Origin of the sequence: Lysobacter enzymogenes, assembly GCF_900106525.1 — a bacterium.
Lineage (GTDB): Bacteria > Pseudomonadota > Gammaproteobacteria > Xanthomonadales > Xanthomonadaceae > Lysobacter > Lysobacter enzymogenes.
This window is the reverse complement of the sequence record NZ_FNOG01000017.1, coordinates 1-43174: the sequence shown is the minus strand read 5'-3', so window position 1 is coordinate 43174 and position 43174 is coordinate 1. Positions and strand designations below refer to the sequence as shown.

Annotated in this window: 2 protein-coding genes; both read left to right on the top strand. The window is 73.3% G+C overall.

Annotated elements, in window-relative coordinates; all coding sequences use genetic code 11:
• Nucleotides 1-25424, top strand: a 25424-nt coding sequence (locus BLU84_RS25150) for a non-ribosomal peptide synthetase (RefSeq protein ID WP_083383100.1), incomplete at its 5' end; no start/stop codon positions are given.
• Nucleotides 25405-43174, top strand: a 17770-nt coding sequence (locus BLU84_RS25145) for a non-ribosomal peptide synthetase (protein ID WP_074873721.1), incomplete at its 3' end; no start/stop codon positions are given. The genes BLU84_RS25150 and BLU84_RS25145, both read left to right, overlap by 20 nt.

Below are 43174 nucleotides of genomic sequence, written 5' to 3'. Positions count from 1 at the left end.
CTTATCAGGCGCTCGATCCGGCGTTCGTCGCCGGCGCCGGCAACCGTTCGCTGATCGGCCGCGGCCTCGACGACCTGCGCGTGTACGTGCTCGACGCCGGCCTGCAGCCGGTGCCGCCGGGCGTGGTCGGCGAACTCTACGTCGCCGGCGCCGGTCTGGCGCGCGGCTATCTGCGCCGTCCGGGCCTGAGCGCGTCGCGCTTCGTCGCCAATCCGTTCGCGCCGGGCGAGCGCATGTACCGCTCCGGCGACCTTGCGCGCTGGCGCGAGGACGGGCAGCTGGATTACTTCGGCCGCGCCGACCACCAGGTCAAGATCCGCGGGTTCCGCATCGAGCTGGGCGAAATCGAGGCGGCGCTGGCCAAGCTCGGGCATGCCTACAACGCGGTCATCGACCGCGAGGACCGCAGCGGACAGAAGCAGTTGGTGGCGTACATCGTCGCGCCCGAGCTGGACGCGACCGCGCTGCGCCGCGGTCTGTTGGAGCACCTGCCCGATTACATGGTGCCGGCCGCGTTCGTCGCGGTTGCCTCGCTGCCGCTGACCGCCAACGGCAAGCTCGACCGCAAGGCGCTGCCGGCGCCGGAGCACGTCGCGGCCAGCGAGCGCGCGCCGCGCAATGCGCAAGAGGCCGCGTTGTGCGAGTTGTTCGCCGAGGTCCTCGGTCTGGACAGCGTCGGCATCGACGACGACTTCTTCGAGCTCGGCGGCCAATCGTTGCTGGCGACCCGGCTGATCGGCCGCATCCGCGCCGAGTTCGGCCTGAAACTGTCGATCCGCGTGCTGTTCGAAGCGCGCACCGTGGACGCCCTCGCCCGCCGTCTGGGCGACAGCGAACGCGCGCGCAATCCGTTGCTGCCGCTGCCTTCGCGTCCCGATGCGCTGCCGATGTCCTACGCGCAGCAGCGGCTGTGGTTCCTGCACCGTTTCGAAGGCCCGAGCGCGACCTACAACATTCCGCTGACGCTGAGCCTGGAAGGCGAACTCGACCTCGCCGCGCTGCAGGCCGCGATCGCCGATGTCTGCGCGCGCCACGAAAGCCTGCGTACCGTATTCGAAGACGCCCGGCCGCCGCGCCAGCGCGTGCTCGACGCGTTCGCGCCGGAGCTGCGCCGCGTCGGCTGCGAGGACGCCGGACTCGCCGCCGCGCTCGCCGCCGCGTCGGACTACGCCTTCGACCTGAGCCGCGAAGCGCCGCTGCGCGCCACGCTGTTCGCGCTTGCGCCGCAACGCCACGTATTGCTGCTGCTGATGCACCACATCGCCGCCGATGGCGCTTCGCTGGCGCCGCTCGCGGCCGATCTCGGCCAGGCCTATGCCGCGCGCCAGCAAGACCGCGCGCCGGCGTTCGCGCCGCTGCCGCTGCAGTACGCCGACTACGCGCTGTGGCAGCGCGACGCGCTCGGCGATCCCGCCGATGCCGGCTCCTGGTCGGCGCGCCAGATCGCTTACTGGACCGACGCGCTCGCCGGCTTGCCGGAATACACCGAACTGCCGCGCGACCGCGACGCCGGCGACGCGCCGAGCCGACTCGGCCGCAGTCTGCGCCTGCGCCTGGACGCGGACCTGGAGGGCGTCGCGCGCCGTCACGGCGTGACCTTGTTCATGCTGCTGCAGGCCGCGCTCGCGGCGACCCTGTGCCGGCTCGGCGCTGGCGACGACATCGCCCTGGGCACGCCGGTCGCCGGCCGCGACGATCCGCTGCTGGAACGCAGCATCGGCATGTTCGTCAATACCGTGGTGCTGCGCACCGACGCATCCGGCAATCCGCGCTGGAGCGAACTGCTGCAGCGCGTGCGCTCCTCCTCGCTGGGCGCGTACGCCCATCAGGAGCTGCCGTTCGAACATCTGGTCAACGCGCTCAATCCGGCGCGCAGCGTCGGCCGCCATCCGCTGTTCCAGGTGATGCTGTCGCTGCAGGTCGGCGCGCCGCCCGCGCCGGAACTGCCGGGCCTGCGGTGCGCCTTGTACGAGTTCGACGCCGGCGTCGCCAAGTTCGACCTCAGCTTCGATTTCGTCGCCCGCGCCGATGGTTCCGGCGTGGACGGCCTGCTCGAATACGCCACCGGCCTGTTCGACGAAACCACCGCCGCCGCGATCGCCGAGTCGATGCTGCGCGCGCTGCGGGCGCTGGCCGCCGACGCGCAGGCGCGCATCGGCGATGTCGCCCTGGACGACGGCGCCGAGCTGCTGCGCCGGCTCGCCGATTCGCACGGCGAGGTCCGCGCCTGGGACGAAGGCCTGACCCTGGCCGAAGCGTTCCAGGCGCAGGCCGCCTCGACGCCGGACGCGGTCGCGCTGACCTTCGGCGCCGAGGAATACCGCTACGGCGAACTGGAACAACGCGCCAACCGCCTCGCCCATGCGTTGATCCGGGCCGGCGCCGGCGCCGAAGACCTGATCGCGCTGGCCTTGCCGCGCGGCGTCGGCACCGTCGTCGCCATGCTCGCCGTGGCCAAGGCCGGCGCCGCCTGGATGCCGCTGCAAGTCGACGGCGAAGGCGAGCGCCAACGCGAACTGATCGCCGACGCGCGGCCGCTGTGGGTGCTCGCCGACCGCGCCAGCGCCGCCGCGCTCGATCTTCGCGAGCGCGCTCTGGTGCTCGACGGCGACGAATTCCAGGCGCGCATCGCGGCCTCGCCCGCGCACGCGCCCACCGCCGCCGACCGCGTGCGCCCGCTGCGGCCGCAGCACCCGGCCTATCTGATCCACACCTCCGGCTCGACCGGCAAGCCCAAGGGCGTGCTGGTTGCCCAGGCCGCGCTGGCGCATCTGTTCCAGCATCAGCGCGAGACCTTGTTCCGTCGCGTCGCCGACGACGCCGGCGAACCCCGCATCCGCTTCGCCCTGACCGCGCCGTTCGCGTTCGACACCGCGATCGAGGGCCTGCTGTGGCTGTGCGCGGGCCACGAGCTGGACCTGATCGACGAGGACACCCGCCGCGACGGCGAACTGCTGATCGCGCGCCTGCGCCAACGCCGCATCCACGCGGTCGACCTGACCCCGGGCCATTTCGACCAATTGCACGAACGCGGCCTGCTCGATCCGGCGCACTGGCATCCGCGCAGCGTGATCCTCGGCGGCGAAGCCGTCGCGCCGCATGTGTGGGCGCGGCTGGCGGCGCATCCGCGGGTGCGCGGCTACAACGCCTACGGCCCGACCGAATACGCCGTGGACGCCGCCTGCGCCGTCATCGACGGCGAGCGCGTCCAGGTCGGCCGGCCCTTGTCGAACACCCGCGCCGTGGTGCTCGACGCGTGGCTGCGTCCGGCCGCCGACGGCGCCGCCGGCGAGCTGTATCTGTCCGGTCCCGGCCTCGCCCGCGGCTATCGCGGCCGCGCTGCGCTCACCGCCGAACGCTTCCTCGCCGATCCGTTCGCGCCCGGCCAGCGCATGTACCGCACCGGCGACCGCGCCCGCCGCCGCGCCGACGGCGCGATCGAAGTGCTGGGCCGCAACGACGAGCAGATCAAGATCCGCGGTTTCCGCATCGAGCCGGGCGAGGTGCGCGCGGAGCTGGCCGCGGCGGGCTTCGGCTCCAGCGCGGTGCTGGCGCTGGCCGATCGCGCCGGGCGCAAGCGATTGGTGGCTTACATCGCGGCCGGATCGCTGGACCCGGACGCGCTGCGCGCGACGCTGGCCGAGCGCCTGCCGGACTACATGATCCCCGCCGCGCTGGTGCGCGTGGACGCGCTGCCGCTGACCGCCAACGGCAAGCTCGACCGCAAGGCGCTGCCCGCGCCGGACTTCGAACGCGCGGGCGCTGGCGGCGCCGCGCCGCGCAACGACACCGAGCGCGCGCTGGCGGCCGCGTTCGCCCAGGTGCTGGGCCTGCGCGACGTCGGCATCGACGACGGATTCTTCGCCCTCGGCGGCGACAGCATCAGTTCGATCCAACTGCTCGGCCTCGCCCGCGACGCCGGGCTGGGCTTGAGCGCGCGCGACGTGTTCCAGCGCCAGAGCGTGCGCGCGCTGGCGACGGTCGCCGTGCCGTTGTCGGCGCGGGCCGCGCCGACGCGCGCGCAGGTCGAGGCCGAAGGCGAGTTCCCCGCGCTGCCGGCGATGGCCGAACTGTTCGCTCAAACCGGGCATTACCGCGAGTTCCAGCAGTCCCTGCTGCTGCGGGTGCCGGCGCTGCACGCCGCCGCGCTGGACACCGCGCTGCGCGCGTTGAGCGAGCGTCACGACGCGCTGCGCCTGCGGCTCGGTCCGGACCGCGCGCCGCGCATCGTCGCGGCCGCCGACAGCGCACCGTCGCTGCGCCGCGTCGACGCGCACGGGCTCGACGACGCCGCGTTCGAACGCAGCCTCGCCGGGCAGGCCCAGGCCGCGCAGGAGCGCCTGGACCCGCACGCCGGCCGCGCGCTCGAAGCCGTCTGGTTCGACCGCGGCGCCGACTCGCGCCTGTTGCTGTGCGTCCATCACCTCGCCGTCGACGGCGTCTCCTGGCGCATCCTCGTCCCCGACCTGCGCGCCGCCTACGAACAAGCCGCGCGCGGCGACGCCGTCGCCCTGCCCGCGGTGCCGACCTCGCTGCGCGAATGGGCGCTGGCGCTGCCTCGCGCCGCGAGCGAACGCCGCGCGCAGCTCGATTACTGGACCGCCGCGCACGCCGGCGGCGACCCGACGCCGTTGCCGCGCCCGCTCGATCCGCTGCGCGACACCCTGTCCGCGCAGCGCCGCCTGAGCCTGCGCCTGGACCCCGCCACCACCCGCGCCTTGCTGACCCGCGCGCCGGAACGGGTGCGCGGCCGCATCAACGACGTCCTGCTGACCGCGTTCGCGCAGGCCCTGACCGGCTGGCACGGCGGCGATGAGGCGCTGATCGACGTGGAAGGCCACGGCCGCGAGAGCGCGCTGCTCGACGGCGCCGACCTGTCGCGCACGGTCGGCTGGTTTACCAGCGTATTCCCGCTACGCCTGCAGCTGCCGGCGGGCGACACGCTGCGCGCGCTGAAGTCGGTCAAGGAACAACTGCGCGCGGTGCCCGAGCACGGCGTCGGCTACGGCCTGCTGCGCTATCTCGACGAAAACGGCCGCGCGGCGCTGGCCGCGCACGCCGTGCCCGCGGTCGGCTTCAACTATCTGGGCCGCTTCGACCTCGACGGCGGCGGCGACTGGAGCGCGCAGGCGGGCGCCGGCCTGGGCAGCGGCGGCGAGCCGCTGCAGGCGCTGGCGCACGCGCTGGAACTCAACGCCCTGACCGCGGCCGGCAACGACGGCCCCGAGCTGTGCGCGCACTGGACCTGGGCCGCGGACCTGCTCGACGAGGCGCAAGTGCGCGCGGTCGCCGAAGCGTGGTTCCAGCGGCTGCGCGAGATCGTCGCGCTGACCGCGGACGATGCGGCGCCGTGCCTGACGCCGTCGGACCTGGAACTGGTCGCGCTCGATCAAGGCCAGATCGAACGCCTGGAACGCGAGCGCCCGCTCAGCGAGATCCTGCCGCTGTCGCCGCTGCAGGACGGCTTGCTGTTCCACGCCCTGTTCGACCGCGCCGCGCCCGACGCCTACCTCACCCAGATGCTGTTCGCGCTCGACGGCGCGCTCGACGTCGACCGCCTGGAACGCGCCGCCAACGCGCTGCTGGCGCGGCATCCGCACCTGGCCGCGGGCTTCGCCCACGCCGGGCTGGCGCAGCCGGTGCAGTGGATCGCGCGGCAGACGCCGGCACCGTGGGAACTGATCGACCTGAGCGCGCTGAACCCGCGCCGCGCCGAGACCGAACTGCACGCGCTGCTGGCCGACGACGCCGAACGCGGCTTCGATCCGGCGCGGCCGCCGCTGCTGCGCTTCACCGTGCTGCGGCTGGAGCGCGAGCGCCATCTGCTCGCCTTCACCAGCCACCATTTGCTGCTCGACGGCTGGTCCACGCCGGTGCTGATGCGCGAGCTGTTCGCGCTGTACCGCCACGACGGCGACGCCGCGCTGGCGCCGGCCAGGCCGTACCGCGACTACCTGCGCTGGCTGGGTTCGCGCGACGGCGAGGCGGCCGCCGCCGCATGGCGCGAGGCCCTAGCCGACCTGGACGAACCGACCCGGATCGCGCCGGTCACCGGCGCCGACGCGGTCGCGCCGGCGCCGCGCGTGCTCGCGCACCGGCTCGACGCCGCGCTGAGCGCGCGCATCGACGCGCAGGCGCGGCGTCTCGGCGTGACCCAGGCCACCGTGGTGCAAGCGGCCTGGGCCCTGGTGCTGAGCCAGCTCGCGCATCGCGACGACGTCGTGTTCGGCGCCACCGTGTCCGGCCGGCCGGCCGAGCTGGCCGGCGTCGAGGACATGATAGGCTTGTTCATCAACACCCTGCCGCTGCGCCTGCGCGTGCGGCCGGAAGAAAGCGTGGCGCAGTTGCTGCGCCGGCTGCAGGACGAGCAATCGCGCCTGCTCGATCACCAGCACCTGGGCCTGAGCGAGGTCCAGCGCCTGAGCGGCCATGGCGAGTTGTTCGACACCTTGGTGGTGTTCGAGAACTTCCCCATCGGCGGCGATGCCCATGCCGCCGGCGACGCCGGCCCGCAGTTGCGCGCGCGCTTCCACGGCCATCGCGGCGGCGACGCCTCGCATTACCCGCTGGGCCTGACCGCGGTGCCCGGCGAACGCATGAGCCTGAAGATCGGCTATCGCCCGGACCTGTTCGATTCCGCCGTCGCGCAAGCCATCGCCGAGCGCCTGGAGCGTGCGCTCGACGGCTTGGCCGGCGATCCGCAGCGCCGCGTCGCGGCGCTCGACCTGCTCGGCGACGGCGCGCCCGCGCAGGCGCTGGCGGTGTGGAACGCCACCGCGCATGCGGTCCCCGAGACCACGCTGCCGGCGCTGTTCGCCGCACAGGCCGCGCGCACGCCCGATGCGGTCGCGGTCGCTTTCGACGGCCGCTCGCTGAACTACGCCGAACTCGACGCCCGCGCCAACCGGCTGGCGCGCCTGCTGATCGCCGAGGGCATCGGTCCGGAAAGCGTGGTCGGCGTGGCGCTGCCGCGCTCGCTGGAACTGATCGTCGCGCTGTACGCCGCGCACAAGGCCGGCGCGGCGTACCTGCCGCTGGATACCGATTATCCGGCCGAACGCCTGGCCTACATGCTCGACGACGCGCGCCCGCAGCGCGTGCTCACCCGCATGGACGTACGCGACCGCCTGCCGGCTCAAGCCCCCGCGCTGTGCGTGGACGCGGCCGATGTGCGGGCGCGCGTGGACGCGCTGGCCGCCGGGCCGGTGGCCGCCGCGGAACTGCGCGCGCCGCTGCTGCCGCAGCATCCGGCCTATGTGATCTACACCTCCGGCTCGACCGGCCGGCCCAAGGGCGTGGTCAACAGCCATCGCGGCATCGTCAACCGCCTGGCCTGGATGCAGCACGCCTACGGCCTGCAGGCCGACGACTCGGTGCTGCAGAAGACCCCGTCGAGCTTCGACGTTTCGGTGTGGGAATTCTTTTGGCCGCTGCTGCACGGCGCGCGACTGGTCGTCGCCAGGCCCGACGGCCACCGCGACCCGGCGTATCTGGCCGAACTGATCGAGCGCGAGCGCATCACCACCGCGCACTTCGTGCCGTCGATGCTCGACGCGTTCGTGCACGCCTTCGACGAACGCGGCGGCGACGCCGCCGCGGCCTGCGCCAGCCTGCGCCGCATCGTCTGCAGCGGCGAAGCCCTGCCCGGCGAACTGCGCGACCGCGTGCGCGAACGCATCGGCCGGCCGCTGCACAATCTCTACGGCCCGACCGAAGCGGCGGTGGACGTCACCGCGTGGGCCTGCCGCGACGACGAGCGCGGCGCCGGCGTGCCGATCGGCGCGCCGATCTGGAACACCCGCTTGTACGTGCTCGATCCGGCGCTGCGCCCGCTGCCGGCGGGCGTGCCGGGCGAACTGTATCTGGCCGGCGTCAATCTCGCCCGCGGCTATCTGGGCCGCGCCGGCCTCAGCGCCGAACGCTTCGTCGCCGATCCCTTCGCCGGCGACGGCAGCCGCATGTACCGCACCGGCGACCTCGCGCGCTGGCGCGAGGACGGCGCGATAGAATACCTCGGCCGGGTCGACCATCAGGTCAAGATCCGCGGCCTGCGCATCGAGCTGGGCGAGATCGAAGCCGCGCTGGCGCGCGCTGGCTACGCCCACAACGCGGTGATCGCGCGCGAGGACCGTCCCGGCGAAAAGCGCCTGGTCGCCTACCTCGCCGCGCCCGCCCTCGACGAAGCGGGGCTGCACGAGCGGCTGTCGCGCGAACTGCCCGACTACATGGTCCCGGCCGCGTTCGTGCGCCTGGACACGCTGCCGCTTTCGCCCAACGGCAAGCTCGAACGCAAGGCGCTGCCCGCGCCGGGCGTCAAGGCCGCCTCCTTGCGCGGCCCGCGCGACGCCACCGAGGCGCTGCTGTGCTCGCTGTACGCGCAGGTGCTCGGCGTGGAACGGGTCGGCATCGACGACAGCTTCTTCGCCCTCGGCGGCCATTCCCTGCTCGCCACCCGCCTGATCGGTCGGGTGCGCGCCACCTTCGACGTCGAACTGCCGATCCGCGCCCTGTTCGAGGCGCCGAGCGTCGCCGCCTTCGCCCAGCGCCTGGGCCAGGGCGAGCGCGGCCGCGCGTCGCTGTCGGCGCAGCCGCGCCCGCGCACGCTGCCGCTGTCGTACGCGCAGCAGCGTTTGTGGTTCCTGCATCAGTTCGAAGGGCCGAGCGCGGTCTACAACATCGCGCTGGCGCTGCGCCTGCGCGGCGCGCTCGACCCGCGGGCGCTGCAAGGCGCGCTGGAAGACGTGGCCGCGCGCCACGAAAGCCTGCGCACGGTGATCGCCGGCGGCGACGCGCCGCAGCAGCGCGTGCTCGACCACGGCCCGGTCGCGCTGCATCGCGTCGACTGCGCGCCCGCCGGGCTCGACGAGGCGCTGCGCGAGGCCGCCGCCTACGCCTTCGACCTGGAACGCGAGGCGCCGCTGCGCGCGACCGTGTTCGCGCTCGGCGAGGACGACCACGCCCTGCTGATCCTGCTGCACCACATCGCCGCCGACGGCGCCTCGTTGGCGCCGCTGATGGACGATCTGGACCGCGCCTACGCCGGCCGCCTGGCCGGCCGCGCGCCGCAGTGGTCGCCGCTGCCGGTGCAGTACGCCGATTACACCCTGTGGCAACGCGACCTGCTCGCGCGCGACGATGCCGACGGCTTGCACGCACAGCAACTGCGTTGGTGGCGCGAACGCCTGCACGGCCTGCCCGAGCAGCTGAGCCTGCCGAGCGACCGTCCGCGCCCGGCGCGCGCCAGCTTCCGCGGCGCCAGCCTGCCGCTGACCGTTCCGGCGGCGCTGCACCGGCGCCTGAGCGAACTGGCCGCGCAGCGCCACGCCACCTTGTTCATGGTGCTGCAAGCCGCGCTCGCCGCGCTGCTGACCCGCCTGGGCGCCGGCACCGACATCGCCATCGGCAGCCCGGTCGCCGGCCGCGCCGACGCCGCCCTGGAGCCGCTGGTCGGCCTGTTCCTCAACACCCTGGTGCTGCGCACCGACACCGCCGGCGATCCAGCCTTCGACGAACTCGTGTCGCGCGTGCGCGAGGCCGATCTGGCCGCGTTCGAGCGCCAGGACTTGCCGTTCGAGCAGTTGGTCGAAGCGCTCAACCCGGTGCGCTCCATGGCCCATCACCCGCTGTTCCAGGTGATGCTGGTGCTGCAGAACAACCCGCCCGCGCAGCCGCGCCTGCACGGCCTGGACTGCAGCGAGCACGGCCTGCCCTCGCACAGCGCCAAGTTCGACCTGAGCTTCGACTTCAACGAACGCCACGACGCCGACGGCGCCGCGGCCGGCATCGACGGCACGCTGGAATACGCGCTGGACCTGTTCGAGGAAGCCAGCGCCCGCGCGCTCGGCGAGCGCCTGCTGCACCTGCTGGAGGCCGTGGCCGCCGCGCCGTCGCGGCGGATCGGCGCGATCGACCTGCTCGGCGCCGACGAACGCCGCCGCCTGCTCGCCGACGCCAACGCCACCGAACGCGTGCAGCCCGGGCTGACCTTGCCGGCCTTGCTGGAAACGCAGGTCCGCCGCACGCCCGAGCGCGTGGCCGCGCGCTGCGGCGAGGACTCGCTGAGCTACGCCGCGCTCGACGCCCGCGCCAACCGCATCGCCCATGCCTTGATCGCGCGCGGGATCGGCGCCGAAGACATCGTCGCGGTGGCGATGCCGCGCTCGCTCGATCTGCTCGCCGCGCTGCTCGGCACGATGAAAGCCGGCGCGGCGTACTTGCCGCTGGACCCGGATTACCCCGCCGAGCGCCTGAACTACATGCTCGCCGACGCCCGCCCCGCCTGCGCGCTCGGCGACGCGGCGACGCTGGCGCGGCTCGACACCGGCGACTGCGCACGCCTGGCCTTCGACGATCCGGCCGCGCAGGCCGAACTCGCGCGCCAGCCCGACCACGCGCCCGACGACCGCGAGCGCGTGCGCGCGCTGCATCCGCGCCACCCGGCCTATGTGATCTACACCTCCGGCTCGACCGGCCGGCCCAAGGGCGTGCAGATCGAGCACCGCGCGCTGGAGAACTTCCTCTGCGCGATGCGCCGCGAGCCCGGCCTGGGCGGCGACGAGCGGCTGCTCGCGCTGACCCCGGTGTCGTTCGACATCGCCGGGCTGGAACTGTACCTGCCGCTGCTGTGCGGCGCGGAAGTCGACCTCGCCACGCGCGAACTCGCCAGCGACGGCGACCGGCTGCGAGCGCACATCGAGAAGACCCGGCCCAGCGCGATCCAGGCTACGCCCGCGACATGGCAGATGCTGCGCGGCGCCGGCTGGACTCCGCAGCGCGACCTGCGCGCGCTGTGCGGCGGCGAAGCGCTGCCGGCCGATCTGGCCCAGTTCCTCGCCGCCGGCGCCGGCGCGCTGTGGAATCTCTACGGCCCGACCGAAACCACGATCTGGTCGCTGACCGGCCCGGTCCGCGCCGGCGAGCCGGTGCGCATCGGCGCGCCGATCGACAACACCCGCGTCTACATCCTCGACGCCGCGCTGCAGCCGGTGCCGACCGGCGTGGCCGGCGAGCTGTATCTGGCCGGCGACGGCCTGGCGCGCGGCTATTTCCAGCGCGCCGCGCTCAGCGCCGAACGCTTCATCGCCGATCCCTTCGCCGTCGGCGAGCGCATGTACCGCACCGGCGACCTCGCCCGCTGGCGCGCCGACGGCAGTCTGGATTTCCTCGGCCGCGTCGATCATCAGGTCAAGATCCGCGGCTTCCGCATCGAGCTGGGCGAGATCGAAGCGGCGCTGGCCGAACTCGGCCACGCCCGCAACGTCGTGGTCGCGCGCGAGGATCAGGCCGGGCTCAAGCGTCTGGTCGCCTACCTCGCGGCCGAGTCCGTCGACGCCGCGGCGCTGCGCCGCGAACTCGGCGCGCGCCTGCCCGAACACATGCTGCCCTCGGTCTTCGTCGCGCTGCCCGCGTTGCCGCTGACTCCGAACGGCAAGATCGACCGCCTCGCCCTGCCCGAGCCCGAGCGCCGGCAAGACGCCTACCGCGCGCCCGATACGCCGCAACAACGCTTGCTGTGCGAGTTGTTCGCGCAGGTGCTGGGGCTGGAACGGGTCGGCCTGGACGATCATTTCTTCGCCCTCGGCGGCCATTCGCTGCTCGCGACGCGTCTGGTCAGCCGCATCCGCGCCGAGCTCGCCGTGGAACTGCCGCTGCGCACGCTGTTCGAAGCGCCGACCGTGGACGCGCTGTCGCGGGCGCTGCCGGGCGCGCAGAGCGCGCGTCCGCAGCTGCGCCCGCAGGCGCGGCCGCCGCGCTTGCCGCTGTCGTACGCGCAGCGCCGCTTGTGGTTCATCCAGCAGTTCGAGCGCCAGTCCGGCCACGACGCCGCGGTCGAGGGCGCCGGCGCGGCCTACAACATCCCGATGCCGCTGCGCCTGCGCGGAACGCTGGACCGCGCCGCGTTCGACGCCGCCGTCGCCGATGTGCTGGCGCGCCACGAGAGCCTGCGCACGCTGTTCCCGGAAGCCGACGGCGTGCCGTACCAGCACGTGGTCGCGGCCGAGGACGCGCGCAACGTGCTCGAGTTCGCGCGCGTGGACGCGCGCGAACTCGACGAGGCGCTGCGCGCCCGCGCCCTGCACGTGTTCGATCTCGCCGCCGAGCTGCCGCTGCGGGTCAGCGTGCTCAGCGAATCGGACGAGGAACACGTGCTGCTGCTGGTGCTGCACCACATCGCCGGCGACGGCTCGTCGCTGGCGCCGCTGGCGCGCGATCTCGGCCGCGCCTACGCCGCGCGCCTGCGCGGCGCGGCGCCGGACTGGGCGCCGCTGCCGGTGCAGTACCCGGACTTCACCCTGTGGCAGCAGCGTCTGCTCGGCAGCGAGCAGGACAGCGACAGCCTGATCGCGCGCCAGTTCGATTACTGGCGCGAACAGCTTGCCGGCCTGCCCGAACGCATCGAGTTGCCGGCCGACCGCGCGCGCCCCCCGATCGCCAGCCTGCGCGGCCGCCAGTGGGCCTTGCGGATCGACGCGCCGCTGCACGCGCGCCTGCTCGATCTCGCGCATCGGCATGAGGCGAGCTTGTTCATGGTGCTGCAGGCCGGCCTGTCGGCGCTGCTGCACCGGCTCGGCGCCGGCGAGGACATCGCCGTCGGCAGCGCCATCGCCGGCCGCAACGATCAGGCCCTGGACGATCTGGTCGGTTTCTTCGTCAACACCCTGGTGCTGCGCGCCGACCTGTCCGGCCGCCCCGACTTCGCCACCGTGCTCGGACGCGTGCGTTCCACCGCCTTGGCCGCGTACACCCACCAGGACGCGCCGTTCGAGCGTCTGGTGGAACTGCTCAACCCGGTGCGTTCGACCGCGCACCACGCGTTGTTCCAGGTCGGGCTGGTGCTGCAGAACGTCGACGAGGCCGCGCTGGAACTGCCGGGGCTGGAGGTGTCGGACTACCCGGCCGACTTCCGCACCGCCAAGTTCGATTTGTTCTTCAACCTCGGCGAGCGCCAAAGCGCCGACGGCGCGCCCGCGGGCCTGGACGGCAGCATCGAATACGCGACCGACCTGTTCGACGAAGCCAGCGTCGCGACGCTGTGGCGGCGGCTGCTGCGGCTGCTCGAGGCGGCCTGCGCCGATCCGCGCGCCAAGATCGCCGACATCGACCTGCTCGACGCCGAAGAACGCGCCGAACTGCGCCGGCGCGCCAGCGACGGCGCGCCGTTGCCGCAGGCGGCGACCATCGTCGAGCTGTTCGAGCGTCAGGTCGCGCGCGACCCCGACGCGCCGGCGCTGCTATACGGCGCCGCCACGCTGAGCTACGCCGAACTCGACCGCCGCGCCAACCGCCTCGCCCACGCGCTGATCGCCGACGGCGTCGGCGCCGAGGACCGCGTCGCCATCGCCTTGCCGCGTTCGCCGGAGATGGTGATCGCCGCGCTGGCCGCGCTCAAGGCAGGCGCCGCGTATCTGCCGCTGGACCCGGACTATCCGCCGGAGCGGTTGGCCTACATGCTCGATGACGCCCAGCCGGCGCGCCTGATCAGCCGGCGCGAGATCGAGGCGCGGCTGCCCGAGCATGGCGTGAAGCCGTGGCTGCTCGACGCCGCCGAAACCGCGCAGGCGCTGGCCGCGCAAGCGGTCGACCCGCCGCGCGGGCGCATCGCCTCGCCGACGCAGGCCGCGTATGTGATCTACACCTCCGGCTCCACCGGCCGGCCCAAGGGCGTGGTGGTCAGCCACGCCGGCGTGCCGAGCCTGCTCGCCGCGCAGACCGCGGCGTTCGAGGTCGGCCCGGGCTCGCGCGTGCTGCAGTTCGCCTCGCTGAGTTTCGACGCCGCGTTCTGGGAACTGTGCATGGCGCTGCTGTCGGGCGCCGCGCTGGTGATCGGCGACGCCGAGCAGGTGCGCCCCGGCGAAGCGCTGACCGCGCTCGTCGCCGAACACGGCGTCACCCACGCGACCCTGCCGCCGGCCGCGTTGCCGGTACTCGACGCGGCGGCGATGCCGTCGCTGCGCGAGCTGATCGTCGCCGGCGAAGCCTGCGCGCCGCCGCTGGTGGACGCGTGGTCGCGCGGCCGGCGCATGACCAACGCCTACGGCCCGACCGAAACCACGGTCTGCGCGACCATGAGCGCGCCGCTGGCCGGCGCGGTCAATGCGCCGATCGGCGCGCCGATCCGCGGCGCCCGCGTGTACCTGCTCGACGCCGGCCTGCGGCCGGTGCCGGCCGGCGTGGCGGGCGAGCTGTATCTGGCCGGCGCCGGGCTGGCGCGCGGTTATCTGCGCCGCGCCGCGCTCAGCGCCGAGCGCTTCGTCGCCGATCCCTTCGCCGCCGGCGAACGCATGTACCGCAGCGGCGACCTCGCCCGCTGGAACGCGCGCGGCGAGCTGGAGTTCCTCGGCCGCGTCGACCATCAGGTCAAGATCCGCGGCTTCCGCATCGAACTGGGCGAGATCGAGGGCGCGCTGCAGCGGCATCCGGCGGTGGCGCAGTCGATCGTGGTCGCGCGCGAGGACGTGCCGGGCCACAAGCAGCTGGTCGCCTATGTCGTGCTGGAACGCGAGCCGCAGGCGCGCGACGAAGACCGCGAGGCACGCCAGATCGGCGAATGGGAAACCATTTACCAAAACCTCTACGGCGACGAGGCGCTCGACGGCGCCTACGCCTTCGGCGAGAACTTCCACGGCTGGAACAGCAGCTACGACGGCACCGAGATCGCGCTGGAGCAGATGCGCGAATGGCGCGCGAACACCGTCCAGCGCATCCTCGAACTCAAGCCGCGGCGGGTGCTGGAAATCGGCGTCGGCAGCGGCCTGATCCTGTCGCAGGTGGCGCCGCACGTCGACGCTTACCACGGCACCGACCTGTCGGCGGCCACGGTCGAGCGGCTGCGCGCGGAGCTCGCGCAGCAGCCCGCGCTCGACGGCAAGGTCGTGCTGTACGCGCGTCCGGCGCACGAGATGGACGGCCTCGACGCCGGCCTCGACGCCGGCGAGCGTTTCGACGCGATCGTGATCAACTCGGTGCTGCAGTATTTCCCCAACGGCGATTACCTCGCCGAGGTGGTGCGTCAGGCCATGGGCCTGCTTGCGCCGGGCGGCGCGCTGTACCTGGGCGACGTGCGCAACCTGCGCCTGCAACGCAGCTTCGCCAACGCCATCGCCCTGCACCAGAGCGATGCCGACACCGACCCGGCGAGCCTGCGCCGCCGCGCCGAACAACTGCGGCTGGCCGAAAAGGAATTGCTGGTCGCGCCGGAGTTCTTCGCCGAACTGCCGCGCCGGATCGAGGCGATCTGCGCGGTCGACATCCAGACCAAGCGCAGCGCGTACGGCAACGAACTCAGCCGCCACCGCTACGAAGTGGTGCTGCGCAAGGGCCCGCTGCCGCTGCGTTCGGCCGCGGCGTGGCCGGCGCTGGCGTGGACGCCCGCGCTCGGCGACGGCGAGGCGTTCGCGCGCCTGCTGCGCGAGCGCGGCGACGGGCTGCGCCTGACCGGCGTGCCCAACGATCATCTGGCGCCGGAAACCGCGGCGCTGGGCGCGCTGGCCGAAGGCGAAACCGTCGCCGCCGCGCGCGCGCGTCTGGTCGACGTCGCCGATACGGTCGAAGCCCGCAGCGAAGGCTTGATCGCCGTCGCCGCGCAACTGGGCCTGCGCGCGGCCAGCACCTGGGCCGGCGACGGCGAGGATGCCGCGCTGGAGTTGCTGTTCTGGCGCGAAGACGGCCGCGCGATCGCCGACCTGCACCGCGCCGCCCCGGTGCGCGAGCTGTCGGCGTGCACCAACGAGCCGTCCACGTTCGACCAGTTCGCCGACCTGCGCCGCCACATCGCCGCGCAATTGCCGGACTACATGCAGCCGCTGCTGGTGCTGCTGCCGCAGATGCCGCTGAACGCCAACGGCAAGATCGACCGCAAGGCGCTGCCGGCGCCCGACCTCGCCGCCGGCCAGCACCGCGCGGCCGGCAACGAGCGCGAACAGACCCTGGCCGCGCTGTTCGCGCAGGTGCTGGGGCTGCCGCGGGTCAGCGTCGCCGACAGCTTCTTCGACCTCGGCGGCGACAGCATTCTGTCGATCCAACTGGTCGGCCTGGCGCGCAAGGCCGGGCTGCTGATCACCCCGCGAGAAGTGTTCCAGCACCAGAGCGTGTCGGCGCTGGCGCGGATCGCGCGTGAGGCCGACGCCGGCGCGCCGGCGCTGGCCGACGAGCCGGTCGGCCGGGTCGCGCCTTTGCCGGTGCTGCAGTGGTTCCTCGACCGCGAGGCGCCGCTGGACGGCTTCAACCAGAGCGTGCTGCTGCGCGTGCCCGGCGGGCTCGACGCGGCGGTGCTGGGCAAGGCGCTGACCGCGCTGGCGGCCCATCACGATGCCTTGCGCTTGCGGCTGCGCCGCGAAGCGGGCGAATGGGCGCTGGAAGTGCCCGATGCCGGGCAGGTCGAGGTCGGCCTGCGCCGCGTCGACATCGCCGGCCTCGACGACGATGCCTTGCAAGCCGCGCTCGACGAGGCCGCGGCCGCGGCCGCGCGTTCGCTGTCCACCGACACCGGCGAACTGCTGCAAGCGGTGTGGTTCGACGCCGGCGACGCCGCGCCCGGCCGCCTGTTGCTGTGCATCCACCACCTCGCCGTCGACGGCGTGTCCTGGCGCATCCTGATTCCCGACCTGCGCGACGCGGTCGACGCCCTCGCCGCCGGCCGCGAGCCGGCGTTCGCGCCGCGCAGCCATTCGCTGCGCGCGTGGACCGCGCAACTGCGCGAACAGGCGTCCTCGCCCGCGCGTCTGGCCGAGCTGCCGCATTGGCAGGCCCTGGCCGAAGGCCTCGACCCGCCGCTGTCGCCGACCGCGCTGGACCCGTCGCGCGACCTCGGCGCGGCGTGCGGCCACTACAGCCTGAGCCTGCCGGCCGCGGTCGCCGCGCCGCTGCTGACCGCGCTGCCGGCGCGCTTCCACGCCGGCATCAACGACGTGCTGCTCAGCGCGTTCGCGCTGGCGCTCGGCGATTGGCGCCGGCGCCACACCGGGCAGGCGTGCGAGCGGGTGCTGCTCGACCTGGAAAGCCACGGCCGCGACAGCGGCCTCAGCGACCTGGATCTGTCGCGCACGGTCGGCTGGTTCACCAGCCTGTATCCGGTGCGCCTGGAACTCGACGGCATCGACCAGAGCCAGGCCCTGGGCGGCGGACGCGAGCTCGAACGCGCGCTCAAGCAGGTCAAGGAACAACTGCGCGCGGTGCCCGACTACGGCCTGGGCTACGGCGCGCTGCGCTATTACAACCCAGACGCCGCGCCGCTGCTGGCGGCGTTGCCGCAGCCGCAGGTCAGCTTCAACTACCTCGGCCGTTTCGGCGCCGGCGAACACGCCGATTGGAGCGCCGCCAGCGAAAGCCCGGCGCCGGCCGGCGGCGAGTCGCTGCCGATCGCCCACGCGATCGAACTCAACGCCCTGACCCACGACCGCGACGACGGCCCCGAGTTCGTCGCGACCTGGTCGTGGCCGCTGGCGCTGTTCTCGCAGGAACAGATCGAAGACCTCGCCCAGACCTTCGCCCGCGCCCTGCGCGCGCTGGCGGCGCTGGCGGGCGACGCGCGACGCGGCGGCCTGAGCCCGTCGGACGTGGCCCTGTCCGCGCTCGACCAGGACGGTATCGAACGCCTGGAGCGCGACTACCTCGAGGCCGGCGGCGTCGCCGACCTGCTGCCGCTGACGCCGCTGCAGAACGGCCTGCTGTTCCACACCTTGTACGAGCAGGACGGCCCGGACCCGTACGTGGTGCAGGTGCGTTTCGACCTCGACGGCCCGCTCGACGAACGCGCCCTGCGCGACGCGGCGCGCGCGCTGATGCGGCGCCATCCGCACCTGTCGGCTTCGTTCGCGCACCGCGGCTTGGAGCGGCCGGTGCAGGTGATTCCGCGCGAGATTCCGCTGGATTGGCGCCGGATCGACCTCTGCGCGCATCCGGCGCAGACCCGCGACGCCGAAGCCGCGCGGCTCGCCGACGAGGACCGCAACCGGCGCTTCGACCTCGCCCGCGCGCCGCTGCTGCGCTTCACCCTGATCGCGCTCGGCCAGAGCGAGGACGGCCGCGCCCGCCATCGCCTGCTGATCGCCAACCACCACATCCTGCTCGACGGCTGGTCGATGCCGGTGCTGGTGCAGGAGCTGTTCGCGCTGTACTCCGGCGCCGCGCTGCCGCGCCCGGCCGCGTACCGCGATTACCTGGGCTGGCTGCACGCGCGCGATCCGCGGCAGGCCGAAACCGCCTGGCGCGAAGCACTGGACGGCATCGAGGAGCCGACCCTGCTGCTGCCGTCGCAACCGCACGCGTCGGGCCGCCAGAGCGAACACGAACGGGAACTGCCCGAAGGCCTGTCGCGCACGCTGGCGCAGCTGGCGCGGCGCCACGGCCTGACCTTGAACGTGCTCGTGCAAGGCGCCTGGGGCCTGTTGCTGGGCCGCATGCTCGGCCGCGACGACGTGGTCGTCGGCACCACGGTGTCGGCGCGCCCGCCGGAACTCGGCGAAGTCGAGCGCATGATCGGCTTGTTCATCAACACCGTGCCGACCCGCCTGCGCCTGGACCCCAAGCGCAGTTTCGTCGACCTGTTGCTGGAACTGCAGCGCCAGCAGACCGCGCTGATGGATCACCAGCACTTGGATCTGGCCCAGCTGCAGCGCTACGCCGGTTTCGAGCGGCTGTTCGATACCCTGTACGTGTTCGAGAACTACCCCGTTGACCACGACGGCCTCGCCAACGCGCTCGGCGAGCTCAGCATCGCCGGCTTCGCCGGCAGCGACGCCACCCACTATCCGCTGAGCCTGCTGGTCACCCCGGGCCATCGCCTGTCGCTGCGCTTCAACTTCGACCCGGCGCGGCTCGACGCGCTGAGCGTGGAGCGCCTGGCCGAACGCCTGTCGCGCCTGCTCGACGCGGTCGCCGCGCACCCGCAGCGCAGCCTGGAGCATTTCGACCTGCTCGACGACCGCGAGCGCCGCCGGGTGCTGTACGACTGCAACGACAGCGAACGCGAGCTGCCGGCGCTGACGGTGCCGGCGTGGTTCCAGCAACGCGTCGCCGCCGCCCCGGACGCGATCGCGCTCGCCGGCGCCGACGGCGAGCTGAGCTACGCCGAACTCAACCGCCGCGCCAACCGCCTCGCCCATGCGCTGATCGCGCGCGGCGTCGGCCCCGAGGACCGCATCGCCCTGGCGATCGAGCGCTCGTTCGACACCATCGTCGCCGCGCTCGGCGTGATGAAGGCCGGCGCGGCGTATCTGCCGCTCGATGCCGACCATCCGCTCGACCGGCTGAGCTACACCCTCGCCGACGCGCGCCCGCGCCACGTGCTCGCCACCCGCGCCACCGCCGCGCGCTTGCCGCAGGACGCGCCGCTGTTGCTGATCGACGAGGCGGCCGGTTTCGGCAACGAGATCGCCCATGCCGCCGGTCACGACCCGGACGACGCCGAGCGCATGGCGCCGCTGTCGGTGCAGCATCCGGCGTATGTGATCTACACCTCCGGCTCGACCGGCCGGCCCAAGGGCGTGTGCGTGACCCACGCCGGCATTCCGAGCCTGGTCCACAGCCAGATCGAACGCTTCGGCCTGGACGCCGACAGCCGCGTGCTGCAGTTCGCCTCGATGAGCTTCGACGCGGCGGCGATGGAAATGCTGATGTGCTTCGCCGCCGGCGCGCGGCTGGTGCTGCCGCCGCCGGGCCTGCTGCTCGGCGACGCGCTGGCGCGCACGCTGAGCGCGCAGCGCATCACCCATACGCTGATTCCGCCGAGCGCGCTCGGCAGCCTGGACCCGGCCGGACTGGAATGGCCGCGCACGCTGATCGTCGGCGGCGAAGCCTGCCCGCCGCACGTGGCCGCGGCGTGGTCGCGCGGCGGCCGCCGTCTGGTCAACGCGTACGGCCCGACCGAAATCACCATCTGCGCGGCGATGAGCCCGGCGCTGGACGAAGCCGGCCTCGCCGGCGCGGCGCCGCCGCTGGGCCGCCCGGTCGCCAACACCCGGCTGTACGTGCTCGACGCGATGCTGCGGCCGGTGCCGGCCGGCGTCGCCGGCGAGTTGTACATCGCCGGCGCCGGTCTGGCGCGCGGGTATTTCGAACGCGCCGCGCTCAGCGCCGAACGCTTCGTCGCCGATCCGTTCCATGTCGGCCAGCGCATGTACCGTTCCGGCGATCTGGCCCGGCGGCGCGAGGACGGCCAGCTCGATTACCTCGGCCGCGTCGACCAGCAAGTCAAACTGCGCGGCTTCCGCATCGAACTGGGCGAAGTGCAATCGGCGCTGGCCCAATGCGGCTATCCCGGCAACGCCGCTGTGGTGCGCGAAGACCGCCAGGGGCATCCGCAGTTGGTGGCGTATCTGGTGTCGCCCGAACCGGTCGATGGCGAGGCCTTGCGCAAGCGGCTGGCCCAGCGCCTGCCCGAGTACATGGTGCCGGCCGCGTTCGTCGCCCTGCCCGCGCTGCCGCTGACCGCCAACGGCAGCAAGCTCGACCGCAAGGCGCTGCCGGCGCCGCAGTTCGACGCGCACGCGCTGTCGCGCGCGCCGGCCAACGCCGCCGAGCAACTGCTGTGCTCGCTGTTCGCCGAAGTGCTGGGGCTGGAGCGGATCGGCGCGGAGGACAACTTCTTCGCCTTCGGCGGCCACTCGCTGCTCGCCACCCGCCTGATCGGCCGCATCCGCGCCACCTTCGACGTCGAGCTGCCGATCCGCGCCTTGTTCGACGCGCCGACGCCGGAAGCGCTGGCGCACCGCCTGCCCAGCGGCGGCACGGTGCGCGAACCGCTGGCGCCGCAGCCGCGGCCGGCTGTGCTGCCGCTGTCGTTCGCTCAGCAGCGGCTGTGGTTCCTGCATCGCTTCGAGGGGCCGAGCACGACCTACAACATCCCGCTGGCGCTGGAACTGGACGGCGAACTCGACGGGGACGCGCTGGCTGCGGCCCTGAACGACGTGGTCGCGCGCCACGAGAGCCTGCGCACGCTGTTCCCGGCCGGCGACGCGCCGCGCCAGCAGGTGCTGCCGGCGGCCGAGGCCGAACTGCGCCTGCACCGCTCGCGCAGCGACGAGGCCGGCCTGCGCGCCGCGCTGTCGGCGGCCTGCGCGCACCGCTTCGACCTGAGCCGCGAGCTGCCGTTGCGTGCGAGCCTGATCGAACGCGGCCCGCAGCGCCACACGCTGCTGTTGCTGCTGCATCACATCGCCGGCGACGGCGCCTCGATGCAGCCGCTGGCGCGCGATCTCAGCCACGCCTACGCCGCGCGCCTGCGCGGCCGCGCGCCGGCGTTCGCGCCGCTGCCGGTGCAGTACGCCGATTACACCCTGTGGCAGCGCCGCACCCTCGGCGACGAAGCCGACGCCGGCAGCCGCCTGTCGCAGCAGTTGGATTACTGGAAGCGGCAACTGGCGGATCTGCCCGAACGCATCGCCTTGCCGGGCGACCGGCCGCGCCCGGCGCAATCGAGCTACCGCGGCGGCCATCTGCCGCTGCAGCTCGACGCCGCGCTGCACGCGCGCCTGACCGCGCTGGCCCAGCGTCAGGGCGCGACCTTGTTCATGGTGCTGCAGGCGGCGCTGGCGGCGACGCTCGGCCGGCTCGGCGCCGGCGACGACATCGCGCTCGGCACGCCGATCGCGGGCCGCGGCGACGAAGCGCTGCACGATCTGATCGGCCTGTTCCTCAACACCTTGGTGCTGCGCACCGACCTGTCCGGCGACCCCAGCTTCGCCGAGCTGCTCGGCCGCGTGCGCGAAACCGGGTTGGCCGCCTACGAGCATCAGGACCTGCCGTTCGAGCGTCTGGTCGACGCCTTGCAGCCGGCCCGTTCGATGTCCCACCACCCGCTGTTCCAGGTGATGCTGTCGCTGCAGAACAACGCCGCGGGCGAGCTGGCCCTGCCCGGCCTGCGCGTGCGTCCGAGCGCCGGGTTCGACCTGGACATCGCCCAGTTCGACCTCAGCTTCGACTTCAGCGAAGCCTTCGACGAGCGCGGCGCGCCGGCCGGATTGTTCGCCGGCATCGAATATGCGGCCGATCTGTTCGACGCCGACACCGCGCAGCGCATCGGCCTGTACCTGCGGCGCATGCTCGAAGCGGTCGCGGCCGATCCGCGCCGCCGCGTCGGCGAGATCGAACTGCTCGACGGCGAGGAACGCGGCCGCTGGCTGCGCGACGCGCAAGGCGCGCAGGTCGCCGCGTCCGGACTGCTGTTGCCGCAGTGGTTCGAGCGTCAGGCCGCGGCCACGCCCGATGCGGTCGCCGTGGTCTGCGGCGACGAGTCGCTGAGCTACGCCCAGCTCAACCGCCGCGCCAACCGCATCGCCCACGCGCTGATCGCGCGCGGCATCGGGGCCGAGGACCGTGTCGCGCTCGCGCTGCCGCGTTCGCTCGACACCGTGTGCGCGATGCTGGCGACGCTGAAGGCCGGCGCGGCCTATCTGCCGCTGGACACCGAGCACCCCGGCCCGCGCCAGCGCGAACTGCTGGCCGAAGCCGCGCCCGCGCTGTTGCTCGGCCACGCCGGCCTGTGCGACGCGCTCGGCCACGCCGGCCCGGCGCTGCTCCTGGACCGCGACGCCGGCCGCGCCGAACTGGCGGCGATGCCCGAGCGCGATCCCGGCGACGCCGACCGCGCGCCGCTGCATCCGCAGCAGGCGGCCTACGTCATCTACACCTCCGGCTCGACCGGCAAGCCCAAGGGCGTGGTGGCCGTGCACGGCGGCGTCGCCAATCTGTTCGAGGAACACCGCGAGCGCATGTTCGCCGACGTGGTCGCGCACAGCGGCAGCGAGCGCATCCGCTTCGCGCTCACCGCCACCTTCGCCTTCGACACCTCGCTGGAAGGCCTGCTGTGGCTGTGCGCTGGGCAGGAGCTGCACGTGGTCGACGATCTAACCCGCCGCGAAGGCCAGGCGCTGATCGAGTACATCGACGCGCACGGCATCCACGCGGTCGATCTGACCCCGGCGCACTTCGAGCAGTTGCGCGCGCAAGGCTTGCTCGACGCCGGCCGGGCGTATCCGCGCACGGTGGTGCTCGGTGGCGAAACCGTCGGCGAGTCGCAATGGCGGGCGCTGCGCGAGCATCCGGTGCGCGGCTACAACTGCTACGGCCCGACCGAATGCACGGTCGACGCCAGCTACGTGGCGATCGACGAGATCGACGAAGGCGACCGCCCGAGCATCGGCACCGCGTTGCGCAACACCCGCCTGTACGCGCTCGACGCGCGGCTGCGGCCGGTGCCGGCGGGAGTGCCGGGCGAGCTGTACATCGCCGGCGCCCCACTCGCCCGCGGCTACCTCGGCCGCGCCGCGCTCAGCGCCGAACGCTTCGTCGCCGATCCCTTCGTTGCCGGCGAACGCATGTACCGCTCCGGCGATCTGGTGCGCTGGCGCCGCGACGGTCGCCTGGAGCATCTGGGCCGCGCCGATCACCAGCTCAAGATCCGCGGCTTCCGCATCGAGCCGGGCGAGATCGAGGCGGCGCTGGCGGCGCTGGGCTACAGCGCCAACGCGGTGATCGCGCGCGAAGACCGGCCGGGGCGCAAGCGCCTGGTCGGCTATGTGGTCGCGCCCGAAATCGACGCCGCGCAGCTGCGCCGCGAACTGGCCGAACGCTTGCCCGAGTACATGGTGCCGGCCGCGTTCGTGGCGGTGCCCGCGCTGCCGCTGACGCCGAACGGCAAGCTCGACCGCGCCGCGCTGCCCGCGCCGGCGGTCGAAGCCGCCGCAGCGCCCGAGGCCGGCGCCAGCGAGCGCGAGCGCCTGCTCGCGGCGCTGTTCGGCGAAGTGCTGGGGCTGCCCGCGCCGGGTCTGGACGAGGGCTTCTTCGCCCTCGGCGGCGACAGCATCAGTTCGATCCAGTTGGTCGGCCGCGCCCGTCAGGCCGGCCTACGCCTGAGCGCGCGCGACGTGTTCCAGCATCAAAGCGTGCGCGCGCTGGCGGCGGTGGCGACGCCGGAAACCGCGGCGTCCGCGGCGCCCTCGGTGGCGCCGGTCGGCGAATTGCCGGCCACGCCGATCGTGCGCGACCTGCTCGAACACGACGCGCCGTACGATCAGTACCAGCAGTCGATGCTGCTCAAGGTGCCGGCGCTCGACGGCCGCGCCCTGGTCCTGGCGCTGCAGGCCTTGCTCGATCACCACCACGCCTTGCGCCTGCGCGTGCTCGATCGCGAGCGCCTGGAAATCCTGCCGGCCGGCGCGGTGCGCGCCGACGATTGCCTGCTGGCGATAAGCGGCGCCACGCCCGCGCCGGCGGCGGTAGCGCGGCTGGCCGATTCGGCGCAAAAGCGCCTGGCCCCGGCCGCCGGCCGCCTGCTGCAAGCGGTGTGGTTCGACGCCGGCGAACAATCGCGGCTGTTGCTGGTGATCCATCACCTCGCCGTCGACGGCGTGTCCTGGCGCGTGCTGCTGCCGGATCTGCGTTCGGCGTACGAACAGGCGCTGCAAGGCCGCCACAGCATCGAACTGGACGCCTCGCCGACCTCGCTGCGCGAATGGGCGCTGGCCCTGCCGCAGGCCGCGCAACGCCGTCGCGACGAGTTGCCGCTGTGGCGCGGCATGCTCGCGCCCGACGGCGGCGCGTGGCTGCCGCGCCGGCTCGACCCGGCCCGCGACGTCATGGCCAGCCTGCGTACCCTGAGCCTGAGCCTGGACGCCGAGACCACCCGCGTCCTGCTGACCCAGGCGCCGGAGCGCATCAACGGCCGCATCAACGACGTGCTGCTCAGCGCGTTCGCGCTGGCGATGCTGCAATGGCGGCGCGAACGCGGCGAAGCCGGCGCGCAGGCGCTGACCTTCGACCTGGAAGGCCACGGCCGCGAACTCGCCGCGGTCGACGGGCTGATCGACGGCGCCGACCTGTCGCGCACCGTGGGCTGGTTCACCAGCCTGTTCCCGGTGCGGCTGGACGCCTCGGGCTTCGACCTCGACGAAGCGCTGGCCGGCGGCAAGGCGCTGGAGCGCGCGCTCAAATCGGTCAAGGAGCAGCTGCGGCAAGTGCCCGACCAGGGCATCGGCTACGGCTTGTTGCGCCATCTCGACCAGGACGCGCGCGCCGAGCTGGGCGCGCTTGCGCCGCCGACGCTGGGCTTCAACTACCTCGGCCGCTTCGCGGTCGCCGGCGAGGCCGCCGACGCCGACTGGAACCCGGTCGGCGAGGACGGCGGTTTCGGCGGCGGCAGCGACGCCGAACAGCCGCTGCCGCACGCCATCGACCTCAACGCCCTGGTCCGCGACGAAGCCGACGGCCCGCGCCTGCACGCCAACTGGAACTGGGCCGGCGAACTGCTCGACGAGGCCGCGGTGCGCTCGCTGGCGCAGGCCTGGTTCGACGCGCTCGCGCGCATCGCCGCCTTCGCCCGCGACGCCGACGGCGCCGCGCTGACGCCGTCCGACGTACCGCTGGTCGCGCTCGACCAGTCCGACATCGAACTCCTGGAATCGCTCTATGCGCAACTCGCAGATTGAAGACATCCTGCCGCTGACCCCGCTGCAGCACGGCTTCTTGTTCCACGCCTTGTACGACGACAAGGTGCAAGACAGCTATGTAGTGCAAATGACCTTCGCCCTCGACGGCGCGCTCGACGCCGCGGCCCTGCGCGCCGCCGCCGACGCGCTGCTGCGGCGCCACGCCAGCCTGCGCGCGGCGTTCGTGCACCACAAGATCAAGGAACCGGTGCAGGTGATCCAGCGCGAGGTCCAGGCGCCGTGGCGCGAGCTGGATGTGTCCGAGTTGCCGCCGCCGCAGCGCGCGCAGGCGCTGGAACGCGCGATCGCCGAGGATCTGCAACAACGCTTCGAACTCACCCGCGCGCCGCTGCTGCGCTTCGTCCTGGTGCGCGAATCGGCCCGGCGCCACTATCTGATCTTCACCAGCCACCACATCCTGCTCGACGGCTGGTCCTCGCCGATCGCGCTGCAGGAACTGTTCGCGCTGTACCGCAACGGCGCCGACGCCGACGCGCTGCCGCGGGTGGCGCCGTACCGCGACTACATGCGATGGCTCGGCGGGCGCGACCAGACCGGCGCGCGCGACGCGTGGCGCGCCGCGTTCCTGGGCTTCGAGGAACCCACCCGCATCGCCGCGGCCAGCACCGCGCCGGCCGCGCCGGAGACCTTGCGCATCGATCTGCCCGACGCGCTGGTCCAGCGTTTGACCCAACTCGCGCGCGGGCTCGGCGTGACCCTCAACACCGTGGTCCAGGCGGCCTGGGGCGTGTTGCTGGGACGCATCGGCAACCGCCTCGACGTCGCCTTCGGCACCACCGTCTCCGGCCGGCCGCCGGAACTGCCCGGCGTCGAACGCATGGTCGGCTTGTTCATCAACACCCTGCCGCTGCGCTTGCAGTGGCGGCCCGACGAAACCGTCGCCGCGCTGCTGACCCGATTGCAGCGCGAACAGGCCGCGCTGCTCGATCACCAGCACCTGGGACTGGCCGAAATCCAGCGTCTGGCCGGCCACGCCGAACTGTTCGACACCCTGGTGGTGTTCGAGAATTTCCCGGTCGGCGACGAGCAGGAGGACCCCGACGCGCTGAAGATTTCGCTGCACAGCCACAACGGCGGCGACACCTCGCATTACCCGGTCGGCCTGGCGCTGATCCCGGGCCGCCCCTACCAGCTCAAACTCAGCTACCGCCCGGACCTGTTCCAACGCGAGCAGGTGGAGCGCCTGGGCCGCCGCTACCAACGCCTGATCGAAGCTTTCGCCGCGGACGCGCAGCAGCCGCTGGGCCGCATCGACCTGCTCGACGACGACGAAGCGCAGCAGGTGCTGCGCGACTGGAACGCCACCGCGCACGCACTGCCGCCGGCGACGCTGGCGCAGCGGCTTTCCGAGCAGGCCGCGCGCACGCCCGAGGCGATCGCGCTGAGCTTCGAGGGCGAGTCGCTGAGCTACGCCGAACTGGAAGCGCGCAGCAACCGCCTCGCGCACGCGCTGATCGCGCAAGACATCGGCCCGGAATCCATCGTCGGCGTGGCCCTGCCGCGCTCGCTCGACTTGCCGGTCGCGCTGTGCGCGGTGGTCAAGAGCGGCGCCGCGTATTTGCCGCTGGACACCGACTACCCGGCCGAGCGCCTGGCCGACATGCTTGCCGACGCCAAGCCGGCGCGGGTGTTGACGCGCGGCGACGTCGCCGCGCGCCTGCCCGCCGCTGCGCCGTCGTGGCGTCTCGACGATGCGGCGCTGTGCGCGCGCCTGGCCGCCCTGCCCGCGCACGCGCCGGACGACGGCGAGCGCACCGCGCCGCTGCGGCCGCAGCACCCGGCCTATGTGATCTACACCTCCGGCTCGACCGGCAAGCCCAAGGGCGCGGCGATCCCGCATCTCGGCATCGTCAACCGCCTGGACTGGATGCAGCGCGAGTACAAGCTCCAGGCCGACGACGCGGTGCTGCAGAAAACCCCCGCCAGCTTCGACGTCTCGGTGTGGGAATTCTTCTGGCCGCTGACCCAGGGCGCGCGGCTGGTGCTGGCGCGGCCCGACGGCCATCGCGAACCGGCGTATCTGGCCCGCTTGATCGCGCAGGAGCGCATCACCACGGTCCACTTCGTCGCCTCGATGCTGGAGCTGTTCGTGCTCGAAGCCGACGCCGGGCAATGCGCCAGCCTGCGCCGCATCATCTGCGGCGGCGAAGCCTTGTCGGCCGATCTGCGCCGGCGCGTGGCGCAGCGGCTGGGGCGGCCGCTGCATCATTCCTACGGGCCGACCGAGACCTCGATCGGCGTGGCGGCATGGCCGTGCCGCGATGTCGAGGACGGCCCGATCCCGATCGGCGGCCCGCTCGCCAACACCCGCTTCTACGTGCTCGACAGCGCGCTGCGGCCGGTGCCGGCGGGCGCGGTCGGCGAGTTGTACATCGCCGGCGACTGCCTCGCCCGCGGCTATCTCGGCCGCGCCGCGCTCAGCGCCGAACGCTTCGTCGCCGATCCGTTCGCGGCCGGCGAGCGCATGTACCGCTCCGGCGACCTCGCCCAATGGCGCGAGGACGGCGTCATCGTCCATCGCGGCCGCGCCGACCATCAGGTCAAGGTGCGCGGCCTGCGCATCGAACTGGGCGAGATCGAAGCGCAGCTGGCGCTCGCCGGCTTCGCGCGCAACGCCGCGATCGTGCGCGAGGACCGGCCCGGTCAGCGCCAGATCGTCGCTTACGTGGCCGCGGCCGGCGAGTTCGACGCCGACGCGCTGCGCGCGCGGCTGGCCGAGCGCCTGCCCGATTACATGGTGCCGTCCGCGCTGCTGGCGTTGCCGGCGCTGCCGCAACTGCCCAACGGCAAGCTCGACCGCAAGGCGCTGCCGGCGCCCGACTACGCTCCGCTGAGCGCGCGCGAACCGCGCGACGAACGCGAACGCGCGCTGTGCGCGCTGTACGCCGAGGTGCTGGGGCTGGAACGGGTCGGCATCGACGACAGCTTCTTCGCCCTCGGCGGGCATTCCTTGCTGGCGATCCGCCTGATCAGCCGGGTCCGCGCCGAACTCGACATCGAATTGCCGATCCGCGCCTTGTTCGAGGCGCCCAGCGTCGCCGCGCTGGCCGTCGCGCTGGACCCGCGGCGCGCGCGCCGCCCGGCCTTGCTGCCGCAGCCGCGCCCCGAGACGCTGCCGCTGTCGTTCGCCCAGCGCCGGCTGTGGTTCCTGCACCGGCTCGAAGGGCCCAGCGCCACCTACAACCTGCCGCTGGCGCTGGAGCTGCACGGCGCGCTCGACCGCGCCGCGCTGCGCGCCGCGCTCGCCGACGTGGTCGCGCGCCACGAAAGCCTGCGCACGATGTTTCCCGAGGGCGAGATCGCCCGGCAGCTCGTGCTCGCGCCGCTGGCGCCGCCGCTGCGCGAACGCGAGATCGCGCCCGATGCGCTGAGCGCCGCGCTGGCCGAAGACGCCGCGCACGGGTTCGACCTCGCCCGCGAGATTCCGCTGCGCGCCACGGTCTACCGCCTCGGCGAAGACCGGCACGCGCTGCTGCTGTTGCTGCACCACATCGCCGGCGACGGCGCGTCGATGGCGCCGCTGGCGCGCGATCTGACTCAGGCCTACGCCGCGCGCGCGCAAGGCCGCGCGCCGGACTTCGCGCCGCTGCCGGTGCAGTACGCCGATTACACCCTGTGGCAGCGCCAGGCCCTCGGCGACGAAGACGACGCCGACAGCCCGATCCGCGGCCAGATCGACTACTGGCGCGGCGCCCTGGCCGGCTTGCCCGAGCAACTGGCGCTGCCGGCCGAGCGCGTGCGTCCGCCGCTGCCGAGCTATCGCGGCGGCGTCTGCGCGCTCGACCTCGACGCCGACGTCCACGCCGCCCTGGCCGCCCTCGCCCAGCGCCACGGCGCGACCTTGTTCATGGTCCTGCAGGCGGCGCTGGCGGCGACCCTGAGCCGGCTCGGCGGCGGCGACGACATCGCCATCGGCACGCCGGTCGCCGGCCGCGACGACGAAGCGCTCGGCGGTTTGGTCGGTTTGTTCCTCAACACCCTGGTGCTGCGCAACGACACCTCCGGCGATCCGCGCTTCGCCGAGTTGCTGGCGCGGGCCAGGGACACCGCGCTGTCCGCTTACGCGCATCAGGACCTGCCGTTCGAGCGGCTGGTCGAGCTGCTCAACCCGCAGCGTTCGCTGGCCCACCATCCGCTGTTCCAGGTGATGCTGGTGCTGCAGAACACCGACGCGGCCGAACTGCGCCTGCCCGACCTGAGCGTGCGCGCCGCGGCGCTGGCCAACGACGTGGCCAAGTTCGATCTGGCGTTCACCTTCGCCGAGCGTAACCCGCCCGGCGCCGCGCCGGCGGGGCTCCACGGCGCATTGGAGTACGCGCGCGATCTGTTCGACGACGCCGGCGCGCAGGCCGTGGCCGAACGCCTGCGGCTGTTCTTGCAGGCCGTGGCCGCCGACGAAACGCTGCGCATCGGCGCGGTCGATCTGCTGCGGCCGGCCGAACGCGCGCAGCTGTTGATCGCGCGCAACGACACCGGCGCGCCGCTGGACGAGGCCGACGTGGTGGCGCGCTTCGAGCGGCAGGCGGCGGCGACGCCGCACGCCGTGGCGCTGGTCTGCGATGAGGAAACGCTCAGTTACGCCGAGCTGGACCGTCGCGCCAACCGGCTGGCGCGGGTGTTGATCGCGCGCGGCGTCGGCGCCGAGGACCGGGTCGCGCTGGCGCTGCCGCGCGACGCGAGCCTGGTGGTGGCGATGCTGGCCGCGCTGAAAGCCGGCGCCGCCTATCTGCCGCTGGACCCGAGCTACCCGGCCGCGCGTTTGCGCGCGATGCTCGCCGACGCGCGCGCGCGCCTGGGCCTGGGTACCCGCGCCAGCATCGCCGCCTTGGCCGGCGACGCCGCGCAGGACGCCTGGCTGGCCTTGGACGACGAACGCGTGCGCGGCGAACTCGACGCCGCGTCCTGCGCTGCGCCCAGCGACTCCGAACGCGTGCGCCCCGCGCATCCGCGCCATCCGGCCTACGCGATCTACACCTCCGGCTCGACCGGCACGCCCAAGGGCGTGTTGGTCGAGCGCGCGCAGCTCGCCAATCACATGGCCTGGATGCAGGCGCGTTTCCCGCTCGGCGGCGAAGACCGCGTGCTGTTGCGCACCACGGTCAACTTCGACGCGGCGCAATGGGAGATCTGGCTGCCGCTGCTGGCCGGCGCCGCCGCCTGCCTGCTGCCCGACCGCTTGCGCCACGATCTGGAAGGCGTCGTCGATTACTGCGTGCGCCAGCGCATCGGCGTGGCCCAGGCGGTGCCGTCGATGCTCGCCGCGCTGCTCGACGCGCCGCGCAAACCGGCGCTGCGGCGCCTGTTCTGCGGCGGCGAAGCGCTGCCGGCGGAACTGGCCGAACGCGCCGCGCGCGAGTGGGGCGTGCCGGTGGTGAACCTGTACGGCCCCACCGAAACCACGATCCAAGTCGTCGCTTACGAACGCCCCGCCGACGCGGCCGCGGGCGCCGGCGGCCACGTGCCGATCGGCCGGCCGGTCTGGAACACCCAGGTCTACCTGCTCGACGAACGCCTGCAGCCGGTGCCCGACGGCGTCCCCGGCGAGCTGTACATCGCCGGCGACGCGCTCGCCCGCGGCTACCTAGGCCGCGCCGCGCTCAGCGCCGAACGCTTCGTCGCCAATCCGTTCGACGCCGGCGCGCGCATGTACCGCACCGGCGATCTGGCGCGCTGGCGCGGCGACGGCGAGCTCGACTGCCTCGGCCGGGTCGATCAGCAGATCAAACTGCGCGGGTTCCGGGTCGAACCGGGCGAAATCGAGTCGGCGCTGGCCGCGCTCGGCTGCGCGCGCACCGCCGTGGTGCTGCGCGAAGACAGCCCCGGCCGCAAGCAACTGGTCGCCTACATCGCCGGCGCCGCCGGCGAGCTTCCCGACGCGCACGCGCTGCGCGCCGATCTGGCCGCGCGCCTGCCCGACTACATGGTGCCCGCCGCGATCGTACGCGTGGACGCGCTGCCGCTGGCGCCCAACGGCAAGCTCGACCGCAAGGCGCTGCCGGCGCCGGATGCGCCCGCGGCCGGCCGCGGCCCGCGCGACGAGATGGAACGGCGGCTGTGCGAACTGTTCGCGCAGACCCTGGGCCTGAAAGAAGTCGGCATCGACGAAGGCTTCTTCGCGCTCGGCGGCGACAGCATCAGTTCAATCCAGTTGGTCGGGCGCGCGCGCAGCCAGGGCCTGAAGCTGCACCCGCGCGATATTTTCCAGCACCAGAACGTCGCCGCGCTGGCCGCCGTGGCGGTGCCGCTGGCCGCCGGCGAGGCCGCGCCCGCGCAGGAGTCGCCGCTGGGCGAACTGCCGGCGACCCCGATCCTGCGCTGGTTCGACGAACACGCCGGCGAGGCCGGCGCGCACTACCAGCAGTCGCTGCTGCTCGACGTCCCGGCGCTGCGCGCCGAACCGCTGCGCGCCGCGCTGCAGGATCTGCTCGACCACCACGATGCCCTGCGCCTGCGCCGGATCGACGCCGGCCGCTTCGAAATCCGCGCGCCCGGCGCGGTCGCGGCGAGCGACGCGCTGACCTGCGTGGACCTCGCCGGCCTCGACGACAGCGCCCGCGCCGCCGCGCTGCGCGAACACGCCGACGCCGCCCAGCGGCGTCTGGACCCCGCGGCCGGCCGCCTGCTGCAGGCGGTCTGGTTCGCCCATCCGACCCGGCCGCGGTTGTTGCTGGCGATCCATCACTACGCCGTCGACGGCGTGTCCTGGCGCATCCTGCTGCCGGACCTGCAAGCCGCCTGGGACGCTCGCGCCGCCGGCCGCGCGCCCGCCTTGCAAGCGGTCGCGACCTCGCTGCGGCATTGGGCGCTGGGCCTGTCGCGCGCCGCGCAGGCGCGCGAGCCCGAAATCGCCCTGTGGCAAGCGCAGTTGCCCGTCGACGAAACGCCGCTCGGCGCGCGCGCGTTCGACCCGCGCCGCGACACCGTCGCCACCCGCCGCGAGCTCGCGCTGCGCCTGGACGCCGAGGTCGCCGGGCCGTTGCTTGCCGACGCGGCGCAATCCATCAACGGCCGCGTCAACGACGTGCTGTTGACCGGCTTCGCCCTGGCCCTGGCGCATTGGAACCGCAAGCGCGGCCGCGGCGACGCGAGCCACGCCGGCTTCGGCCTGGAAGGCCACGGCCGCGAAGTCGGGCTGGTCGAGGGCGCCGACCTGTCGCGCACCGTCGGCTGGTTCACCAGTGCCTTCCCGCTGCGCCTGCAGCTACCGCACGGCGACGACGACGCGGCGCTGGAACGCGCGCTCAAGTCGGTCAAGGAACAACTGCGCGCGCTGCCCGACAACGGCGCCGGCTACGGCCTGCTGCGCTATCTGCGCGAGGACGGCGCGCGTCTGGCCGGGCCCGCGCCGCAGGTCGGCTTCAACTACCTCGGCCGCTTCGGCGCCGACGCCGGCGCGTCCGCCGGGTGGACCCCGAGCGAGGAATCCATCGCCGCCAGCGCCGACGCCGCGCGTCCGCTCAACCACACGCTGGAAGTCAACGCCACCGCGGTAGACGGCGCCGACGGCCCGGTGCTGCACGCGCACTGGACCTGGGCCGGCGAGTTGCTCGACCAGGCCGACGTCGCCGAACTCGCGCAAGACTGGTTCGCCGCGCTGCGCCGCATCGTCGCGTTCGCCGCGCGCCGGCCGACGCGCGCGTTCACGCCGTCCGACCTGCCGTTGGCGCGGCTGCCGCAAGCGCAGATCGAGGCCATCGAAGCCGCGCAGCCGCCGTTGCAGGACATCCTGCCGCTGGCGCCGCTGCAACACGGCTTTGTGTTCCATGCGCTGTACGACGAAGCCGGCGGCGACGACTACAGCGTGCAGCTGGCGCTGGCGTTCGACGGCGAACTCGATCCGGCGGCGCTGCGCGGCGCGGTCGAAACCGTATTGCAGCGCCACCCCAATCTGCGCGCCGCGTTCCTGCATCAGGGACTCGACCGCGCGGTCCAAGCGATCGCGCGCGAGGTCGAACTGCCGTGGAGCGAAGTCGACCTGCGCGCGCACGCCGATCCCGACGCCGCGCTCGAACGGCTGCTGCAACGCGACCGGGAGCGGCGCTTCGACCTCGCCCGCGCGCCGCTGCTGCGCTTCACCCTGGCCCGCATCGGCGCGCAGCGCCACGTGCTGGCGCTGAGCCACCATCACATCCTCATGGACGGCTGGTCGCTGCCGTTGCTGTTGCAGGAACTGTTCGCCCTGTACCGCGGCCAGCCGCTGCCGCCGCCGGCGCCGTACCGCGACTACCTCGCCTGGCTCGACCGCCGCGACGGCGCCGCCTCGCGCGAGGCGTGGCGGCGAGCGCTGGAGGACCTGGAGCAACCCACCCTGGTCGCCGAAGGACTGCGCCTGCAGGCGCCGGCGCGGCTGCGCTCGCTGCGGCTCGATGAGGCGCGCAGCGAAGCCCTGGCCGCGCAGGCGCGGCGCCTGGGCGTCACCCTCAACACCTTGGTGCAACTGGCGTGGGTGCTGACGCTCGCGCGCCTGACCGGCCGCGACGATATCGTCTTCGGCGCCACCGTGTCCGGCCGTCCGCCCGAACTGGCCGGCATGGAACGGATGATCGGCTTGTTCATCAACACCGTCCCGGTGCGGCTGCGATTGCGCGCCGGCGAGCGCCTCGGCGAACTCGCCCAGCGCTTGCAGCGCGAGCAGGGCGCACTGCTCGAACACCAGCACCTGAGCCTGCCCGACATCCAGAAAGCCGCCGGCGCCGGCGAGTTGTTCGACACCCTGACCGTGTTCGAAAACTACCCGGTCGACGAACAGCGGTTGCAGCACGACGGCGGCGCGCTGCGCGCCAGCGCGCACGGCAGCAGCGGCGGCGACCGTTCGCACTACCCGCTGGGGTTGGCGGCGATGCCGGGCCGCGAGTTGAAGCTGAGCCTGACCCACCGCCCCGATGCGTTCGACGACGACCGCGCCGAGGCGATCCTCGCCACCTGCGTCCGCGCGCTGGAGGCGATCGCGGCCGAGCCGCAACGGCGGCTCGCGCAGTTGGACCTGCTCAGCGACGCCGAGCGCGAACAACTGGCCGGCTGGAACGCCACCGACGCCGGGCACGCCGGCGAAACGCTGAGCGCATGGCTGGGGCGCGCGGCCGCGGCCGCGGGCGATGCGGTCGCCGTGGAATGCGCGAACGAGCGACTGAGCTACGCGCAGCTGCAACGCCAGGCCGCGCAGCTCGCGCATACGCTGATCGCCGACGGCATCGGCCCCGGCGACCGCGTCGCGGTCGCGTTGCCGCGTTCGCTGCAGGCGATCCTGGCCCTGCTCGGCGTGATCCATGCCGGCGCGGCGTATCTGCCGCTGGACCCGGAGCTGCCGGCCGAACGCCTGCGCCAAGTGCTCGCCGCGGCGCGGCCGGCGGCGCTGCTGGCGCCGTCCGATTGGCTGGCCGCGCGCGGCCCCGACGCGGGCCTGCCGCCGGCGTTCGCGCTCGACAGCGAGTCCGCGCGCGCGCGCCTCGCCGCCGCGCCCACGCACGTGCCCACCGACGCCGAACGCCCGCGCGCCTTGCGCGCATCCGATCTGGCTTACGTGATCCATACCTCCGGTTCGACCGGCGCGCCCAAGGGCGTGATGATCGAACAGCGCCAGATCGTCAATGCGATCCGCGCGCGCGCCTCGCGTTATCCGGCCCACGAACGCGCCCTGCTGCTGCCGCCGTTGGCGTTCGACGCATCGCTGGCGGCGGTGTTCGGCGCGCTGAGCCAAGGCCAGACCCTGATCCTTCCCGGCGAAGGCCTGGAACGCGATCCGCATGCACTGGCCGAACTGGTCCGCGCCGCGCAAGCGCGCACCTGGATCAGCGGCCCGGCGCTGTACGCCGCGGTGCTGGAACAGGCCGACGACCGGCTGCGCGGCCTGCGCACGGTGATCCTCGGCGGCGAAGCGATCTCGCCGCAGTTGGCGCAGCGCCACGCCCAGGCCTGCGGCGACGCCCGCCTCTACAACGAATACGGCCCGACCGAAACCGCGATCTGGTGCGCGTCGGCCGAACTCGGCGGCGACGCGCCGCTGAACCTGATCGGCGCGCCGATCGACAACACCCGTCTGCACGTGCTCGACGCCGCGCTGCGGCCGCTGCCCGCCGGCGCGATCGGCGAGTTGTACATCGGCGGCGCCAACCTCGCCCGCGGCTACCTCGACCGTCCGGGGCAAAGCGCGGAACGCTTCGTCGCCGATCCGTTCGCACCCGGCCAGCGCCTGTACCGCAGCGGCGATCTGGTCCGCCGCCGCGCCGACGGCGCGCTGGAACTGCTCGGCCGCGCCGATCAGCAGATCAAGGTCCGCGGCCACCGCATCGAACCGGGCGAAGTCGAGGCCGCGCTGGCGGCGTGCGGCTACCCGCGCAGCGCCGTGGTCGGGTACGACGCCGGCGCCGGCCGCAAGCAACTGCTCGCTTACGTCGTCGCCGACACCCTCGACGGCGCGGGCGTGCGCGAACGGCTGGCGCAGCGCCTGCCCGAGTACATGCTGCCGGCCGCGCTGATCGCGGTGCCGGCGCTGCCGTTGACCGCCAACGGCAAGCTCGACCGCAAGGCGCTGCCCGCACCCGATTTCGCCGCCCGCGCCGCGCGCGCGCCGCGCAGCGGGCGCGAACGCGTGCTGCGCGACCTGTACGCTCAGGTGCTGGGGCTGGAGGCTGATGCGGTCGGCATCGACGACAGTTTCTTCGCCCTCGGCGGCGACAGCATCGGCTCGATCCAGCTGGTCGGGCGCGCGCGCCGCGCCGGGCTGACGATCAGCGCCCGCGACGTGTTCGAACATCCCGACGTGGAAGCGCTGGCGCGGGTCGCGCGCGAACTCGCCGGGCAACCCGCGGTCGCGGCGGCCGATCCGGTCGGCGCCCTGCCCGCCACGCCGATCGTGCGCTGGCTGCTGGAACGCGACGCGCCGTTCGCGCGCTTCGCCCAGTCGCAATTGCTGCAGGTGCCGCGACTGGCCGAAGCGCCGTTGCGCGCGGCGCTGCAGGACCTGGTCGAGCATCACGACGCGCTGCGCCTGCGCTTGGACGCGGACGGCTCTGTGCAAGTGCTGCCGGCCGACGCCGTCGACGCCGCGCAGCGGCTGCACCGGGTCGATCTGCGCGGTCTGCAGGCGCCGGAGCGCGCGCAGGCCCTGCAACGACACAGCAACGCCGCGCAGGCGCGCCTGCGGCCCGAAACCGGGCACATGTTCGAAGCGGTCTGGTTCGACGACGAAGGCGACGGCTCGCGCTTGTTGCTGATGATCCATCACCTCGCCGTGGACGGCGTGTCCTGGCGCATCCTCGCGCCGGACCTGCGCGCGGCCTGGGACGCGCGCAGCGCCGGCCGCGCGCCGGCGCTGGAGCCGGTGCCGACCTCGCTGCGCCATTGGGCCCTGGCGCTGCCGCGGGCGGCGCAGGAGCGGATCGGCGAACTGCCGTTCTGGCAGCGCATGCACGCCGGCGCTGAACCCGCGCTCGGCCGGCGCGCGCTCGACCCGCGGCGCGACACCGTCGCCACCCGCCGCAGCCTCGAACTGAGCCTGGACCGCGACACCACGCGCGCGCTGCTGACCCGCGCCACCGAGCGCATCCACGGCCGCATCAACGACGTGCTGCTGAGCGCGTTCGCGCTGGCCGTGGCCGAATGGCGGCAAGACCGCGGCGGCCACGGCGATGCGGTATCGCTGGAACTGGAAGGCCACGGCCGCGAGACCGCGCTGGTGCCCGGCAGCGACCTGTCGCGCACGGTCGGCTGGTTCACCAGCCAGTTCCCGCTGCGTCTGGAGCTGGCCGGCATCGACCGCCGCCGCGCGCTCGGCCGGGACGACCGCGAACTCGAACGCGCGCTCAAGTCGGTCAAGGAACAACTGCGCGCGCTGCCCGAGAACGGCGTCGGCTACGGCCTGCTGCGCTATCTGAGCGAGCAAGGCCGCGCCGCGCTGGGCGGCCACGCCGCGCCGCAGATCGGCTTCAACTATTTGGGCCGCTTCGAACTGGCCGAGGACGGCCAGTCGCGCCCCTGGACCGGTTCGGCCGAAGCCGCGCGGCTGGACGACCACAGCGACGCGCTGCGCCCGCTGGCGCACGCGCTGAGCCTGAGCGCGACCACCTACGACGGCGCCGACGGCCCGGTCCTGCATGCGCAATGGAGTTGGGCCGGTGAGTTGTTCGACGCCTACGACATCGCCGACCTCGCCCGGCGCTGGTCGGCCGCGCTCGCGCGGATCGCCGCAGCGGCCGGCGCGAGCGAAGGCGCCGTGTTCACGCCGTCGGATCTGCCGCTGCTGAGCCTGGACCAGGACGAGATCGAGCGCATCCAAGCCGCGCGGCCGGATCTGACCGAGGTGCTGCCGTTGTCGCCGCTGCAGCACGGCCTGCTGTTCCACGCGCTGTACGCCGACGCCGGTGCCGACGCGGACGACGCCTACCTGGTGCAGATGAGCCTGAGCATCGACGGCGCGCTCGACGGCGCGCGCCTGCGCCGGGCCGCGCAGGCGCTGCTCGACCGCCATCCGAATCTGCGCGCCGCGTTCGTCCACCAAGGGCTGCGCACGCCGGTGCAGGCGATCGCGCGCCGGCTCGCGGTGCCGTGGCAGGACCTAGAACCGGCCGGTACGCCCGAACAACGCGAGACCGAGTTCGATCGCTGGCTCAGCGCCGACAAGCGCCGGCGCTTCGACGCGGCGCAGGCGCCGCTGTTGCGTTGGGCGCTGGCGCGCATGGGAGCACGCCGCCATCGTTTGGTCCTGACCTGCCACCACATCCTGCTCGACGGCTGGTCGATGCCGATCCTGCTGGAGGAACTGTTCGCGCTGTACCACGCCGATGCCGACGCGGCGGCGCTGGCGCCGGCGCCGGCCTATCGCGACCACCTCGCCTGGCTGGCCGGCCGCGACCGCGGCGCGGCGCTGTCGGCGTGGCGCGAAGCGCTCGCCGGCCTGGACGAGCCGACCCGGGTCGCGCCGGCGCTGACCGGCACGGCCGCGCCGAAGCTGTTGCTCGAACGCCTGCCCGAGTCCCTGAGCGCGCGCTTGTCGCAGCTCGCGCGCGAGTCCGCGGTGACGCTCAACACCGCGATCCAGGCGAGCTGGGCGCTGTTGCTCTCGCGCCTGACCCGCCGCGACGACGTGGTGTTCGGCGCCACCGTGTCCGGCCGGCCGCCCGAGGTCGCCGGCAGCGAACGCATGATCGGACTGTTCATCAACACCGTGCCGCTGCGCCTGCGCCTGCGCGCGCAGGAAAGCGCGCGCGAGCTGTTGCAGCGCCTGCAACGCGAACAATCGGCCTTGCTCGACCATCAGCACCTGGGCCTGAGCGAAGTGCAGGCGCTGGCCGGTCACGGCGAGTTGTTCGACACCTTGGTGGTGTTCGAGAACTATCCGGTCGACGAGGCCGCGCTGCGCGAGCAGGAAGGCGTGCTGCGGATCGATTCGCACCGCCAGGACGGCGGCGACGCCTCGCATTACCCGCTCGGTCTGGCGGTGCTGCCGGGCGCGCGGCTGGGCTTGAGCCTGAGCTATCGCGAAGACGCGTTCGCGCCGGCGCAAGCCCGGCGCATCCTCGACGCGTATGCGCAGATCCTGCGCGAATGGGTCGAGCATCCCGACCGCGCGGTCGGCCGCCTGGGGCTGCTCGATGCCGACGGCGAGCGCCTGCTCGAAGCGTGGAACCGCAGCGGGAACGCGCTGGAAAACATCGGCCTGGCCGAGTCGTTCGCGCGCCAGCTCGCGCGCGCGCCCGACGCCGTCGCGGTGTCGATGCAGGACCAGACGCTCACGTACGCCGAACTCGACCGGGCCGCGCGACGGCTCGCGCGCCGCCTGCGCGCGCACGGCGTCGGCCCCGAACGCGGCGTGGCGATCCTGCAACGGCGTTCGCCGGCGCTGGTGGTGTCGGCGCTGGCGACGATTCTGGTCGGCGGCTTCTACGTCCCGCTGCACGAACAAGCGCCGGACGAGCGCCTGAATTTCGTGCTCGCCGATACGGGTGCGGCGGTGCTGCTGTGCGACGACAGCGTAGACGGACGCGGCATCGTCCCGGCTGCGCGGATGCTGCGGGTCGACCGGCTCGGCGAGGACGGCGAGGACGACGCGCACGATCCCGTCGCCGTCGCCGATCCGCGCCAGCTCGCGTACGTCATCTACACCTCCGGTTCGACCGGCAAGCCCAAGGGCGTGGCGGTCGCCCAGCGCGAGATCGTCGCGCTGGCCTTCGATCGCCGCTACGATCGCGGCCACGGCCGGGTGCTGATGCACTCTGCGCACGCGTTCGACGCCTCGACCTATGAGATGTGGGTGCCGCTGCTGCGCGGCGGCCGGATCGAGATCGCGCCGCCGGGCGAACTGGACGCCGCCGCGCTGGCGCGCACCATCGCCGCTAGCGGGGTCGAGGCCTTGTTCCTGACCACGGCGCTGTTCCGCTTGCTGGCGGAGGACCATCCGGCGTGTTTCGCCGGTGTCGGCGAGGTCTGGAGCGGCGGCGAAGCCGCGTCCAGCGCGGCGTTCCAGCGCGTGCTCGACGCGCATCCGCGGCTGCGCGTGGTGCATGTCTACGGCCCGACCGAAACCACCACCTTCGCCACCTGCTACCCGATGCAAGCGCCGCACCGCGCCGAGGCCAACGTGCCGATCGGCGCGGCGATGGACAACACCCGCCTGTACGTGCTCGACGCCGCGCTGCGGCCGCTGCCGCCGGGCCTGCCCGGCGAGCTGTACATCGGCGGCGACGGGCTCGCGCGCGGTTATTTGCATCGTCCCGGCCTGAGCGCCGAGCGCTTCGTCGCCGATCCGTTCGGCCGCGCCTCGCGCCTGTACCGCACCGGCGACCTGGTCCAGTGGCGCGAGGACGGGCAGATCGAGTTCCTCGGCCGCGTCGACCAGCAGGTCAAGATCCGCGGCTTCCGCATCGAACTGGGCGAGATCGAGGCGGCGCTGGCCGCGCTGGGCTGCGCGCAGAGCATCGTGCTGGCGCGCGAGGATCGGCCCGGCCAGAAGCAACTGGTCGCTTACGCGGCGACCACGGCCGAGGAGGCCGGGCGACTGCGCGCGGCGCTGGCCGAACGCCTGCCCGACTACATGGTGCCGGCGCGGGTGATCGCGCTGGACGCGCTGCCGCTGAACGCCAACGGCAAGGTCGACCGCAAGGCGCTGCCCGCGCCGGACACCGCCGGTGTCGCGCTGCGCGCGCCGCGCGACGCCGCCGAAGCGGTGTTGTGCGGCTTGTTCGCCGACGTGCTCGGCCTGCCCCAGGTCGGCATCGACGACAGCTTCTTCGCGCTGGGCGGACATTCGCTGCTCGCCACCCGTCTGATCGGGCGCGTGCGCGCCGCGTTCCAGATCGAACTGCCGATCCGCGCGCTGTTCGAAGCGCCCAGCGTGGCCGCGCTGGCGGTGCGCCTGAGCGGCGGCGCGCGCGCGCGCGAGGCGCTGGCGCCGCAGCCGCGGCCGGACGCCTTGCCGTTGTCGTTCGCGCAGCGGCGCCTGCACTTCCTGCACCAGATGGAAGGGCCGACCGCCACCTACAACATCCCGCTGGCATTGCAACTGGACGGCGAGCTCGACGCCGACGCGCTGGAGGCCGCGCTCGACGATCTGCTGCAACGGCACGAGAGCCTGCGCACCCGCTTCCCCGCCGAGGGCCCGCCGCGGCAGGAAGTCGTCGACGGCGCGCGCCTGCGTCTGCACCGCCTGAGCTGCGACGATGCCGACCTGCGCGGCGCGTTGTCGCGCGCCGCCGGTTATGCCTTCGACCTCGACGCCGATCTGCCGTTGCGCGCGAGCCTGTTCGCGCTCGCGCCGCAGCGCCACGTGCTGCTGTTGCTGCTGCACCACATCGCCGGCGACGGCGCATCGATGGCGCCGCTGGCGGCGGATCTGGCCGCCGCCTACGCCGCGCGCCTGCAAGGACGGGCGCCGGCGTGGGCGCCGCTGCCGGTGCAGTACGCCGACTACACCTTGTGGCAACGCCGCACCCTCGGCGACGACAGCGATCCGGACAGCGCGATCTCGCGCCAGATCGAGTACTGGAAGCGCGCGTTGTCCGGCTTGCCCGAACAATTGGCGTTGCCGTGCGACCGGCCGCGCCCGGCGGTCGCGAGCTATCGCGGCTCGCGCTTGCTGTTCGAACTCGACGCCGTCACCCACGCCGACTTGCTGGCGCTGGCGCGCCGGCGCGGAACCACCTTGTTCATGGCGCTGCAGGCCGCGCTGGCCGCGACCCTGTGCCGGCTCGGCGCCGGCACCGACATCCCCATCGGCACGCCCATCGCCGGCCGCACCGATCCGGCCCTGGAGCCGCTGGTCGGGCTGTTCCTCAACACCTTGGTGCTGCGCACCGACGTGTCGGGCGACCCCAGCTTCGAGGCCTTGCTCGAGCGCGTCCGCGAGACCGATCTGGCCGCTTACGAACACCAGGACCTGCCGTTCGAGCAGTTGGTGGAAGCGGTCAACCCGACCCGTTCGATGTCGCATCACCCCTTGTTCCAGGTGATGTTGGTGCTGCAGAACAACGCCTCCGCCGAACTGGCGCTGCCGGGGCTGCGCTGCAGCCAGGCCGGGTTCGATCTCGACATCGCCAAGTTCGACCTGAGCGTGGACTTCGGCGAGGCGCACGATGCGGACGGCGCGCCGGCGGGCCTGTACGGCTCGCTGGAATATTCCTCCGATCTGTTCGACGCAGCCGGCGCGCAACGGCTGAGCGAACGCCTGCAGCGGATGCTGCGGGCGATGGCGCAGCGTCCGCAGCAGCGGATCGGCGAGGTCGATCTGCTCAACGCGGACGAACGCGCGCGGGTGCTGACGCAGTGGAACGGCGCCGCCCGCTTCGACGAGCGGCTGACCTTGCCCGACTGGTTCGAGCAGCAAGTCGAACGCTCGCCCGACGCCATCGCGCTGTCGTTCGAGGACCGGCACCTGAGCTATGCCGAACTCAACCGCCGCGCCAATCGTCTCGCCCACCGCCTGATCGCCGCCGGCGTCGGCCCCGAGGACATCGTCGCCCTCGCCTTGCCGCGCGAGCCCGACCTCGTCGTCGCCGTCCTCGCCACGCTCAAGGCCGGCGCGGCGTATCTGCCGCTCGACCCCGACTATCCCGCCGACCGTCTCGTCTACATGCTCGGCGACGCCAAACCGGTGGCGCTGATCGCCGATCCTTCGCTCACGCTCGACCTGCCCGCGGGCCTGCCGACCTTGCGCGTCGACGACCGCTCCGCGGCCGAGCACAACCCCAGCGACGCCGACCGCCGCCGCCCGCTGCGGCCGCAGCATCCGGCCTACGTCATCTACACCTCCGGCTCGACCGGCCAGCCCAAGGGCGTGCTGGTTCCGCACCACAACGTCGTGCGCCTGTTCGACGCGACCGGCCAGTTCGGCTTCGGCGCCGACGACGTGTGGACCTTGTTCCACTCCTATGCCTTCGACTTTTCGGTCTGGGAACTGTGGGGGCCGCTGTGCCACGGCGGACGCCTCGTCATCGTTCCCTACTTCGTCAGCCGCGCGCCGCGCGAGACCCTGCAGCTGCTGGTGCGCGAGCGCGTCACCGTGCTCAACCAGACGCCGTCGGCGTTCTATCAACTGCTCCAGGCCGAGGGCGAAGACCCCGAACTGGGCCGGCAGCTGTCGCTGCGCTATGTCGTGTTCGGCGGCGAAGCGCTGGACTTCCGGCCGTTGGCCGAGTGGTACCAGCGCCATGCCGCCGATGCGCCGACCCTGGTCAATATGTACGGCATCACCGAGACCACGGTGCACGTCACTTATCAGGCGCTCGATCCGGCGTTCG